At 39.6% G+C, this 57,671-nt stretch carries 52 protein-coding genes (2 of these 52 cut by a window edge); 39 read left to right on the top strand and 13 right to left on the bottom strand.

The features are described 5' to 3' along the window. The 14 genes from nuoC to HJG58_RS07325 all read left to right on the top strand — a co-directional run. On the top strand, positions 1-1,123 hold the 3' portion of the coding sequence (nuoC, locus tag HJG58_RS07390; RefSeq protein WP_002120052.1) for an NADH-quinone oxidoreductase subunit C/D. The gene continues 665 nt to the left of window position 1, outside the view; 1,123 of the gene's 1,788 nt are visible here — the last part of the coding sequence; the start codon falls outside the window, past its left edge; the stop codon is at positions 1,121-1,123. Between the two features lie 13 nt (positions 1,124-1,136). Then, positions 1,137-1,646, top strand: a complete 510-nt coding sequence (gene nuoE / locus HJG58_RS07385) for an NADH-quinone oxidoreductase subunit NuoE (protein WP_002120040.1) — start codon at positions 1,137-1,139, stop codon at positions 1,644-1,646. Further along, the gene (gene nuoF, locus HJG58_RS07380; RefSeq protein WP_170248418.1) at positions 1,643-2,974 is read left to right on the top strand and encodes an NADH-quinone oxidoreductase subunit NuoF; all 1,332 of its coding nucleotides are present in this window, start codon (positions 1,643-1,645) and stop codon (positions 2,972-2,974) included. Before nuoE ends, nuoF begins: the two co-directional genes overlap by 4 nt. 11 nt (positions 2,975-2,985) lie before the next feature. Further along, the gene (gene nuoG, locus HJG58_RS07375; RefSeq protein ID WP_170248417.1) at positions 2,986-5,670 is read left to right on the top strand and encodes an NADH-quinone oxidoreductase subunit NuoG; all 2,685 of its coding nucleotides are present in this window, start codon (positions 2,986-2,988) and stop codon (positions 5,668-5,670) included. Between the two features lie 3 nt (positions 5,671-5,673). Then, positions 5,674-6,690: an NADH-quinone oxidoreductase subunit NuoH gene (gene nuoH, locus HJG58_RS07370; protein WP_170248416.1), complete on the top strand. Its 1,017-nt coding sequence runs from the start codon at positions 5,674-5,676 to the stop codon at positions 6,688-6,690. An 18-nt stretch (positions 6,691-6,708) separates the two neighbouring features. Beyond that, positions 6,709-7,251 carry an NADH-quinone oxidoreductase subunit NuoI gene (gene nuoI / locus HJG58_RS07365; RefSeq protein WP_170248415.1) on the top strand — a complete coding sequence of 181 codons (543 nt, stop codon included), beginning with the start codon at positions 6,709-6,711 and terminating at the stop codon, positions 7,249-7,251. Beyond that, positions 7,251-7,769, top strand: a complete 519-nt coding sequence (gene nuoJ, locus HJG58_RS07360) for an NADH-quinone oxidoreductase subunit J (RefSeq protein ID WP_014205902.1) — start codon at positions 7,251-7,253, stop codon at positions 7,767-7,769. The genes nuoI and nuoJ overlap by 1 nt, the downstream gene beginning before the upstream one ends. Then, entirely contained in the window at positions 7,769-8,077 is a 309-nt protein-coding gene (gene nuoK, locus HJG58_RS07355; protein ID WP_000529822.1) for an NADH-quinone oxidoreductase subunit NuoK, read from the top strand. Before nuoJ ends, nuoK begins: the two co-directional genes overlap by 1 nt. Then, positions 8,074-9,963, top strand: a complete 1,890-nt coding sequence (gene nuoL, locus HJG58_RS07350) for an NADH-quinone oxidoreductase subunit L (RefSeq protein ID WP_002120008.1) — start codon at positions 8,074-8,076, stop codon at positions 9,961-9,963. Before nuoK ends, nuoL begins: the two co-directional genes overlap by 4 nt. 1 nt (position 9,964) lies before the next feature. Beyond that, on the top strand, positions 9,965-11,563 hold the full coding sequence (gene nuoM, locus HJG58_RS07345) for an NADH-quinone oxidoreductase subunit M (RefSeq protein ID WP_002120006.1): 1,599 nt from the start codon (positions 9,965-9,967) through the stop codon (positions 11,561-11,563). A 2-nt stretch (positions 11,564-11,565) separates the two neighbouring features. After that, entirely contained in the window at positions 11,566-13,059 is a 1,494-nt protein-coding gene (nuoN, locus tag HJG58_RS07340; protein ID WP_002120035.1) for an NADH-quinone oxidoreductase subunit NuoN, read from the top strand. 100 nt (positions 13,060-13,159) lie between these two features. Beyond that, positions 13,160-13,795, top strand: coding sequence for a uracil phosphoribosyltransferase (gene upp / locus HJG58_RS07335; protein ID WP_002120045.1), 636 nt, complete (start codon positions 13,160-13,162; stop codon positions 13,793-13,795). Between the two features lie 116 nt (positions 13,796-13,911). Beyond that, entirely contained in the window at positions 13,912-14,205 is a 294-nt protein-coding gene (locus HJG58_RS07330; protein WP_170248414.1) for a cold shock domain-containing protein, read from the top strand. Positions 14,206-14,364: 159 nt separating this feature from the next. Continuing rightward, a complete protein-coding gene (locus tag HJG58_RS07325) occupies positions 14,365-14,835 on the top strand; it encodes an excalibur calcium-binding domain-containing protein (protein ID WP_171545251.1) in 471 nt (156 codons plus the stop codon). Between the two features lie 11 nt (positions 14,836-14,846). On the opposite strand, the gene gigC is transcribed toward HJG58_RS07325, so the two are convergent. Continuing rightward, positions 14,847-15,731, bottom strand: coding sequence for a LysR family transcriptional regulator GigC (gigC, locus tag HJG58_RS07320; protein WP_170248413.1), 885 nt, complete (start codon positions 15,729-15,731; stop codon positions 14,847-14,849). An 86-nt stretch (positions 15,732-15,817) separates the two neighbouring features. On the opposite strand from gigC, the gene HJG58_RS07315 reads away from it, so the two are divergent. After that, positions 15,818-16,579 carry a ferredoxin--NADP reductase gene (locus tag HJG58_RS07315; RefSeq protein WP_170248412.1) on the top strand — a complete coding sequence of 254 codons (762 nt, stop codon included), beginning with the start codon at positions 15,818-15,820 and terminating at the stop codon, positions 16,577-16,579. 49 nt (positions 16,580-16,628) lie between these two features. Here the strand turns inward: HJG58_RS07315 and HJG58_RS07310 are convergent, their stop codons facing one another. Further along, a complete protein-coding gene (locus HJG58_RS07310; RefSeq protein ID WP_014205905.1) occupies positions 16,629-17,048 on the bottom strand; it encodes a hypothetical protein in 420 nt (139 codons plus the stop codon). A 289-nt stretch (positions 17,049-17,337) separates the two neighbouring features. Here HJG58_RS07310 and HJG58_RS07305 point away from each other — a divergent pair, with 289 nt between their 5' ends. From HJG58_RS07305 to HJG58_RS07295, 3 genes are all read left to right on the top strand, one after another. Continuing rightward, complete coding sequence (locus HJG58_RS07305) at positions 17,338-17,565, top strand: hypothetical protein (protein ID WP_170248411.1); 228 nt, start codon at positions 17,338-17,340, stop codon at positions 17,563-17,565. 231 nt (positions 17,566-17,796) lie between these two features. After that, positions 17,797-19,479 carry a mechanosensitive ion channel gene (locus HJG58_RS07300; RefSeq protein ID WP_170248410.1) on the top strand — a complete coding sequence of 561 codons (1,683 nt, stop codon included), beginning with the start codon at positions 17,797-17,799 and terminating at the stop codon, positions 19,477-19,479. 129 nt (positions 19,480-19,608) lie between these two features. Further along, on the top strand, positions 19,609-19,779 hold the full coding sequence (locus tag HJG58_RS07295; RefSeq protein WP_002120038.1) for a hypothetical protein: 171 nt from the start codon (positions 19,609-19,611) through the stop codon (positions 19,777-19,779). Positions 19,780-19,791: 12 nt separating this feature from the next. Here the strand turns inward: HJG58_RS07295 and HJG58_RS07290 are convergent, their stop codons facing one another. The 5 genes from HJG58_RS07290 to HJG58_RS07270 form a co-directional block, all read right to left on the bottom strand. Next, the gene (locus HJG58_RS07290) at positions 19,792-20,991 is read right to left on the bottom strand and encodes a BaiN/RdsA family NAD(P)/FAD-dependent oxidoreductase (RefSeq protein ID WP_170248409.1); all 1,200 of its coding nucleotides are present in this window, start codon (positions 20,989-20,991) and stop codon (positions 19,792-19,794) included. Positions 20,992-21,112: 121 nt separating this feature from the next. Next, on the bottom strand, positions 21,113-21,991 hold the full coding sequence (locus HJG58_RS07285) for a 1-aminocyclopropane-1-carboxylate deaminase/D-cysteine desulfhydrase (RefSeq protein ID WP_170248408.1): 879 nt from the start codon (positions 21,989-21,991) through the stop codon (positions 21,113-21,115). Positions 21,992-22,056: 65 nt separating this feature from the next. Continuing rightward, positions 22,057-23,166: an HlyD family secretion protein gene (locus HJG58_RS07280; protein WP_170248407.1), complete on the bottom strand. Its 1,110-nt coding sequence runs from the start codon at positions 23,164-23,166 to the stop codon at positions 22,057-22,059. Between the two features lie 40 nt (positions 23,167-23,206). Beyond that, positions 23,207-24,850, bottom strand: a complete 1,644-nt coding sequence (locus HJG58_RS07275; RefSeq protein ID WP_170248406.1) for an MFS transporter — start codon at positions 24,848-24,850, stop codon at positions 23,207-23,209. After that, entirely contained in the window at positions 24,847-25,416 is a 570-nt protein-coding gene (locus HJG58_RS07270; RefSeq protein ID WP_170248405.1) for a TetR/AcrR family transcriptional regulator, read from the bottom strand. Before HJG58_RS07270 ends, HJG58_RS07275 begins: the two co-directional genes overlap by 4 nt. A gap of 178 nt (positions 25,417-25,594) precedes the next feature. Between HJG58_RS07270 and HJG58_RS07265 the strand changes: the two genes are divergently transcribed. From HJG58_RS07265 to HJG58_RS07255, 3 genes are all read left to right on the top strand, one after another. Beyond that, positions 25,595-26,218, top strand: coding sequence for a LysE family translocator (locus HJG58_RS07265; RefSeq protein WP_002120398.1), 624 nt, complete (start codon positions 25,595-25,597; stop codon positions 26,216-26,218). A gap of 163 nt (positions 26,219-26,381) precedes the next feature. Next, the gene (locus HJG58_RS07260; RefSeq protein WP_039756269.1) at positions 26,382-26,570 is read left to right on the top strand and encodes an NF038215 family lipoprotein; all 189 of its coding nucleotides are present in this window, start codon (positions 26,382-26,384) and stop codon (positions 26,568-26,570) included. After that, positions 26,551-26,886, top strand: a complete 336-nt coding sequence (locus HJG58_RS07255; RefSeq protein WP_032004288.1) for an EF-hand domain-containing protein — start codon at positions 26,551-26,553, stop codon at positions 26,884-26,886. Before HJG58_RS07260 ends, HJG58_RS07255 begins: the two co-directional genes overlap by 20 nt. 83 nt (positions 26,887-26,969) lie before the next feature. On the opposite strand, the gene metG is transcribed toward HJG58_RS07255, so the two are convergent. Next, a complete protein-coding gene (metG, locus tag HJG58_RS07250; protein WP_170248478.1) occupies positions 26,970-29,036 on the bottom strand; it encodes a methionine--tRNA ligase in 2,067 nt (688 codons plus the stop codon). Positions 29,037-29,319: 283 nt separating this feature from the next. Here metG and HJG58_RS07245 point away from each other — a divergent pair, with 283 nt between their 5' ends. From HJG58_RS07245 to HJG58_RS07235, 3 genes are all read left to right on the top strand, one after another. Next, the gene (locus HJG58_RS07245) at positions 29,320-29,820 is read left to right on the top strand and encodes a hypothetical protein (RefSeq protein ID WP_170248404.1); all 501 of its coding nucleotides are present in this window, start codon (positions 29,320-29,322) and stop codon (positions 29,818-29,820) included. 145 nt (positions 29,821-29,965) lie between these two features. Continuing rightward, positions 29,966-31,156, top strand: coding sequence for an iron-sulfur cluster carrier protein ApbC (gene apbC, locus HJG58_RS07240; RefSeq protein WP_170248403.1), 1,191 nt, complete (start codon positions 29,966-29,968; stop codon positions 31,154-31,156). A 143-nt stretch (positions 31,157-31,299) separates the two neighbouring features. Next, positions 31,300-32,172: a 5'-methylthioadenosine/S-adenosylhomocysteine nucleosidase gene (locus HJG58_RS07235; RefSeq protein ID WP_170248402.1), complete on the top strand. Its 873-nt coding sequence runs from the start codon at positions 31,300-31,302 to the stop codon at positions 32,170-32,172. Positions 32,173-32,204: 32 nt separating this feature from the next. On the opposite strand, the gene HJG58_RS07230 is transcribed toward HJG58_RS07235, so the two are convergent. After that, a complete protein-coding gene (locus HJG58_RS07230) occupies positions 32,205-32,771 on the bottom strand; it encodes a DUF2062 domain-containing protein (RefSeq protein ID WP_170248401.1) in 567 nt (188 codons plus the stop codon). Positions 32,772-33,134: 363 nt separating this feature from the next. On the opposite strand from HJG58_RS07230, the gene HJG58_RS07225 reads away from it, so the two are divergent. The 7 genes from HJG58_RS07225 (at position 33,135) to HJG58_RS07195 (ending at position 42,662) form a co-directional block, all read left to right on the top strand. Beyond that, positions 33,135-33,728 (top strand): LysE family translocator, encoded by a 594-nt coding sequence (locus tag HJG58_RS07225; protein ID WP_170248400.1) that lies wholly within the window; start codon positions 33,135-33,137, stop codon positions 33,726-33,728. A gap of 114 nt (positions 33,729-33,842) precedes the next feature. Then, positions 33,843-34,412, top strand: a complete 570-nt coding sequence (gene dcd, locus HJG58_RS07220; protein ID WP_003653416.1) for a dCTP deaminase — start codon at positions 33,843-33,845, stop codon at positions 34,410-34,412. 301 nt (positions 34,413-34,713) lie between these two features. After that, positions 34,714-36,012, top strand: a complete 1,299-nt coding sequence (locus HJG58_RS07215; protein ID WP_170248399.1) for a type 2 periplasmic-binding domain-containing protein — start codon at positions 34,714-34,716, stop codon at positions 36,010-36,012. A gap of 217 nt (positions 36,013-36,229) precedes the next feature. After that, positions 36,230-38,362: a hypothetical protein gene (locus tag HJG58_RS07210; RefSeq protein WP_170248398.1), complete on the top strand. Its 2,133-nt coding sequence runs from the start codon at positions 36,230-36,232 to the stop codon at positions 38,360-38,362. A gap of 15 nt (positions 38,363-38,377) precedes the next feature. Further along, positions 38,378-39,103: a DUF6160 family protein gene (locus tag HJG58_RS07205; RefSeq protein WP_170248397.1), complete on the top strand. Its 726-nt coding sequence runs from the start codon at positions 38,378-38,380 to the stop codon at positions 39,101-39,103. Between the two features lie 32 nt (positions 39,104-39,135). Then, complete coding sequence (locus HJG58_RS07200; protein WP_216076530.1) at positions 39,136-41,547, top strand: DUF6160 family protein; 2,412 nt, start codon at positions 39,136-39,138, stop codon at positions 41,545-41,547. Positions 41,548-41,708: 161 nt separating this feature from the next. After that, positions 41,709-42,662: a DUF6160 family protein gene (locus HJG58_RS07195; protein ID WP_170248395.1), complete on the top strand. Its 954-nt coding sequence runs from the start codon at positions 41,709-41,711 to the stop codon at positions 42,660-42,662. 81 nt (positions 42,663-42,743) lie between these two features. On the opposite strand, the gene HJG58_RS07190 is transcribed toward HJG58_RS07195, so the two are convergent. Next, a complete protein-coding gene (locus tag HJG58_RS07190) occupies positions 42,744-43,688 on the bottom strand; it encodes a tRNA dihydrouridine synthase (RefSeq protein WP_068613151.1) in 945 nt (314 codons plus the stop codon). Between the two features lie 85 nt (positions 43,689-43,773). Further along, a complete protein-coding gene (locus HJG58_RS07185; protein WP_170248394.1) occupies positions 43,774-44,583 on the bottom strand; it encodes a cytochrome C assembly family protein in 810 nt (269 codons plus the stop codon). Between the two features lie 140 nt (positions 44,584-44,723). On the opposite strand from HJG58_RS07185, the gene ffh reads away from it, so the two are divergent. Then, a complete protein-coding gene (gene ffh, locus HJG58_RS07180; protein WP_002120334.1) occupies positions 44,724-46,136 on the top strand; it encodes a signal recognition particle protein in 1,413 nt (470 codons plus the stop codon). Positions 46,137-46,185: 49 nt separating this feature from the next. Here the strand turns inward: ffh and HJG58_RS07175 are convergent, their stop codons facing one another. Both HJG58_RS07175 and HJG58_RS07170 read right to left on the bottom strand, forming a co-directional pair. Continuing rightward, positions 46,186-46,920, bottom strand: a complete 735-nt coding sequence (locus HJG58_RS07175; RefSeq protein ID WP_170248393.1) for a pantothenate kinase — start codon at positions 46,918-46,920, stop codon at positions 46,186-46,188. 15 nt (positions 46,921-46,935) lie between these two features. Then, the gene (locus HJG58_RS07170; RefSeq protein WP_170248477.1) at positions 46,936-47,688 is read right to left on the bottom strand and encodes a biotin--[acetyl-CoA-carboxylase] ligase; all 753 of its coding nucleotides are present in this window, start codon (positions 47,686-47,688) and stop codon (positions 46,936-46,938) included. 28 nt (positions 47,689-47,716) lie between these two features. Here HJG58_RS07170 and HJG58_RS07165 point away from each other — a divergent pair, with 28 nt between their 5' ends. The 7 genes from HJG58_RS07165 to HJG58_RS07135 all read left to right on the top strand — a co-directional run. Then, a complete protein-coding gene (locus HJG58_RS07165) occupies positions 47,717-48,520 on the top strand; it encodes a sulfite exporter TauE/SafE family protein (RefSeq protein WP_170248392.1) in 804 nt (267 codons plus the stop codon). Positions 48,521-48,776: 256 nt separating this feature from the next. After that, positions 48,777-49,472 carry a GntR family transcriptional regulator gene (locus tag HJG58_RS07160; protein ID WP_016144478.1) on the top strand — a complete coding sequence of 232 codons (696 nt, stop codon included), beginning with the start codon at positions 48,777-48,779 and terminating at the stop codon, positions 49,470-49,472. A 10-nt stretch (positions 49,473-49,482) separates the two neighbouring features. Next, positions 49,483-52,932 carry a chromosome segregation protein SMC gene (smc, locus tag HJG58_RS07155; protein WP_170248391.1) on the top strand — a complete coding sequence of 1,150 codons (3,450 nt, stop codon included), beginning with the start codon at positions 49,483-49,485 and terminating at the stop codon, positions 52,930-52,932. A 1-nt stretch (position 52,933) separates the two neighbouring features. Further along, complete coding sequence (locus tag HJG58_RS07150) at positions 52,934-53,974, top strand: cell division protein ZipA C-terminal FtsZ-binding domain-containing protein (protein ID WP_170248390.1); 1,041 nt, start codon at positions 52,934-52,936, stop codon at positions 53,972-53,974. 94 nt (positions 53,975-54,068) lie between these two features. After that, on the top strand, positions 54,069-56,108 hold the full coding sequence (gene ligA / locus HJG58_RS07145; protein WP_170248389.1) for an NAD-dependent DNA ligase LigA: 2,040 nt from the start codon (positions 54,069-54,071) through the stop codon (positions 56,106-56,108). Positions 56,109-56,360: 252 nt separating this feature from the next. Continuing rightward, on the top strand, positions 56,361-56,825 hold the full coding sequence (gene ftn, locus HJG58_RS07140; RefSeq protein ID WP_001214863.1) for a heteropolymeric bacterioferritin subunit Ftn: 465 nt from the start codon (positions 56,361-56,363) through the stop codon (positions 56,823-56,825). Between the two features lie 289 nt (positions 56,826-57,114). Continuing rightward, positions 57,115-57,671 carry the 5' portion of an MFS transporter gene (locus tag HJG58_RS07135; protein ID WP_119685059.1) on the top strand. 637 nt of this gene lie beyond the right edge of the window, so only the first 557 of its 1,194 coding nucleotides appear in the window; it begins with the start codon at positions 57,115-57,117; its stop codon lies beyond the right edge, outside the window.

Genomic DNA, 57,671 nt, shown 5'->3' with positions numbered 1-57,671 from the left:
TGCACATGGTGCGTTCCGTGTTGTATTGCAGTTAGATGGCGAAGAAGTGAAGGACTGTGTACCTGATATCGGTTATCACCACCGTGGTGTGGAAAAGATGGCTGAACGTCAAACATGGCATTCTTTCATTCCTTATACTGACCGTGTTGACTACTTAGGTGGTTGTGCTCAAAACATGCCGTATGTGATGGCTGTAGAGCAAATGGCAGGCATTAAAGTTCCTGAGCGTGCACAAGTTATTCGTGTCATGTTGAACGAATTGTTCCGTATTAATAACCACTTGTTATTCTGTGGTACGGCAATTCAGGATGCCGGTGGTATGACACCAGTATTCTATATGTTCGCGGACCGTCAAAAAGTTTACGACATTGTTGAAGCAATCACGGGTTACCGTATGCATCCAGCATGGTTCCGTATTGGTGGTACAGCACACGATCTTCCAAACAACTGGCAAAAGCTTGTTAAAGAATTGCTAGAGTGGATGCCTAAACGCTTAAACGAATACTACACCGCTGCATTGAAAAACTCTGTGTTTATTGGTCGTACGCGTAATGTTGCACAATACGATGCCAAATCTGCACTCGCATGGGGTGTAACTGGTACTGGTTTACGTGCAACAGGTATCGATTTTGACGTTCGTAAATATCGTCCATACAGCGGCTATGAAAACTTCGATTTTGATGTGCCGGTTGAGTATGAAGGCGATGCATACGCACGTGTGCTTGTTCACTTCCGTGAAATTACCGAGTCGCTAAAAATTATTCAACAGTGCTTGGATAACATGCCTTCTGGTCCATACAAAGCGGATCATCCATTGGCTGTTCCACCACCGAAAGATAAGACATTACAAGATATTGAAACCTTGATTACGCACTTCTTGAGCGTTTCATGGGGTCCTGTCATGCCAGCGGGCGAGTCATCATTTATGACTGAAGTGGTTAAAGGTGCAAGTACTTACTACTTGACTTCAGATAAAGCGACCATGAGTTATCGTACTCGTATTCGTACACCGACGTTTACTCACTTACAGCAAATGCCTTCAGTGATTAACGGAAGTTTAGTATCTGACTTAATCATTTATCTGGCGACCATTGACGTGGTTATGGCTGACGTGGATCGCTAAGAGGTAACACATAATGATGATTTTGACTGATAAAAAACCACGTGTGAATGTTGAAGGGATTTTGACTGCGGAAGAAATTCACGAAATCGAACATCACATTGGTCACTATCCATACCCTCGTGCAGCCTCTTTGGATGCATTGAAGTGTGTACAGCGCCGTAATGGTTGGGTAGATGACGCTCAAATGAATGCCATCGCACAGTTGTTGTCGATGAGTGTTGCTGATTTGGAAGGTGTTGCAACATTTTACAACCGTATCTATCGCCATCCGGTAGGTCGTCACGTAATTTTGCTTTGCGACTCAATTGCTTGCTTCTTAATGGGTGCAGAAACACTTGCTGAAGCATTCCAGCGTGAATTAGGAATTCAGTATGGTCAAACGACACCAGATGGTCGTTTTACACTGCTTCCAATTTGCTGCCTAGGCAACTGCGACAAAGGCCCAACTTTAATGATTGATGAAGATACTCACGGTTTAGTCGAAGTGACATCAATTAAACAGTTATTGGAGAAGTATGTATGAATACTGAACCAAAACCAATTTATGGCGACGGTAATCCAGAAACTCATCCGCTTACTTGGCGTTTAAGTAAACAAGAAGCGGTACGTAGTGCTGATGATTACGAAGCACTTGAAGGTTATGCTGGCTTTAAAAAAGCACTGGGCATGAAACCTGCTGAAGTGTTAGACGTCATTAAAGCTGCAACTGTAAAAGGTCGTGGTGGTGCGGGTTTCCCAGCAGGTATTAAATGGTCATTGATGGCACCAAATGATGGTGGTCCACGTTATTTGATTTGTAATGCCGACGAAATGGAACCGGGTACCTTTAAAGACCGTTTGTTGATGGAAAAACTTCCACATCAATTGATCGAAGGGATGTTAATTGCGGGTTATACCTTAGAAGCAACTCAAGGTTATATCTTTATCCGTGGTGAATACATCGAAGCTGCTCAATATCTAAATGAAGCGTTAGAACAGATTCGTGCTAAAGGTTATTTAGGCGAAAATATCTTAGGTTCTGGCTGGAATTTTGATCTGCATGTACATACGGGTGCAGGGCGTTATATCTGTGGTGAAGAAACTGCATTGATTAACTCGCTTGAAGGCCGTCGTGCTAACCCACGTACTAAGCCACCGTTCCCGCAAGTTGCAGGAGCATGGGGCCGTCCGACGATTGTGAACAACGTTGAAACTTATAACAACTTGCCAGCAATCATGCTTCGTGGACCAGAGTGGTATATCGGTTTATCAGCTGGTAAATCAAAAGATCCAGGCACTAAAATTTATGGTGCATCGGGTAAAGTTAAATTCCCGGGTCTTTGGGAATTGCCATTTGGTACAACTGCGCGTGAAGTGATTGAAGATCATGCCGGTGGTATGCGTGAGGGCTTAAAGCTCAAAGCATGGTTGCCGGGTGGTGCTTCAACTGACTTTTTACCAGCAGATACTATTGATTTACCAATGGATGCAGACACGATTATGAAAGCAGGTTCTCGTTTGGGAACATGTTTGTTAATGGTGGTAGATGAAACTCAATGTATGGTATCGCTCACTCGTAACTTAGAAGAGTTCTTTGCGCGTGAATCATGTGGTTTCTGTACACCATGTCGTGATGGTTTGCCATGGGCTGTTAAAGCGCTTAAAGCACTTGAATCAGGCGAAGGTAAGAAAGAAGATATCGACCATTTACAAGAACTAACTCGTAAATTATGGATCGGTAAAACTTTCTGTGCCCACGCACCAGGTGCGATGGAGCCGCTTATGGGCGCACTCAAACATTTCCGTGGTGAGTTTGAAGCGAAAGTGACGAATCGTCCTGTCGTGCAAACCAGCAACGTAGAACAAGCTTAAGGAATTCGACTATGGCTACAATTCATGTCGATGGAAAATCGTATGAAGTCAACGGCTCGGAAAACTTGCTACAAGCATGTTTGAGTCTGGGCATCGACATCCCATATTTTTGTTGGCATCCATCCTTAGGTTCGGTTGGTTCTTGCCGTCAATGTGCTGTTACGCAATATGCGAATCCAGAAGATACGCGTGGTCGTTTAGTCATGTCTTGCATGACACCAGCATCTGACAATACCTATATCTCAATTGAAGACAAAGAAGCAACGGATTTCCGTGCATCTATTGTTGAATTTTTGATGACCAACCACCCACACGACTGTCCAGTTTGTGAAGAGGGTGGTCACTGTCATTTACAAGATATGACTGTAATGACAGGTCATGACCGTCGTCGCTATCGTTTTACAAAACGTACGCATTACAACCAAGAACTTGGCTCATTCATTGCGCATGAAATGAACCGCTGTATTGCTTGTTACCGTTGTGTTCGTTACTACAAAGACTATGCGGGCGGTACAGATTTTGGCGTATATGCCAATGCATCTCGTGTTTACTTTGGTCGTCCGGAATCAGGTACTTTAGAGTCTGAATTCTCTGGTAACTTGACTGAAGTATGTCCAACAGGTGTATTCACTGATAAGACTCATTCAGAGCGTTATAACCGTAAGTGGGATATGCAGTATGCACCAAGCGTGTGTCAAGGCTGCTCTTCAGGCTGTAACATTTCTCCGGGTGAACGCTATGGTGAAATTCGTCGTGTCGAAAACCGTTTTAATGGTTCGGTTAACCAGTATTTCCTTTGTGACAAAGGTCGTTTTGGCACAGGTTATGTAAACCGTGCAGACCGTCCACGTCAGCCTCAGTTCCGTAATGGTGAAACTGTTGCAACTGTTTCTGTCGATCAAGCTCTCGATCAAGCGATTGCTAAGCTTCAAGGCAAGAAAGTTTTGGGTATTGGTTCTCCTCGCGCAAGCTTGGAATCGAACTATGCATTACGTGAGCTTGTAGGTCAGGCAAATTATTCAACTGGTATTGCACAAAAAGAGCAAAAGCTTGTTGAACTTGCTGCATCTATCATGCAAACCGAGGGTATCTACAACCCGAATATGCGTGAAATTGAAAGCTATGATGCTGTTCTGATCTTAGGTGAAGACCTAACTCAAACTGCACCTCGCATGGCATTGTCTGTTCGCCAAGCTGCGAAAAACAAAGCACGTGAAATGGCTGCAAAAACACGTACACCAGATTGGTTAGCTGAGCCTGTACAACGTATTGGCCAAGAAGCAAAATCTCCAGTTTACATTTTAGCTGCAACTCAAACTCGTCTTGCTGACGTTGCAACTGGTGAAGTGGTTGCTTCTCCAAATGACATCGCACGTTTAGGCTTTGCAGTTGCTGCAGTAGTGAATGGTGAAGTTGTAAGTGGTTTAGATGAAGATGCAAAAGCATTTGCTCAAACCATTGCTGACACTCTAAAAGCAGCAAACAAACCATTAATTATTGCGGGTACAAGCTTGCAAGATGCTTCTATTATGGAAGCTGCAGCACAGTTGACTCAGAACCTAGGTTCTAAAGCTGGTTTAAGTCTTGTAGTTCCTGAAGTGAACTCTATGGGCTTAGCATTGTTCGGTGGTTTAAGCCTTGAACAAGCATTTGCTCAAGATTACGACACACTTGTTATTGTTGAAAATGACTTGTTCCGTCGCTTACCAGCTGCCCAAGTACAAGCTGCATTAGATAAAGCTGAAACAGTAATCGTGCTTGATCACAGTGAAACTGAAACTGTGAAACAGGCTGATATCGTTCTTTCAGCAGCAAGCTTTGCAGAGGGTGATGGTACTGTTGTAAGTCAAGAAGGTCGTGCACAGCGTTTCTATCAAGTTTACGATCCAAGCTACTACAAACCTGAATATGCAATTAAAGAATCATGGCGTTGGTTACATGCCATTGAAACTGGCATTAAAGGTAAGGCTGTAGATTGGACATTGCTTGACGATGTAATTGAAAGCATCGTGAAAAATGTACCAGTACTTGAAGCTATCCAAGACGTTGCACCTGATGCAGGTTACCGTGTACATGGCTTGAAAATCGCGCGTGAACCACGTCGTTATTCAGGTCGTACAGCAATGCGTGCGCCGTTATCGGTTCATGAACCTAAACAGCCTACTGATCCAGATTCAGCATTAACATTCTCAATGGAAGGTTATGTGGGTCCGCAAAAAGCATCATCATTAGTACCATTTGCATGGGCTCCGGGTTGGAACTCCCCACAATCTTGGAATAAATACCAAGATGAAGTCGGTGGTCACTTAAAAGGTGGTGATTCTGGTGTTCGTTTATTCGATCGCTTGGCAAAACGTCCTGCACGTAGCTACGTTGCTCCAGTGCCAGTAGTTGCAAACCCTGAAAGTTTCCGCTTAGTACCAATGCATCATATTTTTGGTTCTGGTGAATTCACGATTAAAACACCTGCAATGGAAACTCGTATTCCTGAAGCTGTGTTTGCAGTGGGCGAACAAGATGCAACTCGTTTGAACCTTCAAGAAGGTCAACGCATTACAGTAAAAGCAGGCGAAACGACTGTGAGCTTGCCGGTACAAGTAATTGAATATTTACCTACAGGTTATATTGGTTACCCAGTTGGTTTAGCACCAATGGTGTCACTAGCTGAGCCTGTTTCAGTGGCTTTAGGAGTGTAATTCATGAATCAAGAAATTATACGTCAAACGCCACTTTGGGCTGAGAACTGGCCAATTGCTTACGCTGTCGTTCAAGCAGTCGTAATTCTGCTTATTGTGGTTTTAGTTGCTGCGTTGATGTCTTTTATTGAGCGTCGTTTACTTGCTTGGTGGCAAGACCGTTATGGTCCAAACCGTGTTGGTCCTGGCGGTATGTTCCAGATCGTTGCCGACATGCTCAAGATCATGTTCAAAGAAGACTGGACACCAAAATTTGCTGACAAACTTACATTCCGTTTAGCACCAGCTGTTGCAATGGCAACAGCGGTTCTTTCGTTCATGGTGATCCCGGTGAGTCCTTCATTGGGTGTTGCCGACATGAGTATCGGTTTGTTGTTCTTCATGGCAATGGCTGGTATTGCGGTTTACGCAGTATTATTTGGTGGCTGGGCTTCAAATAACAAATACTCATTGCTTGGTGGTTTACGTTCAGCAGCTCAAACCATTTCTTATGAAGTATTCTTGGGTATTTCATTGATGGGTGTAGTTGCAATTGCAGGCTCATTTAACCTTCGTGAAATTGTTGAAGCACAACGCGATATTTGGTTCGTTATTCCACAATTCTTAGGTTTCTTGATCTTTGTGGTTGCTGGTGTTGCGGTAACTCACCGTCATCCATTTGACCAACCAGAAGCAGAACAAGAATTGGCAGAAGGTTACCATGTTGAATATGGTGGTATGAAATGGGGGATGTTCTTCGTTGCTGAGTATGTCAACGTGGTACTGATCTCTGCATTGATCGTGACTTTATTCTTTGGTGGCTGGTTAGCGCCATTTAATTTAGAAATTCCATTTGTTCCACCAGTATTCTGGTTTGTGATTAAAACAGCATTCTTTGTAATGATGTTTGTATTGGCACGTGGTTCTTTAATGCGTCCACGTTATGACCAAGTCATGAACTTTGGTTGGAAAATTTGTTTGCCATTGGCGTTGGTCAATTTGTTAGTGACTGGTGCTGTGATTCTGATGAATCAGGCCTAGGACAGCAGGGAGTACAAAATGTATAAATTTCTAGCTGGATTCGGATCAATTGTACGTACGTTACTCATGGTGTTTAGCCATGCAACGCGTAAACGTGACACGATTTTATATCCAGAAGTTCCGGCTGAACAGATTGTGCCGCCACGCTTTCGTGGTCGTATTGTATTAACGCGTGACCCTGATGGGGAAGAGCGTTGCGTAGCATGTAACCTATGTGCGGTTGCATGTCCGGTTGGCTGTATCTCACTACAAAAAGCAGAAACAGAAGATGGTCGTTGGTATCCGGAGTTTTTCCGTATCAACTTCTCGCGTTGTATTTTCTGCGGTATGTGTGAAGAAGCTTGTCCAACAACTGCGATTCAGCTCACACCAGACTTCGAGTTAGGCGAATATGTACGTCAAGACCTTGTTTATGAGAAAGAAAACTTACTCATTTCAGGTCCAGGCAAATACCCAGACTACAACTTCTACCGTGTAACGGGTATGGCAATTAGCGGTAAAGAGAAAGGTCAAGCACAAAAAGAAAGTGCACCAATCGATGTACGGAGTCTATTACCATGATGTGGCCGTTTTATTTGATGGCACTCGTGGCCATTGTTTCTACGGTTCGTGTAGTGACTAACACGAACCCTGTACACGCTCTACTTAGTCTAATTGTTTCATTGCTTGCTGTTGCTGGTATTTTCATGATCGTGGGGGCACCTTTTGCAGGTGCTCTTGAAATCATCGTTTATGCCGGAGCAATTATGGTTCTGTTTGTCTTCGTAGTGATGATGCTTAACTTAGGTCAACACACCGTTGAACAAGAACGTAAATGGCTTTCTTCAGATGCTTGGGCATATCCAGCACTCATGAGTTTCTTGCTCGGCTTGCTTTTAGTTTGGATGCTTGGTGGTGAATACACCACTATTTCAGCACCGCTTGGGGCACAAGTGATTGGACCAAAAGTAGTTGGTCAAGCACTCTTTACTCACTATTTATTATTGGTTGAAGTTGCCGCGATGTTATTGCTAGCAGCCCTTGTTGCAGCATACCACTTAGGTAAACGTGAACCAGGTGCAGAAGAGGAAAAAGAATAATGGGCCAGATTCCTTTAGAACATGGTTTGATTGTTGCAACCATCCTTTTTGCACTCGGTTTTTACGGTGTAATGGTGCGACGCAACCTATTATTTATGTTAATGAGCCTTGAGATCATGATGAATGCTGCAGCATTGGCATTTGTTCTTGCGGGTAGCGTATGGGCACAACCAGATGGACAAGTGATGTTCATCTTGATTTTGACCCTTGCAGCAGCAGAGGCATGTATCGGTCTTGCGATTGTCCTTCAGTTCTATCATCGCTTCCATCATTTGGATGTGGATGCTGCTAGTGAGATGCGCGGATGAGTTATTTATATCTAACAGTATTATTTCCGCTAATCGGTTTTATTTTATTGGCGGCAGGACGAGACAAACTCTCTGAAAATGTTGCAGCAGTTATTGGCGTGGGTTCTGTAGGTTTATCTGCATTATTTGCACTCATTGCTGGAATGGCATTTACCACGAGTGGTCAACAAGTTTTTGTTCAAAACTTGTGGACATGGTTCAATGTTGGCGGTTTTGCGCCGGGCATTAGCTTACATTTAGATGGCTTATCTTTACTCATGATGGGCATGATCACGGGTGTTGGTTTCTTAATCCACATCTTTGCTTCATGGTACATGCGTGGTGAAGAGGGCTATGCGCGTTTCTTCTCTTACTTCAACCTGTTTGTTGCAAGCATGCTTGTGCTTGTATTGGGTGACAACTTGGCGTTGTTATTCTTGGGTTGGGAAGGTGTAGGTCTTTGCTCTTACTTGCTGATCGGTTTCTATTATGCAAACCCTGCAAATGGTTGGGCAGCGATCAAAGCGTTTACAGTGACCCGCGTTGGTGACGTATTCTTGCTTATTGCTTTATTCTTGCTTTACCAACAATTTGGTACGCTGAATACTCAATACATCGTTGAACACGCAGCTGAAGTAATGACGAAGAGTTCGTCACTTACAATTTGGACTGCATTAATGTTGTTCTTGGGTGCTGCTGGTAAGTCTGCTCAAATTCCATTGCAAACATGGTTGGCAGATGCGATGGCAGGTCCAACACCTGTTTCTGCATTAATCCATGCTGCAACAATGGTAACGGCTGGTGTGTACTTATGCTGCCGTCTATTCAGCGTATTTGAACTTGCTCCTGAAGTGATGCAATTCATTTCAGTAACTGGTGCGGTAACTTTGTTAGTTGCAGGTTTTGCTGCACTTGTACAAACAGACATCAAACGTATCTTAGCTTACTCAACAATGAGTCAGCTTGGCTATATGTTTATGGCTGTAGGTGCGGAAGCTTATCAAGCTGGCTTATTCCACATGTTGGCTCACGCATTCTTTAAGGCATTATTATTCTTGTCTTCTGGTGCGGTTATTCTGGCTTATCACCACGAGCAAAACATTTTCAAAATGGGTGGTTTGTTCAAACGTAACAAATTCCTGTTTGCTTGTTTCGCGATTGGTGGCGGTGCATTAGCAGCGATTCCATTCTTGACTATTGGCTTCTTCTCTAAAGATGCGATTCTTGGTGAAGTTTGGGTACAAGGTCAATCAGTTGCTTTATACCATACCTTATATTGGGTGGGTGTAGCAGGTGCATTCCTGACTTCAATTTATACATTCCGTTTAATCTGGGTTGTATTTTTTGGTCAAGAAAACACGCCTTACCATGAAATTAAAGGTGCAACTTACTGGGCTCCATTGGGTATTTTAGCTGTATTGTCTACTTTTGTTGGTGCGGTATTAAAAGCACCGGTAGCAGGTATTCTGAATACTGCAAAAATCCCTGAATTCCATGTTGCTGAACAATTTGTAGAAGGCATGCATGGGGCAGAGCACTTAGCAGTAGGTATTGCACTAGTTGGTCTTGTTGTTGGTATAGCATTATTTACATTTGCTTATGGTGCAGTGAAATCATTCGCTCAAACAAGTTTGGGTTCAGGTTTGGCACATATTTGCCGTACTGCGTTTGGTTTTGATGCATTGTATGACATCGTTTTTGTTAAACCTTATTTATTCTTCGCCAAAATCTTTGGCCGTGATCCGATTGACGGTTTGTGGTTAGTTCTTCCTGCACTCGTGAAAGGCGGAAATAGTTTTACAAGCTCACGTCAAACAGGTTCATTGCGTGAATACGCGTCAAGCATGTCACTCGGTGTAGTGGTGTTATTGATGATCTTGATCGTTATTCAGGTAGTGGGGAAATAAAATGGAAAACAATTTAATTTTACCCGCGCTGATCCTTGTTCCGTTCATTGCCGGTTTTATTTGTTGGTTAGTCGATAAGCTCGACAAAACTTTGCCACGCTGGATTGCCTTAATTGGTATGCTCATTACTTTGGGCTTAGGTCTTGCACTTTGGCAAAGTGGAACTTATAGCTACGAGTTGGGTTCTAAAATCCCAACTTGGTCTGCTGAGTTCTATTTACCGTGGATTCAATCACTCGGTATTGGCATTCACTTAGCTGTGGATGGCTTATCTTTACTCATGGTGTTATTAACAGCGTTACTTGGTGTACTTGCTGTTGGTTGTTCATGGGGCGAGATTCAAAAGAACGTTGGTTTCTTCCACTTAAACCTATTATGGAGTTTAGGTGGCGTTATCGGTGTATTCTTAGCGATTGACTTGTTCTTGTTCTTCTTCTTCTGGGAGATGATGCTTGTACCAATCTACTTCTTGATTGCGTTATGGGGTCATAAAGGTTCAAATGGTCGTTCACGTGTTTACGCTGCAACTAAGTTCTTCCTTTACACGCAGATTGCTGGTCTAGTGATGTTAATCGGTATCCTAGGTCTTGTAGTTTATGGCTACATGATGACAGGCATGATCGGTTTTGATTACAACTATTTATTAGCTGTAGCTAACCACTTACCTGCAGGCTTAGCGTACGGTTTCATGATCTGTTTCTTCATCGGTTTTGCGGTGAAGTTACCAGTATTCCCATTACACGGTTGGTTACCAGATGCGCATGCTCAAGCACCTACAGCGGGTTCTGTAGACTTAGCGGGTATCTTGATTAAAACAGCTGCGTATGGCTTGCTTCGTTTTGTTATTCCATTCTTCCCGACAGCTTCTGCACAGTTTGCAGACATTGCGATTATTTTCGGTTTGATTGGTATTTTCTACGGCGCATGGTGTGCTTACCAGCAAACTGACATGAAACGTTTACTTGCGTATACGTCGATTTCACACATGGGCTTTATCTTACTTGCAATTTATGCAGGTAATATTTTGACCTTCCAAGGTCTAATGATCATGATGTTGGCACATGGTTTGTCATCAGCTGCATTGTTCATTATGTCTGGTCAAATCTACGAACGTTTACATACACGTGATTTACGTTTAATGGGTGGTCTTCGTGGCCAGCTTCAGTACTTGCCATTTTTCTTGATGTTCTTCGTTGCTGCTCTTGTAGGTGTACCAGGTTTAGGTAACTTTATTGGTGAATTCCTGATTTTGATGGGTTCATTTAATAAATATCCTGTCTTCACGATTCTTGCTTCTATCAGCCTTGTATTTGCAGGTTTATATGGCTTGATCTTGATTCACCGTGCTTTATTTGGTGAACCAAATCCTGAACAAAAGCAACATTACACTAGTCCATTGAAAGACTTATCTGCTCGTGAAGTTGGTATTTTGATGATTTGTGCGATTGGTCTCGTTTGGCTTGGTATCTACCCACAAACATTCTTGGATGTATCTCATTCAAGCATGCAGTGGTTGGTCAATAGTTATGTGCCAGTACAAGAAGTCGTTGAAACTGTTCAGCAAACAGCTACTCAACTTGACCATGTGGAGATCCAATAATCATGAACTTCACAGTATCATTTTCTACGCTTATGCCTTTAGCTCCGGTGATGATTGTTGCTTTGACAACAATCGTCGTTATGCTGTTAATTTCAATTAAGCGTAATCATAATTTAATCGCAACAGCTTCTGTTGTCGGTTTAAACCTTGCTGCACTTTACATTTTATTTGCAGTATTTGGCGGTAAGTTTGTACCGGCAAATGTGATGGGCATGTTTATGGTTGATCCATTTACCATGTTCTATCAATTTATGATTTTGATTGCGGCATTGGCATGTTGTACTTTGTCTCATGCTTACATCGAAACTTATAAAGACAACCGCGAAGAGTTATATCTTTTGTTACTTGCTTCAGTAGCAGGTGCAATGTTGATGGTTGCAAGCTCTCACTATGCATCGTTCTTCATTAGCCTTGAGTTAATGTCGATTCCTGTATATGGCTTACTTGCTTATACTTATCAACGTAGTAACTCACTTGAAGCGGGTATTAAATACCTTGTACTTTCAGCGACAGCTTCTGCAATGTTGTTGATGGGTATGGCATATATCTATGCATATACAGGTTCGCTTTCATTCTATGATTCTGTACAAGCATTATTTGAAGCAATCAAACAGCCAATGGTGTTATTAGGTTTAGCACTTATTATCTTTGCTGTTGCATTTAAATTGTCGCTTGCGCCGTTCCATAAATGGACACCGGATGTATATGCAGGTGCACCAGCACCAATGGCAACTTTCTTAGCGACTGCTGCTAAAGTTGCAACAATTGGTTTGTTCGTGCGCTATATGCTTGCTTCAGGCGCAATGATGGTGAACTCGTTAGTAACTATTTTGACGATCATTGCTGTATTGTCGATTTTAGTTGGTAACTTACTCGCTGTTCGTCAAGTTAACTTAAAACGTATTCTTGGTTATTCATCTATTGCTCACTTTGGTTATTTGTTAATTGCTTTAATTAGCATGACTTATGCGAGCCTGGGTAGCGTAACTGTATATGTGGTGTCTTATGTATTAACAACTATTGGTGCCTTTGGTGCAGTAGCGTTAATGTCTAGCCCATATAACAACGTAGATGAAGCACAAAGCCTTGCAGACTACCGTGGTTTATTCTGGCGTCGTCCAGTACTTACAGCAACTTTAACAGTCATGATGTTGTCTTTGGCTGGTATTCCATTAACAGCAGGCTTCATTGGTAAGTTCTTGGTGGTAATGGCTGCTGTAACAACTCAACACTGGTTCTTAGCTGCAATGATTATTGTGGGTAGTGGTATCGGTTTGTACTATTACTTACGTGTGATGGTTGTAATGTACATGACACCACCGGAAACTCCTCGTATTGATGCAGATGCTCATTGGGGACAAAAAGTGGGTGGTTTAATGGTATTAGCTGCTGCTGCATTAGTTATTATTTTGGGTGTTTACCCAGATCCAATGATTAATTTGGCATTAAAAGCAGAAATTTTATCTCCATTACATTTCATGCTTTCACAACAGTAATTCTGGTGTACAAAAAAGCCTCCAAATCTGGAGGCTTTTTTTTATTGAGCGTTAAAAAAAGATTATAATAAATACGTTTTTATATTTTTAGGTAACATCTGTGGCCATTCAAGAAATTCGTCACCCACTTATTCGTCATAAATTAGGCTTGTTACGCCGTGCTGACATCAGTACTAAGAATTTCCGTGAGCTTGCTCAGGAAGTGACTATGTTGTTGACTTATGAAGCAACAAAAGATTTACCAGTTGTGGATTGTGAAATTGATGGATGGGCTGGAACTGTTACTACTCAGCGTATTGCTGGTAAAAAAATAACGATTGTACCGATTTTACGTGCCGGAATTGGTATGTTGGATGGCGTACTTAATCTAATTCCAAGCGCCAAAGTGAGTGTTTTAGGTCTTGAGCGTAATGAAGAAACATTAGAAGTTCGCACGTATTATAAAAAATTAGTTCCAGATGTGGCTAATCGTCTTGCGATGATTATTGACCCAATGCTAGCAACCGGTAATTCGTTAGTTGCTGCTATTGATGTGTTAAAGGCAAGTGGTTGTAAAGATATCCGTGTTATGGTGTTGGTTGCTGCTCCTGAAGGTGTTGCTAAAGTTGAAGCAGCTCATCCAGATGTACAAATTTATACGGCATCTATTGATAATGGTTTAAATGAACAAGGTTATATTGTTCCTGGCTTGGGTGATGCTGGCGATAAAATTTTTGGTAGTGTACAAAAAGATTAATTTTTTGAAATAGCATTAAAAAGAGACTTCATTCAACCGTATAATTTTAAAAACGGGATCGTGAGTCTCTTTTTTATTTATTGCAACGACTGGATTGGAAAAGTAGGGGAAAGATCATGAAGCAAGAGTTTTATACTGGAAGGGTAAAACAATATAACGCTGATAAAGGGTTTGGTTTTATTGAGACCACTGAAGGAGATATTTTCTTTCATATTTCTGATTTCCCTGCGTCAGAGGGCGAACCGAAAAGAAATGAAAAAGTGAGATTTCTTGCCGCAGATAATCAGGGTAAATTTAAAGCGATCAAAATTGAGCGTGTTGACCCGAATCCTGCGAAAACCAAGAAAAATAAAATTGCGGATCACAATAAAGCGATTACAACAGAGTTGTTGTCAAATTTTCGACGTTAATAATGAACTAAATGTAATACATTAAAAACACTTAAGTAATGTATGTATCAGACAAGTGTTTTGATGCGTTCAGAAAGATTAAGTGATTTAGAATTAAGGGAGATATTAATTTCCCTTAATTTTCTTAAAAATGAATAATAAGATCAAGAATGGGGAAATATGGTTCAAAGGGGAAAAATTAAACGCAGTAAATTCAAGCTGAGTTCACGTGAGTACATCAGTATATTTATTGTTGGCATCTTGGTTATTGTTGCGTGTGTGACTTTTATAGTATTGCACTATCGTCAACAGGCTCAGCAGCGTGCATCACATGAAAAGGTGCAATTATTAATACAGCAACAGAAGCAGATTATTAAGGAACAGCGCGCAGCTTTGGGTAAATTGCCAGATATTCAACTTTCTGAGAAAACGAAAAAGGCTTTAGCATTTACTCCTCAAACAGTTGCTTCTCAAACAGCCCCAGAACGAGTAAATGATAAAACAACATCTTTTCATTGTGATGGGCGTGAGTATTGTACGCAAATGCATTCTTTAGAAGAGGCACGTTGGTTTGTAAGAAATTGCCCGAACACTAAAATGGATGGTAATCATGACGGTGAGCCGTGTGAAAATGACTCACGATGGCATTAGAAAATCAGGTTTTAAACCTGATCTTCACAGAATTGTAAGAATGCTTTGAGGCCTGGACCTTGATACTTCTGACGGTGTACCAGCATATAAAGCGGACGCGTAAGCTGCCAGAATGGTGTATCTAAAATTACTAATTGTTCCTTTTCAATTAAAGGTTCAATGGCAAGTTTAGAAATACATGACATACCTAAACCACCAGCAACGATTTTTAAAATTGCTTCATTGTGACCTAGGGTTAAGCGAATATTCGCGTCTGGCAGATCTTGCAATATCGCATTATCAAATACTTCACGAGTCCCTGAGCCTTCTTCACGTAAAATCCATTCGACTTGAAGAAAATCATGCGCTGTTAGAGGTCTATTTAAACGTGCTAACGGGTGATTTGGGGCACAGCAAACTGCAAGCTCATCATCACGCCAATGAATACATTGGAGTTGAGGTAAATGACATGATCCCTCAATTAAAGCTAAATCAAGTTGGAATTGATTGACTGCTTCAATCATTTGGCGTGTATTGCCCACTTGTAATTGCAAATGTGCTTTAGGATGATGCTGTAAAAAGTTTGCCATTAAATCTGGCATGAGGTAATCACTAATCGTTAAAGTGGCCCCAATACGTAAATCAATACTTTGCAATTCACCTTTTGCAGCTTGCTCAAAAGCTTCACAGCGACCTAATATCTCTAAGGCTTGTGGCAATAGAAAACGACCTAAATCATTAAGTTGTAATCGTTTACCTAAACGATCAAAGAGAGGAGCACCAAGGCCATCCTCTAAATCAGCTAAAGCCATACTTGCTGCACTTTGCGTCAGTCTGACCGCATCGCTGGCTTTGGTGACAGTTCCTTCTTGAGCGACTGCTACAAAAACAGCCAACTGGCGTAATGTCATGCGCATGTTTAAAAAGCCTTAACGTTTAAAAGTATTCATTATTTCGGCTGTCATGCTAACATGAGCGCACTATTTCATGCCACGTTGAAATCATGTCAATTGAAAAATTTAGCGTAGAAAAAGTTTTATCTGTACACCGCTGGACTCCAACTCTTTTTAGTTTCACCATGACTCGCCCTGCACATTTTAAATTTACTGCTGGGCAATTCGCACGTATTGGGCTAAAAGTTGGAGAGGAACTCGTTGTTCGTGCTTATTCGGTAGTCTCATCACCATTTGATGAAACGCTTGAGTTTTTTTCGATTGTGGTACCAGACGGTGCATTTACGTCAAATCTTCAACATTTAAAGGTAGGTGATGAGCTGTATTTAGAAAAAATACCTTATGGTTATTTGACTTTAGCTCGCTATCAACAACCTTTACCCCATGATTTATGGTTATTGGCAACGGGTACTGGCTTGGCTCCATTTTTATCGATGCTACAAGACTTCGATACATGGTCTAAATATCAAAAAATTAATTTGGTCTACAGTGTCCGTACCGCAGTTGAGTTAGCTTATGTCGACCGTATTCAAGAGGCTGCTGAAACTTTTGGGGAAGGGCACGTCGGTTTTAAATTTATTCCAATTATTACGCGTGATCCATCTGCACCACTACATGAGCGTTTACCGATTCTGATTGAAAACGGCGAACTAGAAAAATTTGCTGGTATAGAACTGAACCCTGCTACAAGCCATGTCATGCTTTGCGGTAATCCGCAAATGGTTGATGACACGAAAGAAGCTTTAAAACGCCGTAAATTAACGATGAATCGTCGAGGTGAGGGAAATATTGCGGTAGAAAATTACTGGTAATAAATCTTATTTTGAAAGTACTTTGAAATTAATTTTATGGATATGTTTATTAGTGGACAAACATATCCATAAATTCGCGAATTTCTGAAATTGCGCTATCTACATCGGTTGAAAGCCAAGTTGGTTCAAAAAGACCTGCATAATGTTCCAAACGATCTTGTGGAACGACTAAGCGAACAGGACAGTCTTCTTCTAGTAAGCGCCAAGGTAAAATCGGAACATCATTGTCCAGAAAAATGTTGATATTACGAATATCAACAATCATGGCATTAATGCAGTCAGGAAATGGCATGACGGAAAATTCTTCAGTACGACGACGAAAATACTCTAAATCACCCCATTTGAGTTCATAACTTGGCTTATTAAATTCAATAATACCAATGAGATGTTCGTCTCTCGTCTGATGTATATAACATTGATGTGTGACGTCAGTGTCGAGATCAAGTGTTACGTTTTGCTGACGATACATCATAAAATAGAGCAGCTTTAAAACAAGGGGGCTTATTATAGCCTATTTTATAAAAAGTAAGCGCTAAAACATATTGTATTACAAATAGAACATTAAAGAAGCTCGAGCATAACTCGTCATTATTTTTAAATGGCTAAATATTTTTGCCTAAATTTTATACTATTTTTATTATTTTAAAAGTAGAGTTTTGCAATCACAGACACCTTCGCATAATGCTTTTTCACACAATGCAACAAAGCAAATTGCTATGATGAGTATAAGTTAATGATAATAGAAGAGGGGAAAGAAGATGCATGATTTTTCAAAACCACCTCATGTGACGAGTCCTGAAGAAACTGCGAAAAAAAGAAGATTGCCAGTTTATATCTTAATTATTGTTGGGCTTTTTCTTCTTGCCCTTGTAGTTTATATGATAGCTGATCATAGCAACGTGCCTAAACAAGAAGGAGCTATGCAACATGAGCCTGTGCCACATGTCATTTCAAATGCCTCTAATTTAAAGACCTATATAGGTTAAAACGAGGTAATAATTTAACCAGTATATCTTGATATCAAGCCTTTAGGTGAAGACCTGAAGGCTTTTTTGCAACCTTTTGCATCAATTTGTTGTATTTATGCAGAAGTGTGTTGATTAGAAAATATTCAAAACATAATGTGAGATAGACCGCATTCATCGTCATTTTTTACAACGAATGGTGTTTCCTAGAGATAACACTGAAAAGAACAGAACAATTGAGGACATAACAATATGAATGAATTTTTTGATGGGCCTCGCGGCGCTCAATTTGATGCAATGTATTACTGGGATCAGTTTCATCCAATTCTGGCTGCAATAGTGATCTTATTAGTGGGTTGGATAATTGCTTTATTAGTAGCGGCAGGTGTGAAAAAGCTTCTACAAAAAGTAAATACCAATGCCAAACTATCTTCAGCCACTGGTCGAGCCCCAAATATAGAAGGCCTGATTTCAAAAGTCATATTCTGGTTTATTTTAATCTTAGCGGTTGTCGCAGCTCTTAATGTACTTAACATTAGTGGAGTAAGTGGCCCGTTCAGCAATATGGTGAATCAGGTACTCGTCTATATTCCAAATATTATTGCTGCTGTGGTGGTGGGTTTTATTGGTTGGATCGTTGCTCGACTGGTGCGAGCAGGGGTTACCAATGTTTTATCCAGAACCCAACTTGACGATAAGCTCAGTACAGAAGTTGGTGTAGGTGGAATTAGCCAAAATATCGGTGAGATTCTTTACTGGCTTGTATTGTTACTTTTCCTTCCAATTGTTCTTTCAATATTAGGATTAACAGGCTTACTGATTCCAGTTCAGAATATGGTAAATGAAGCAGTAGCCTTCTTACCTAATATCTTTATTGCTGGCGTTATCGTTTTTGTTGGTTATATCTTGGCAAAAATTGTACGCGGTATTGTTGAAGGTTTAGTAAATAGCTTAGGTGTTCAGGCTCAAGCTGAAAAAATTGGTCTTTTTAAGAGTTCTAACGTAGGCAAATTCTTAGGTTCATTTGTTTTCGCAATCATCATTATTACAACATTGATTGTAGCGTTTGAAGCTTTAGGCATTGAGACAATTTCTCAGCCAGCAACAGCAATGCTTAATGAAATCTTGCAGGCGATTCCAAACATTATTGCTGCTGGTTTAATTCTACTGGTTGCTTATATTGTTTCTCGTTTTGTTGGCCGCTTAGTTGCTGAATTAATTGCAGGTACAGGTGTTGATGAAATTCCTGCAAAGTTAGATGTACAACGCTTTTTAGGTCAAACTAAAGTTTCTAATGCAGTTGGCTGGCTAATTGTATTCTTTACTATGCTATTTGCAGTTTCTGAAGCTGCGGATCGTCTTGGTTTCGATCAAATTAGTGGTCTAATCGCAATGTTTATCCATTTCGGTGCAAACATTCTATTGGGCGCTGTAATCTTGGTTATTGGTTTCTGGCTTGCCAATGTTGTGGCGAACGTGGTTCAACGTGGCGAATATAATAGCTCGCGTTGGTTAGGTAGTTTAGTTCGTGTGTTAATTATTGGTCTCGTACTTGCACTTGGTTTAAGAGCGATGGGTATTGCAGATTCAATCGTTAATCTTGCATTTGGTTTGACTCTAGGCGCAGTTGCAGTTGCTTTCGCTCTTGCATTTGGTTTAGGTGGTCGCCAACCAGCAGAAAGACTGTTGAGTGATTTGTTAGATAAAGCTAAAAAAGAAGCGAATGAACCAAATCCTCTGTACCAACCACCTTCTACTACGGCTAGTCCATCTGCGACTACTAGTTCGTCAACATCTACAGTTGCACCAACGACTACAACGTCACCGTCAACAGTTTCATCTGATGCGAAACCTGCTGATTCTGCACAAGTAAATCCAACAGAACCACCAGTAAACAAGCCGTTTGGATCTACTGGAGAAAATGACGAAATTTAGTAAGTAAAACTAATTTTCAGATAAACCGTACAAAAAATCTTTGATTTTTGTGATAAGTTCGACCACTCTATATTGAGTGGTCGAACTTTTTTTGGGCCATTATAAAAAGAAATAAGTGAGGAAAATACGATGAAGAAACCAGGTCGTTTTTTAGCACCGATTGTCATTGCGGGAATTACCGTAGGTTTTTTAGCAAGTGCTTATAAGTTTGTATTTAACAAATCTAATTCATCAAAACAGGCAACAACTCATACGCGTAATTCTGAAAAATCGTCAAATGATTCGAAAGCGTCAAATTAGCTTATTCATCATTTAAACGTATTGTGCTGCTGCATAAGCGGAAGACCAAGCCCATTGGAAGTTATAGCCTCCTAAATGGCCAGTTACATCAAGTACTTCGCCAATAAAAAACAATCCTTTTTGCTTTTTACTTTCCATGGTTTTGGAAGATACTTCGGTTGTATCAATTCCACCTAAAGTAACTTCGGCAGTACGATATCCTTCTGTACCTGATGGTTTGACAGTAAAGCCGTGTAACTGTTCGGCAATATGATCTAGCTGTACATCACTGATATTACCAATCGCTGTTTCGCTCTGCTCTGACCATATAAGTTGTTGTAGCTCTTGGATAATACTTTTCGCAGTAAACTCACTAAGAAGGGTGCGTAATAGAACTTTAGGTTGTGCTTTCTTTTTATCTTTTAAATAAGTTGCTAAATCTTGGCTTGGGAAAAAGTTAATTTTAAAACTTTCACCAGTATTCCAATAGTTTGAAAGCTGTAGGGAACTTGGTCCACTCAAGCCGCGATGCGTAAACAATAATGCTTCAGTAAAACTATTTTTCGAGTTACTTAGAGTCACATCTAAAGCATTGCCACTTAGGCGTGTAGTGACTTCTTTAATATGATCTGAAAAGGTAAATGGGACTAACCCTGCACGAGTTGGTAAAACCTGATGTCCAAACTTTTGTGCCAGTTCATAGCCAAATCCAGAACCACCCAAAGTTGGAATGGATAAACCACCTGTAGCAACCACTAATGACTCACAGCTAAATCGGCCTTGATTTGTGTGTACAGTAAAACCGCCTTTTTCTAATGGATCAATTTGTACAGCTTCACATTGAGTTTGGATATTAACGTTATTAGTTTTATCACATTCACTCACTAGCATCTCTAAAATTTCTTTAGCGCCGTTTAGCGTGAATAATTGCCCGTGTTTTCGTTCTTCATAGGCAATGCCATAATCACATACCAGTCCAATAAAGTCCCAGTTGCTATAACGTGATAGAGCAGAAATGACGAAGTGTGGATTATGAGAAATATAGTTGTCAGGCTCTATATATAGGTTGGTAAAGTTACACTTACCTCCACCTGACATTAAAATCTTTTTACCAATTTTATTGGCTTTTTCTAAAATTAAAACCGAGCGTCCGCGTTTAGCAGCATGTGCAGCCAACATGAGTCCAGAAGCACCTGCACCTAAGACAATGACATCAACATGACTGTTAGACATAAGAGATTCTCGATTAATCGTGAAAATTTAAAAAGGGGCATATACTACCATGCCGAGCCTTAGTCATGCTAAAGACATTTACCACGGTAGTGAACAATACGACCTAAAAGATAGTCAGTTATTAATGTGATTTATTTCTTATATCTGCCTGTAAACCACCAGAATGAATTGCCAGAATGCGAGTTCCTTCAGGAAAGTAATTATTCTTTATAAGATCAAACAGACCGAACATCATCTTTCCCGTATAGATCGGTTCAAGTGGTACGGTATGTTGCTCTTCAAAATTTTCTATAAATGCCAATAAATCAGGTGAAGTTTTCGCATATCCGCCACAGCAGTATGAATCTGTCAGCGACCAATTCTGTTTTTTGGTCCATTGCTGAATATCTTGTTGTAGAAAGTTGCCTTTTAATGCTGAAAATCCTAAGACTTTCTGATCGGCTGAACTCCTTTCAATAAGACCCGAAATCGTTCCACCCGTTCCAACTGCACAGCAAATCACATCATATTGATTTAAATCGCTTTGGCTGAGAATTTCCTGACAACCTTGAACAGCCAATTCATTGGTTCCGCCTTCGGGAATAATGAAAGTTTTAGGAAATTGATGATCTAATTGTTGAAGATAGTTTGCATCATCTCGTAAGCGATATTCATTGCGTGAGACAAAAAGTAGATGCATTCCTAAGCTTTGAGCTTTTGCTAGGGTTGGATTCAGAGGTTTGTCAGCTAACTCTTCACCACGAATAATTCCTATACTTTTTAAGCCAAAAAGATGAGCGGCATAGGCAGTCGCGGCAATATGGTTGGAATAAGCGCCACCAAAAGTCAAAATGCTCGATAAACCTTGTTGTTTTGCGGCAAGCAAATTGTATTTTAATTTATAAAACTTATTGCCCGAAATTTGAGGATGAACTAAATCTAAACGCTTAATGTCGAGATGAACTAAAGAGGGGAGTTCAATGTGCTGATAGGAAACAGGTTGGGCAATGTGATCAAACATTAGAAATTGAGAAAAATAATGATTGATCACATTGTAGCTTTTTAAATAGAGCTTTAAAAAGCTGTTTACGAATTTGTATCGACAGAAGTAATTACTGACATGCCAGGGCGTAAGTGTTCCATTCCTTCCTGATTTGGATCAATGGTAATGCGTACGGCAATTCTTTGAACCACTTTGGTAAAGTTTCCTGTTGCATTGTCAGGTTTTAACACACTGAACTCAGAACCCGCAGCAGGCGAAATCTGTTCAACATGTCCTGTAAATTTTTTATGTTTCATGGCATCGACTGTGAACCATGCTTTCTGGCCAATTCGCATATTGGCAATTTGGGTTTCTTTAAAGTTGGCAATCACCCAAGTTTGTTGTGGAATCAGATAGAGTAATTGTGACCCTGCTGCCACGTATTGCCCAACACGAGGGTTCACCTCGCCAAGTTGCCCATCCATTGGAGCAACAATAACGCTATAGTCTTTGGTAGTTTGTGCCTGATCTAGTTGTGCTTTAGCACTGGAAACTTGTGCTTCTAAACCTGCTTCTGCCACTTGTGCTGTTTTAAGTGCTTCTTTGGCAACTAGAACATTGGCTTCTGCCTGCTTCAGTGCTGCAAGGTTATTTTCAGCATCTGCTGCGGCTTTATCTTGCTCAGCTTTAGAAGCTGCTCCACTATTTCCTAACTGTTGATAGCGTCTAAGCTGTGCTAAAGAAAGTTCATATTGAGCTTTAACTTGTTCAACTTTTGCTTGTGCAGCCACAATATCAGCTTGTTTTTGAGCAATAGACTGAGTTTGATTGGCTAAAGTATTTTTAGCTTGTTCAACTCCAGAAGCTGCTTGAGCTACTTTTTGGTCGTAAGTAGTTGCATCGATATGCATTAACACTTGGCCCTTTTTTACGTGGTCAAAGTCCTTAACTAATACATCTTTCACGTAGCCATTTATTTGTGACGATAAAATCGTTGTTTTACCTTTAACATAACTATTGTCAGTTTGCTGAACATTCGTTGCGAAAGGTCCGATTCTCCATGCCCATAAAATTACTAAAATACCGATAATAAGAACACCTAACATCCAGAATAGAGTTGAGCGTTTTGTGGGAATTAGTTTACTTGCAGGTGCAGGCTCGTTGGCAGGTGCCTGAACAGGCGTTTGGTCCGGTTTATTTTGATCATCTGACATATATTAATCTCAATTTCTATTTCACCAAAAACGAAAGCCATTAAGGACGGCTAATTCCTCTACGCTGTAGATATTTACTACGTGCAATATTAAATCCCCCCCACAAGAGTAAGGCGACGGCAAAAATACCGTTTAATGCAATCACATCATTGTAGGCACGTACTTGGGCTTCACGAGTGACCACTTGATTAAGTGAACGCATGGATTGAGCTGTTTGTAATGCTGGGTCATTTGTTGTGATGGCTGCACTACGCTGATAGGTAGAAAGCCTTTGAGCAACCAACGGGTCGGCTTGTTCTAAATCTTTTATGATCTCGACTTGATAGTTTTGAGTGCGGTGTTGTTGATAGGTCGAGAAGAATGAAGACCCGACAAGACCACCGAAGGTTTGGGTTGCAGAGAACAAGACAATAAAAGTCACTACATAGGAAGGACCTTTTGCTAAAGTTTGTGCAAAGCCAATAAGCAGTAACGGCCCAATAAATAATCCCCCTGCGAAACCGACTAAGAACTGACTTGCAAAGAAGTTCATAGGTCGAACATCACTAGTTAAGTGATAATCTAGACCACAAGCGACCAGAATTAAAAATTCTGCAAAAAGTAAGTGGAAGATAATTCGTTCGCGTGAGAAAGTTAGAGCACTAAATAGTGTTCCGCTTAAAATCCCCACCAATATGACAACATAGAGTGGAACAAACTGATCAGGCCCCATTCCCATAGTTTTTAGGAAATTAACAGCTGCATAGCTTTGTTCTGACATTAAAAGACGAATGGCAAAGGCACCAAAAATGAAGCGTAGGGTCGAAGCGGCACCCAACCAGCGTGTCATAATTAATGGATTGGCGCGATAGTGCTCATAGAGCAAACCCAAAACAACTAAGCTAAAACCTGCAATTAAGACGTAAGCAAGCCATTCACTATTAAACCACCAGAGAATTGGGCCTTGCGTGAGCACAATACATAAACAGGCAAAACCTGGGGCCAATAAGGCAAAGGTAAAGAAATCTTGCTTCTCAAAAACATAAATTCTTAAGCTACGTGGTAATTTCAATGAAACAACCATGGCTAAACAACAAAGTGCTAAGCCGAGCTCAAACGTATATAGAACAGACCAACTGTCTGTATTTACAAGAAATGGAGAAATAATCCAGGCGAGGGGAACACCTAATTGCTGAAAACCAAACGCAATATATATTCCTTTTGCCATATCTGCTTTTTTAAAAGCTTGCATGGTGTAATACATACCTAGTGAGCTTAATGGCGCACCAGCTAAACCAGCTACAACCCGCGCAAATAGGGCCATTTCATAGGTATGTACAAAAATATGCAAAACAAGAACCGCAATAAAAATCACTAGCCCTATTTCTGAAAATACTCTCAAGCCATACTGTTGACGGGCCTTAAATAAAATTAAGTTTGAGCTGACATTTGCCATGACATATGCAGCAGGTAGCCAAGCAGCTTCGGAAGGGGTTAGTCCATACTCACCTTGAATTAAAGGTAAATTTGCCGTAATAAAACCATTACTTAAGCTTGCCGAAAGAGCGATAAATAAACCAATAAAAAAGTAAATAAATCGTTTAGGTACAGAGTGAGCAATAGCTGCTGGTGAACCAGGTAGAGTCGGTTGCTCTTCTGGCGTCCAGTCGGGTGGTGTTTCCAAATAACGAGGCGTTTTACTCATTCTATCCCTCGAATTTTTTGTATTTGAATACCATGAAATAGTAATTCAATTGCTCGTTTTGCTAAGCGAGTCTGTTCTTCTGGCTCATGTCCTTGAAATGAAGAACCTAACATTGCAGTGACCATTGCATAGTCATTGGCAGTGAAATCAGCTCGGCACAGTTTTTGTTCTATCGCATTTTCAATCAGTGGGTTAAGTGCATTATTTCGCCGTTCATAAATTTTTAACATAATTGGATCTTGTCGATCAATTACTCTCCAAAAATCTTGCAAAATTGCAAGTTTAGGAAGTTGTGCAATATGTCCCTCAATCAAACGAAATAAACCATCCTCGAATTGTTGAAAATGAGCAGCTTTTTGCTCTAGCTGTGTAATCGCACGTTCTAAAAGCGCACTAATTAAAGCTTTGCGGTCGCAAAAGTTACGGTAGAACGTTGCTCTGCCTACATCAGCATGGTCAATCACAACTTGTAAGGGGACATTAATGCCATGAATACGAAAACATTCTTCGGCTGCATTGAGTAATTCATCTCGATTATGAGCAGCAATTTTTTGACGTTTACTCATATCATCGGTTGGGGAGTTCTAAAGGTTATATATTTAACGGACATTTTTGTCCGTTTTGAAGATATAAATTGTAAAAACATGAAAATTCAATTTTTATCATATAAATTTTCTGCATTTTTATATGCGTCATAAAAAGCTGTTAGAATACCGCGCAATTGCGTGATGCTAGGTCAATACAATGTTTGAGTCCCTTATTCCTCTTTTTTCAATTGCGATGGCATTGATGCTTGGAGCAATAAGCCCTGGGCCAAGCTTTATTTATGTAGCGCAAAATTCAATTTCTAAATCACGTAAACACGGTTTGTTTACAGCATTGGGAACAGGGACGGGCGCAGCGCTTTTTGGGCTATTAGCTGTTATGGGATTACAAGCAGTTTTATTAGCAGTACCTTCTGCTTATTTAATTTTAAAAATTGGCGGTGGGCTATATTTGCTTTGGCTGGCTTTTAAAATTATTAAACATGCCAAAGAACCAATTGCCATGGAGAATGATGGCAAATCAAAAATGACCTATAAACAAGCATATCGTTATGGCCTTATTACGCAGTTAAGTAACCCGAAAATTGCAGTCGTACTAGCAAGTGTGTTTACTGCTTTGCTGCCAAAAGAAATCCCAAATTATTACTATGTCGCATTGCCAGTGATTTGTTTTATGATTGATGCTGGTTGGTATTCATGTGTTGCGATGCTGTTATCTTCAGAGAAGCCTCGAAAAATGTACTTAAAAGCAAAAACAGGGGTGGATCGAGTTGCTGGAAGTATTGTGACTTTATTGGGTTTAAAATTAATTTTCTTCAAATGATTATTCTTTAATTAAAATATCTACAAAATCCAAAGCCAGCTACTTATAGTCTGGCTTTATTTTTTGCGTAAAATACATACAAATTGAAATATCTTTTTTAGCACTTAAATACTTTAAAAGTGGTAACTTAATAAATAAAACAAAAAGAAATGAGGAGCACGTTATGAAAAAACTAATGGTGAGCATTTCTGTAGTTTTTCTCATCTTAACTACAGGATGTGAGATGAGAACGACGAGTAAACAACAATCAGCAAATGAGCGGACCATGAGTATTGTGGGTACTCCGGTTCATGAAAAGGATTATAAAATTTCCGATATACAAGTGAATAATCATGAGCAATCTAACTATTAGGTTACTTGCTGGATGTGCAACTTACTGTGTTTTGAATATGGTAAGTGCATGTGAGCCTGCTTCTTTAGATTGGGAGCTTTTTCAGGAAAAATATGATTTAAATCATGATGGCATGTATAGCCAAAAAGAATTTCAACGGGTTGAAGACTTTTATCCTTATAACTGGCCGAGTGATAAGCGTTTTCAAGGTGAAAACAAGCAGACAGAGCTATTTCATTATTTAGATGAAAATAAGAATGGCTATTTAACAAATGAAGAGTTGGGAAATATACACGTTTTATTTAATAACCCTTGCGAAGGGTGGCCGTGGTCCTAATTTAAATTTTCGTATCTATATTACTTTAAAATTTGTAGTTAAAAAAAAGCTCCCAATTTAGGGAGCTTTTTTTTAACTACAAATTAAGAAACCTTATCGCCTGGTTTTGCACCGCTATCTGGAGAAATAATGAAAATACCTTCACCATTTCCAGCAGCAAGTACCATTCCGTTTGAAATACCAAAACGCATTTTACGTGGTGCAAGGTTCGCCACCATAACAACCAATTTACCTTTTAGGTCCTCTGGCGCGTATTGGCTACGAATGCCACTAAATACATTACGTGGTTCAGCTTCACCAACGTCTAACGTCAGTTGAAGCAACTTATCTGAACCTTCAACAGTGCCTGCTTCAAGTACTTGAGCAACACGTAAATCAACCTTTAAGAAATCTTCAATACCGATAATTTCAGCTTCACCAACTGCTGGAGTAGGCGCTGCTTTTTTCTCGGCAGATTTCTCTTTTTTTGCTGCCGCTTTTGTTGCTTCTGGAGCAGGAGCACCTAAAGACTCTTTAGAAGCATCAACCATAGCTGCAACAGCTTTTGGATCAACACGCTGCATAAGCGGTTGGAACTGCGCAATCTCATGGCTTACAAGAATTTGTTTGCGTGACTCGAAATCGAAGCTTTCAAGTTTTAAGAAATCTTGAACTTGCTGAGCTAAAGTTGGTAAAACTGGAGCCAAGTACACCGCTAGTTGACGGAATAAGTTGATACCCACAGAACATACATCAAGAACTTGTTGCTCTTGACCTTCTTGTTTAGCAAGAGCCCAAGGTTTTTTCTCGTCAATATATTGGTTTGCACGATCAGCTAGCGCCATGATTTCACGAATAGCTGTAGAGAATTCACGTGCTTCATATGCAGCAGCGATTGAATCACCTGCATCAATAAAACTTTGTACCAGCTCAGATTCTGCACATTGAGCAGATAAAGTATTGTTAAAGCTGCTGTTAATGAATTTCGCACAACGGCTAGCAATATTAACGACTTTACCAACTAAGTCTGAATTTACTTTTTGAACAAAGTCATCAAGGTTCAAGTCAGAGTCTTCAACTTTATCTGAAAGTTTAGATGCAAAGTAGTAACGTAGATATTCTGGGTTTAGATGTTGTAAGTAAGTCTCGGCTTTAATGAAAGTACCACGAGACTTAGACATTTTTTGCCCATTTACAGTCAAGAAACCGTTTACAAACAAGCCTGTTGGGGTGCGATAGTTTGCACCTTCAAGCATTGCTGGCCAGAATAAAGCATGGAAGTAAACAATATCTTTACCAATAAAATGATAAACATCATTTTGGCTATCTTTTTTCCAGAAATCATCAAAGTTTAAATCTGGACGTTTAGCTTTGATATAGTTTTCAAAACTAGACATATAACCGATTGGGGCATCTACCCAAACATAGAAGTATTTATTTGGAGCATCGGGAATTTCGAAACCAAAGTATGGCGCGTCGCGAGAAATATCCCAATCTGCTAAACCAGCTTCAAACCATTCGTCTAACTTGTTGGCAATCGAAAGAGGTAAACGACCTTCATCGCGCGTCCATTTTTGTAAATATTCAGAGAAGTTTGGAAGCTTGAAGAAATAGTGATCTGATGATTTTTCAACTGGTGTTGCACCACTTAAAGTTGAACGTGGATTAAGTAACTCGGTTGCATTATAAGTTGTACCACACACTTCACATGAGTCGCCGTATTGATCTTCTGATTTACATTTTGGGCATGTACCTTTAATGAAACGGTCAGACAAGAACATCCCTTTTTCTGGGTCAAATAATTGAGTTACAGGACGAACTGCAATATTTCCAGCTTCACGGTTTTTAATATAAATATCTGTTGAACGTGCTTTGTTTGCATCGCTATGCGTTGAATCGTAATGATCGAAATGTACGCCAAAACCGTCAAAATCACGGATGTGTTCTTTTTGAACATTCGCAATTTGCTCTTCTGGGCTAATACCATTTGCTTCGGCACGTAGCATAATTGCTGTACCGTGAGCATCATCCGCACATACATAAGTCACATCATGACCCATTGCTCGCATGGCACGAACCCAGATATCTGCCTGGATGTAACCGAGTAAATGACCCATATGAATTGGACCATTAGCATAAGGGAGGGCATTAGTGACTAAAATTTTACGCACGGATTTCATTCTCTCATTCGTATTTATAAGGTGGAAGATTTTAACTGATGCAGGGAGATAAGCAAAGATTAATAATCTTCTGCTTGGCATAAGCGATTTCTATTAAAATGGATTTTGGCTAGAGGTGGTTTCCTTTAGAACAGATAAACATATCGAAAAATATTTGAATCTTCCTGTATTGTCTTTGTTTCAAATTGCAGTTACGGTCAGAAAATAAGCCATAACGATGTATAACTAATAACTTATTCAGGTAATTTTTTAATTAACTATGAGGATAACAACTATGACTACTGAAAATAAATTAGATGATTTAAAGGCAAAAGCGGCAGATGTAAAAGTACAAAGCGAAAAAGCTTTGGATGATTTAAAGGAAAATGTAAAAGAGAAGCAAGCTGCGGGTAAAGAAGCAATTGAAGATAAAGTAGACCAATTAAAGGCAAAAGCGGCCGATGCAAAAGTACAAGGCGAAAAAGCTTTGGATGATTTAAAGGAAAATGTAAAAGAGAAAGAAGCTGCTGGCAAAGACGCTGTTGAAGATAAAGCCAGTGATTTAAAAGGCAAACTTGAGGATGCTCAGCATAGTCTGCAAGATAAATTTGATCACTTGCGTACTGAAGCGGCACATAAACTTGATGATGCTAAAGCCAAAGCTGCAGAATTAAAGGAAGAGGCTGCTATAAAATTTGATGAGTTGAAAACTCAAGCAACAGCAAAGTTTGATGAGCTAAAGAAAACTGCAACTGATAAATTAAATAAATTAAAGAATCATGATTCTGCTGAATAAGCTGATTTAAACTAAAATCCGTACTCCTTACCTAAAAGATGAGATATGAAGTGAGTAATTATTCATCCTAAGGTGAGCGAGTGCGGAGCAATACTGTTACACTATCTCCATTAAGCTGTAATGATCTGTTTTTGGAGTAAACAATATGTCTTGGCTTTCTTCATTAAAGTCTGTTTTTTCACCGGCACAAGAAGTGAAAGAAGATGAAATCCAAACCGTACTCCAAAATTACTTACTACCACATTCAAAAGATGCATTAAAAGAGCGTATAAGTCAGCTCCAAGTTCAGGGACGAGTTTTACAACTCACCATTAATACTTTCCCAGACGAAAAAGAGCATTTGCAGCAAATTCATGATGATTTAGCTAGTGCATTAGAAAAGTGCGGTATTGAAGAACTTAATTTACACGTGGTTCAACAAAAGCGCCCTGCACAAGTAAGTTCGAATTTACCTCCTGTATTTGATGCTTCACCTAAATCAGAACCCGATCCAAATAATCCACCAATTCAAAAAGCAGCTCCGCAACAAAGAGATGTTCCGCTTCACCCTCGCATTAAGAATGTTATTTTAGTTTCATCTGGAAAGGGAGGCGTAGGTAAATCGACAACTACGGTCAATTTAGCGCTTGCCTTACAAAAAATGGGACTTAAGGTTGGGGTGTTAGATGCTGACATCTATGGACCAAGTATTCCGACAATGCTAGGTAATGCGGGCAAAACTCCACTTATTGAAAGTGAAAATTTTGTACCTTTAGATGCTTATGGTATGGCTGTGCTTTCTATTGGACATTTAACCGGTGATAACAACACACCTGTTGCATGGCGTGGACCAAAGGCAACGGGTGCTCTAATGCAATTGTTTAATCAAACACTTTGGCCTGATTTAGATGTACTCATGATTGATATGCCACCAGGTACTGGTGATATTCAGCTTACGCTTGCACAGCGTATTCCTGTTACAGGCTCAATCATTGTGACTACTCCACAAAATGTTGCCTTGCTTGATGCCACCAAAGGAATTGAGTTATTTAATAAAGTTGGTATTCCAGTATTAGGTGTCGTCGAAAACATGTCGACTCATATTTGTTCAAACTGTGGTCATGAAGAGCAAATTTTTGGTATTGGTGGTGGTGATAAGCTTTCCGAGCAATACCATATTCCATTGTTAGGTCGTTTGCCTCTAAATGCTCAAATACGTGAACATGCTGATCAGGGTAAACCGAGTGTTGTGGCAATGGATGATGCGGCTGATAGTTATATTGAGATTGCTAAATCAGTCTGGCAGCAGATTGAAAAAATCCCTCAGCGCACACGTGATGATAAGCGTATTTTCTAATTGATTAAAACCCGGCTTTAAGTCGGGTTTTTTATTGTCTGGTTAAAATAAAAATTTAAATTATTGAATCCAAATAACAAAGCTGAACTTGAAATTGGCATGTAGATTGCTACTTTACACTTTTTAAAAAGAAAGGTTAAAAAATGCGATTCAAATCTACTTTTGGCGTTATCAGTTTGTGTAGCGCTTTATTTTTAGTTGGATGTAATGATGACAACTCATCTGTTTCTCAAACACCAACAGTTCAGGAACAAAAACAGAAGTTACAGCCGATCATTATTCAGGGTGCTTTGCCAGTAGAATCGGAAAAAATGGCTTCAAAATTAGAGAATAAGACTATTGAAGAAATTGGTGGGTGGAAATTCTGGAAGGGTACCTATAACGGTTATCCAATGATTATTTCTAAAACCCGCATGGGTATGAGTAACTCTGCCGCAGCAACTGCTCTAGCGATTGAACGTTATAAACCGATTGCGATCATTAATCAGGGCACCTCAGGTGGACATGATCCTGATTTGCACGTTTACGATATTGTTTTAGGAAAATATACAACCAATATTGGTGCATTTAGAACTCCTAAACAGCCTTTAGGCGGTGGTTCAAACTCACTCACATGGGTTGAGGCTTTTGATGTGTTGCCAACAGATGAATCTGACCCAGAACCGATTGCAATTCGTAAATTTGAAGGTGACCAAGAGTTGTTAATGGCGGCACATAAAGTCCGTTATGATAAAGGTGAGGTGGTTGAAGGAACGATTGGTTCAGCAGATGTCTGGAATAATGAGCTAGATCGTATTCAATTTTTCCATCAACGTTATGGTACTTCTGTTGAAGAAATGGAAGCAGCATCTGTTGCACAAATCGCAAGTCAATTTAACGTTCCTTTCTTAGGCATTCGAATCTTATCTAATAATATTACCAATAACGGAGCTTATGACCCTGGTACAGGAGAGGCTTGTCAAGAATATGTGCTTAATGTGGCCGAAGAATATATGAAATCAAAACTGCCAAAATAATGATTTAAACTTATGCAAGAAGAGTGGAGCTTTTATAAACCCTCTTCTTGCTTCTTTTGACGATGTCTACTTTTCCAGTTTTTAACGACCATCCAGCGCCAGAAAATTTCTGTGCATATATATAAAATAACGGCAAATACAAAAGCTTCTACGACTAGACCTGTCATCAAGATTTTCGCAAGACTAAAATCAATGTGGCCATGGCCGAAATGAGTAATCCAACGAGAAATCTGATGCAATACACCCAGCAACATTTCTTTATTAATCATATGTACATGAAAAATGTGTGCACCGAACCAAAAACCAATATATAGAATAGGAACTAATGTAAGCGGGTTACTTAACCAAGCGAGCATCAAGCTAATTGGTAAATTTACTTCGAATAGTAATACAGCCATCACAATAAATACGCTGTGAAAAGGAATAGGCAGTAAACCAAAAAAAGTTCCGACAAAAACAGCTCGGGTAATTGATTTTCGATTGACATACCAAAGCACAGGATTAAGGGTCTTTTTACCAAAAATCCTTAGAAATTTCATATTTGAAACTTTCTCGGGGGAGGGAAGCCAAGATTGAAAAAAATGCTTTGCCATAATCATTAAGGGTAGTAAAGCGCGATGCTCTATATAAAAAAATCAGAAACAATATATGAATTGAAACTTATTAAAAGCTTAAAATTTAAACTTACCATTGCTATATATTTTTTATTATAAAGACTTTTGATGGAAAAATAGACTTAAAATAAAAATAGTTATGTTACTTAACTCAGAATCTATTTGGAAAGTATAACAACTGACCGTAAAGTTTTCTTCTCGACTTTATGTGACAATTTTATAAATATTTGTTTTTATATACTTTATTTTTATTTTGAAAATAATTTGAAATACTTTGTCTTACAATTACCTTTTGCCTTGTGACAGGATATCTATTAATCTGAGATGACTATATTGTGAGGTCATTCAATGATTTCATGGCTTTTTATTGGCTTAGTAGCCACAATTTTACTTACGCCTGGTCCAACCAATACTCTGCTCGCTTCTTCAGGAGTACAAGTGGGTTTAAGGAAGTCAGTAAAACTTATTCCAGCAGAAGTTTTGGGTTATGTAATCTCTATTTCTGCATGGGGAATGCTGATTGGAAAAGTGTCTAGCACACTACCAATGCTGCCGCCTATTCTAAAGCTATTGAGCGCTTGTTATATTATTTTCTTAGCCATCAAGTTATGGCATACGGCAAATCAAGAAATTGAATTAAATCAGCCAACGATTCGTGCTCGTGAGTTATTCTGCGCCACTCTATTAAACCCAAAAGCATTATTATTTGCCTCAGCAATTTTCCCAGTAGCTGCATGGAGTAATTTTCATATTTATTTAATTCACATGATGGCTTATTTAGCGCTTATTACACCAATTGCGTTGTTCTGGATTTTCTTGGGATCGGTTTTAGCTTCTAAGAAAGTGGGTTGGTTAAATCAAACTAATTTGCAAAAAACGGCTTCACTTGTTTTAGTCAGCTTTTCAATTCCAATTAGTTATTCTGCTTTACTGAACCTTTAAATGTACCGCTGAGCTATTCTTATTTATTTGAGTAGCTCTGTGTTGTTTTCATAATTGGTTTTTTAAGTTAAAGTACGTCGAAATCAATGAATTTACCTTTTGGATAGAAAATACATGGCCATTAAGTCTGATCGTTGGATTCGCGAAATGAGCGAAAAACACGGCATGATTGAACCTTATGCAGAGAATCAAGTCCGTTTTGATGAAAATGGTGAAAAGTTGATTTCCTACGGGGTCTCTAGCTATGGTTATGATGTACGCTGTGCCCGTGAATTCAAGGTTTTTACAAACGTACATTCTGCAATTGTCGATCCAAAGAATTTTGATGACAAAAGTTTTATCGATATTGAGTCTGATGTTTGTATTATTCCGCCAAACTCATTTGCTCTAGCGCGTACAATTGAATATTTCCGTATTCCTCGCAATGTGTTAACAGTGTGCTTAGGTAAATCGACCTACGCTCGTTGCGGTATTATTGTAAATGTGACTCCATTAGAACCTGAATGGGAAGGTCACGTTACGTTAGAATTTTCAAATACGACAAATTTACCTGCACGTATTTATGCTGGGGAAGGCGTAGCACAAATGCTATTCTTTGAAAGTGATGAAGTATGTGAAACCTCTTATAAAGACCGTGGTGGTAAATACCAAGGTCAAACAGGTGTTACACTTCCTAAAACTTAATGATTCCTCGATGAAAAGATTTTAAAAATAACGGGTCACTTAGGTGGCCCAATTTTATACATAGAATTTTTATCAGAAGCGTTTATCGGAATTATGATAAACGACAGTTTCCTTTTGTAAAAAATGATATAAAATGATTAATGATTGATTTGTTTTTTGCTCTGTATCACAGAATTTAAAAGCAAATAGAGTAGATATAGGCTCTCTTTGATAATGTTTAGTTAAATATTTATCGAATGCAGATAGGCCAAATAAAAAGAAATTAAACAGGATTATGCCCCCACGGATACGGAGGTCGGCCATGCGACAGTTTACGTCTCTTCGAGTAGCACTTTTGACACTCGGAAGCTTATGCTTTTCCTCAGCCTATGCTGCTTCTACACTAGTCCCTATGTCAGATGCTGAATTATCAGCGACCCGCGGCCAAGCTTTAATGGGTATGTCTTATATTGCGCCTACAGATTCTGCAAGTAACTCAAGTTCAAATGGAAATATGGGGTTTTATCGACTTGCGTTAGATGCTCAATTAGAAATTAATGCCAATATTAAAAAATTACAGTTAGGTTGTGGGGGCGTAAATGGAGCAGGTGCCTGCGACATTGACATTGATTATCTGAGTTTAAGTGGGGGCACAGTAGATAGTACTAGTACTGAGCGAGCCTCTTCGTCCGCTATTATTACCAATCCATTTTTAGAATTTGCTGTTAAAAACCCAGACTCGGCTTCCACTCGTGAAATTCAGGGTTTTCGATTAAGTGCTAAGTCACTTTCGGGTTTACTTACTTTTGGTTTAGAAAATGGTGATGCTGCGAGTGGTATTAACTCACTGAGTGGATATATGGTCACTAAACCAACTGGGGGTACTGTAACTACGAATCCTTACTATGGTATTACCCAAGATGAAACAGGGAGAGCTATTACAGGACGGGCAGAATTTATAGGTAGCATAGCAACACTCCCATTTACATCTACGGCCTATAATCTAAATTTAGGTGCAGGTAGTGGTACATTGTCTATGGGACAGCAGATAATTACGGGTAAGCGTATTAATACAGCTAATTTGAATGCAACAGCAAGGGTTGGAGGGATTGCGGTTACAGGGACTTTAGATGCAACTGCTTCAGTGCTGGGTATTCCTGTTCCGATTTCGGGTGATGTAACTGGAACAGTAAATAATCTTGATGTAAATGTGACAATTAAACAAAGTCTGGGTTATTTTCATGCTGCTCAACTGAATGGCTCTGCTGGTTATCTCTCTGTACAGGGCGTAAATATATTATGGCCAGAGGCGGCCTCAACGGCACAAACAGGATGGTGGCTAGAGCTTACAAACCCAATTGATATTGGACAAATTACTCCTACGGGGAATGTCGATATTGCTTTAGCTACAATTACTGATGCCTTAGGACAAGTTAGTTCTTATCTAGAAACGAATCCTGTTCCATGTGGTCCATTAGCATTAAGCTGCTTAGCAGGTAATCTTCCTATTGGAACAGTTGATTTAACAGGAAAAACGCCAGCTTCTATGTCTTTAACTAATGTAGTGTTACAAAAACAAAACTTCTCAGCTAACTGTTATGGTTCTTTAAAATTCTGTTAAATACATCTCTTATTTCTCGTTTATCGGAAAAATGAGTTTTTGTTTATTTAATTTTGCATTTGAGTAAATATTCAGCATAATGGAAATGTGGAAAGGTTGGCAATTTTTAAAGTTTGCCCCTTGTGAGATGAAAAAGGAAATAATCTCATCTCACATCAAGGACTGTTAAAGAAAAAGAAATATGGTGCGCGGCATCGTATAAAACAGGAAGGTCACGATGACTACACTTAATTATACGGTAAGGTTTCAAAAAACCGTGTTAGCAAGTTTAATTGGACTTTTTTTAAGTCAGTCAAGTTTTGCTCTTGAAGAACTTTCTGATGCTGGTTTAAGTGAAACTACAGGTGAAGGTATTGCGATATTACCGCAAAATGCATTTATGGTATTTCGTGGCGCTGGTCCAAATGAATCTGTAAATCAAATTATTACCGATCGTAGTAAGGATACTGGTTATATTAACTATGTACCTGTGGGGCCTTTGAGTGTTGCTGCAGCTGATACCAGTGGCAATGGTATTGTTGGGCCAGAAGACCGCGCAGTAGGTAAAGCAGATATATTTCTTTATGGATTGGCATTATCTAAGTCAGATGGCGATGCAAATTCGCGTATTGCTAACAGCTCAGCTGCAGCAGCGATTTCAAGTTGGGGCACAGGAGCCAATCCATGGATATTTAAAGTAAAAACTGCGACTAATGTTCCTAATTTTAGTACAACAGATAGTGGTATTTACCCAGTAACGTATTTATCTTTAGAAGCTCCTCTATATCAACCATTAATTGATGGGGCAGAAGGAGCTGATGCATATAATTTAAAATTAGGGCTATGGGCTGATGCATTTGTACGTAATCCCAATGTTGTCGCTACAACGAATGGTTCTTTAGCCCAATTTCAATATGGTAATAGTAACGGGTTAATTGGTACCAGTATTGATACAACTCGTGCTAATCGTTTACGTTTGCAAGGCATTCTAAATGGCTTTAGTTTAAATGGTAGCCAGATTAGTATGTTTCAAACATTAGGTGGTGCAACTACGGCTGGAGGAATGAGTCCTTTTTATAATAATACTTTAGGGATGTCTGGCTTAGTTCGCTTAAATACGGGTGATAGCAAAAATACTAGTATTGTGACTGAAAATGTTACGAGTCAAACGCAGACATACGCCACAAGTACTAATAACGGGTGGAAAACAGTACATGCTGGTGCAAACTCAACTTTAAGTGCAAGTAGTACTGGAGATTGTGGTAACAGTGGAACAGGGAGTTTTAGTACCTCTCGTGGATGCCGTTACTATGTAGAAAATCGAACTAGAACAGATACAAAAACATCGAATAAAACACGAATTGCTTTTAATGATACAAGTAAGGTATTGCGATTTAGTACACGAGAAACTTCAGATTCACCAAATGCATCAAACAATTTATATACACCTGCATTTGACTCTGCAGGTGCCGTAGCACCGAAGTTTGCTGATAGTGAAGGCTTATATCTCTATAACCCAAATATTAACTTGGTATTAGGTAACTTATATCAACCGCTTATTTTAGGTTCCGACGGCAAAAACTTTAGTATTGAAATTGCACGAATTGCAAATAAACCAGAAATATATAAACAGATTTATACTGATTACACTGGTGCTGACACGACTTATAAGGGTTCTACATGTAACGTTTACTCGTGTGTTAATCCTACGCATAGTAGTATCACTATTGGTACCGTATATAGTCCTGATAATGGAAAAACCTTATTAGCAAATACCGGCGAAGGTTCAATTGGAGTTTCCTTTGGTCGTTTAATTTCAACAGGTACGCAAGTTTCTGGAACTTCTGCTGGTAGTTTGGTCTCAATGACTAATTCAGTATCTGGTACCACTTCAGCTACGATGACAGAGGTCCGTTTTAAACAAAGACAACAGAATACCCAGACATGGAAACAAGAATATAGTTGTGGTTTGTTTAATTCTAACTGTGGTTATAAAACATTAGGATATTTATATCAGTGGGAATATAACAAAGGAACTGGTGCGTGGGTTATCACGAATCCAACTACTAAACCAGCCGATGCAACAACTTGTTCTGGTGCTTTAGGATGTACGAGTACATCGGGTTCGACGCCAATGTATGGAGCGACTTCGAATCGTGATTGGACTAACTCTGCTATTCCATGGTTGACTTCAAGAAATGCTGTGGTCAACGATTTAATTGGTAGTAGTAATGGCACAACTGGATACGTTATTCCTACAGCTAATCAAGCTCCAGCTTTGTCTAACATTAGTCCTTTAAATAATTTGGGATCCGCTTCAATTGACGGTGTTTTAATCCAGCACTTGAAACTGACAACTAAAGGTCTATAAGAGGAGGGTAACGCGATGAAAAAAATAACTGCTTTACTCCTTGCTCTTTGTGCAACGGTGACTCATGCAGAGCTACAAACTTTAGATAATGAAGCATTACAGGCGATAAATGGTCAGGCTGGTGCTGATTTATCTTTAATGCTTAATTTAAACCAGACAGCTAATGGTGTATTTGACAATGGTAGTGGTGGTGTCTGTGAGAACCTAGAGTTCTGTCATATTGGTTTGGCAATTAACAAACGTTTTGTACAGGCAGATGCGACGAAACCAAGTGGTTGGGCTGAAAATAGTGATAGTGGTAATAAACTTTGGCTCGTATTTAAAGGTGTACAAGGTACTCTAAATATCCAAAAAATGGGTTTGGATGGCGCTGATTTAAAGTATTTGGACAAAAACAATACTGAAATGATTAAACCGGCTATTCAGCTTAGTTTTAGTGCAGCACAGCCAATTTTAATTCGTAACTTCGGTTTTAATGCTTTATCAATTGAGCAAGATAACTTTACCAGCTCAACAACAGCACAAGGCTCGAGTGCAAATATGTATGATTATGCATATTTCAAAAAAACGACATATGCAGCGACTGCTAACAGTGCGAACCAACAAGTGGCTACTGCCACACCATCAGCGTATGACCATGGGCGCGAAACTGGTTTTATGGGTTTAATGATGAACGGAAACTTGGCTATCCAAGGAAAAGTCATGGTCTTTAGCTGTGATGGAAGCCATCCTCGTTGTTAAGGGTTAATGTAGATTTCAAAGGAACTGAAGTGATGAAAAAAAATAAAGAAAATCACAGCTCAAAGTTTATTTTAAATGCATTAACAACCAGCATGTTGTTAGTGAGCGGACATGCTTTTGCGTTAGAAGCTTTAACAGATGCTGACTTGAGTGCGATTAATGGACAAGATGGGATTTCGATTCAAACGACGTTTAATGAAATCAATATTGATAATGCCTACTGGGATGATCATGCAGGTACACCTAGTGGTGCAGATCAGGTCTTAAGAGCTCAAGCGAGCGGGATAAAAGTTCAAAAAAGTAATGCATCTAGCCAAACTTTAAGCACTAATTACCGTTTAGATGTAGGGAGTAACCCAACTACGGGTAAAACTGGACTCGACTTTTCTATGCAAAGTAGTCCATCACTTGTTACCGTAAATAGCGTTAAAGTTTGTAATAGTTCAGCTACATGCTCGCCAACTTTAGGGCAGTTGGCTATTCAAACGACCTCTCCTTTAAATTTGGCACTTACAACTCAAGATGGCTTATTTAATGCAAATAGCCAGTCAAGCATGACGCTTGGTATTAATAATGCCAATATTTATTTAGGACAATTGGATGCTCGCAGCCAGTTAAATCAGTTAATTTTAAGAAACTTTAACTTTAATTTTGTTGGTAAAGGGGCCATGTTGATTGACCCAACTCGTGGCTTAGTTTTACAGACAAATACTGGAACTAATGTTGCTGGTGTAGGGCAAACTCCGAATACTACTTATGGCTATGTTGATTTTAACCGTGTAGCAGATTCAGCTTCTGGTTTAACTGCGGGTACTTATGTTGACAGTAGTGGCAAAGTAACCAATTCAGGCTTGAATATTGAGGTGATGCTCAGTTCGAATGTCGATAAAACTAACCCTTATGCTTTAGATGCAACTAATAGTCCCCAAAATGCGAAAGGTTTAATTCGTTTAGGTGCTAGCGGACGTATGGTAAATAGCTATTTACAAGTCCGTGGTATGGATGGTACGTCAGATACAACAATATTAGGTACAGCAAATACCGCCACAGGTACGGGCTCAAGTAATAGCATTTTAGGTAATTCCGGGATTGCCTTTCGTATGAAAGGTGAATTCACTAAAGACAATGACTCAATGCTAGGTTCAGATGGCAAAGCAACCACTTTAGAAATTGGTGGAGCAGGTCTGAATGCTTATGGTTTCGAATTTGGTAATTTAACAGGCCTTAACTCAGCTACGCGTGGTTATTTTGACAGCGGAAATATTTATTTAAATCTTGCCGATACCAAAACATTATTAATGCCAAACAATGCTACTTTAAATGCAATTCGTTTAGGGGCAGGTACTTTAACGACAGCTGCTGATTATCAGCATAATATTCACCGTGATACGGTCTCTAATCCGTTTAGCTTAATTCTTGCGATGCGTGGAGCAGAGTTTCAAGCATTTTCAAGACGCGGTCGTTTTACGACAAGTGCGAATGTTGCTGCTGCCAATCAGTTTGCCGATAATGGTGCAAATAACCAGTGGGGCTTAGCATTACCTTTTTATAATTTAAATGCTAACGCTGCTGTATATGGTTTAGATGCACCGGCAAATAGTGCTTATTACTACACAAAAGATGCAAATGGTAAGCCTATTCGAAATGCTGTGGCTACATCCGGAACAACTTCGCGTTTAGGTTTTGGTATTGCTGCTGGAACTACGGGACGTGATGCGACTGGAACCAAAACAACCTCAATTTTATTAATTGATGGTTCTCCAAATGCTAATAATGGTGGTAGTCCTACTGATTATTACATGGGCTTACGTAATATCGATATGTTCCTCAAAGGCAATGGAAGTATTGGTTTAGAAAATGGCAGTCTTAATATTAGTTTAAAAGAGATGCTACTGGCTTTATCAACAGAAATTGCAGCTGGTTATTTACCAGGGGCTAAATATAAAACTTGTCCAGCGACGGGCTCATGTACTTCACCTATCGATAATTTTGCCAAAAATAATGATGTCTTATTTGGTCTAAAACTCCGTTTAGGTGGCGATCTTAACTTATCAATTGTGCCAAACAGTTCAATTGCAGATGGTAGTACTTTAACTGTACTCGGCGATTTCACAGTGCCTGCCACAGCAACTGGAAATACGGTTCAAATTAGTGATCCGATCGATGGTTCTGCAATTGGTTTTGACAATATTGCAGGAAAGCTAGCGTTTAATACCGCTTTGGTTGTGGGTAAAGATACAACAAGTGGTTTAGGTAAAGTTGGCGTAAATACGGCGGTTTATTTTAACCCTGATAAGAGTATTGACGGCGCATTACGTGTAAAAGATATTAATTTCTATCCGCCTTCAACAGGAGCTGGAGCACGTTTAGGTGAGCTTGCAATTACTGGTGGACGCTTAAATAGTAGCTTTAGTATTGTGCCTAGAAATGGCGCCTTTAACTAATGAATAAAAGTGACGATTATCGTCACTTTTTTATATAAATTTTATTTTAGTGTGATTGGATTTGCATTCGTCGGGTTATAGAGATAATTGCTTTGTACTTGAATATTATTCTGATAGTCTGAACAAATAATAAGCGTTTGTCTCTTAAGGATTAGAGCGACATGAAGAATAAAAATATAGGGTTCTGGCTGCTACTTGCCAGTAGTTCAAGTGTTTTTGCAATGCAGCCTTTGGATGATCAAAGCCTTGCAGCAGCGACGGGCCAAAATGGCTTAACTTTAGGAGTTCAGGCCGATAAAGTTAAATTTAACCAGATCGCACTCATTGATACTAACGGTATTGCTTCAACTTCTTATAACAGTAAGGCTGGTTTTGTCATTGCTGGAAACTCTACTAACCCAGTTCCTGGTATAGAGTTTATTAAAGCCGCTGTATCGGGTAATCCTTCTTTTAATATTGCAATGGATACCGATGCTGGGGGTGGAAATCCTTTTTTAAATTTAGCTATATCTATGGGGAATGATGTAAACGGTATTCGACTTCTACCTTTTTCAGTTTATTTAGCCCCAAGTACATCCTTATCTAGTCCATCCGATTATGCATTGACAAGTTATGCACCCAAATCAATTTTTAGTTCGGGAACGACAGTAAATGCGGGTGTAAAAGAAATTATTCGTTCTACTGGAAATCTAGATATTAACTTTGTACAAACCAATAAACCCCGTTTAAATATTCAACTGGGTCATGCTGCCCAGTCCGTCATGGTTAAATTTGGTGGAGCAATTCAATCTATTTGTTCTGCTGCTACGGGTTGTCCAATTACTTTAGTGTCCGATAATACAGGTGCTACATTTGGGTTTAAGTTTACAGGAACAAATACTTCAACTGGTTTTGTGTTAGATGGTTTTTATGCAGGTGTTGAACCAACTGGATTAACTTTTGGGAATATAGGTGCATCTAGTAAATTTGATGCTTCACTTAATAATGTCACTTTAGGAAATATGGGTACTCAAAGTACAACAACGTTTAATAATTTACCTAATGGCTCTATGGGGAATTTTGGTGTCACTGGCGTTTCTGTAACTGACTTTAAAATGAAAGTAAGCGGCTTTTAAAAAAGAATAATAGCTTAACCTGAAATACGAAAGAGGGCGGCTGTGAAAACAATCGCCCTCTTTTTTTAAGGTTATAGCGAGTTAAATAGTATCTGATCTGGTGTGTTCTAATTGTTGAACAATCTCATCTAAAGCTTTAATTCGTTTGACTTGATCCCATAATTCTTTCGCTTGAGGGTAGGCTTTGGTCATCATGCCTAACCATTGCTTATAACGTCCAACCATCCCAATTTCTGTTTTTGCTTGACCGTTTAAAAAGCGAATTTGTAAGTCAACGAGTTGTTCCCAACTAAATAACGCTTCATCCATATTTTGGCGAATGCATTGGGTTAAATCAGGAGTTGTCACCGCACCACGGCCAATCATTAAGTCTTCACAACCAGATTGTTGCTGACAGGCTCTAGCATCAGCATTGGTCCAGATTTCACCGTTAGCAATCACATTAATTTTTAAAGCTTCTTTAATGGGTAGAATTTTTTCCCAATAAGCTGGTGGCGTATAGCCATCTGCTTTAGTTCGAGCGTGTACAGTTAACCAGCTTGCACCCGCATCTTCAACAGCATGGGCATTTTCCATCGTATGGTTTTCATCGAGATAACCTAAACGCATTTTTGCTGAAACAGGAATATGTTCAGGTACCGCATCTCTTACTGCTTTAATCAGCAGATGTACCACGTCTGGTTCATCGAGAAGTACTGAACCACCACGATGTCGATTAACGGTTTTTGCAGGACAACCGAAATTAAGATCGATTGCAGGTGCACCCAATTCAACAACTTTTGCTGCATTTGCTGCCAGCATATCTGGGTTATTACCTAGAAACTGAACATGAACAGGCGTACCTGCTGCTGTTTTACCATCATTTTTTAGTTCAGGACAAAAACTATAATAGATGTGGTCTGGCAAAATACTGTCTGTAACGCGAATAAACTCGGTCACACACCAGTCGAAATCACCAACAGATGTGAGTGTATCCCGCATGATCGGGTCAGTTAAACCTTCCATTGGAGCGAGTATGAGTTTCACAGTCTGTGTCACCTGAGTAAAACGAAAAACAGCGTTATACGGGATATGCATAACGCTGTCTAGTATCGATTAAATTTTAATTTTCCTAGCGCCCTAAGATCATCTCAAGCACAAATTTACTACCGATAAATCCAATCGCTAAAAGTACAAAACCTATTAAGGTAAAACGAATTGCTTTTTGACCTCTCCAACCAAGCTTGTAATGGCCGATCAGTAATGAGCCATAGATAAACCAAGAGATAATACTAAATACGGTTTTATGAGCAAGATGCTGAGCAAAGAAGTTATCAATGGTTAAAAAACCAAATGTAAGCGCAATCGTTAATAAAATGAAACCAGTAATGATTAGGTCAAATAACAAAGATTCCATCGCTTGAATTGGCGGGAGTAAGTTGACCCAAAAACGTTTTTTTTGTTTCTTTTTGAGTTCACGATTTTGGAACCATATTAAGATTGCATGTATGGTTGCCATCAGTAAAACTGCATAGGCAGAAAGTGAAAGAATAATATGAGTATCAAGACCTAGCGAATGCTGCTCAATAAATTGGTCTGGTCGACTAAATGCAAAACCTAAAATAAGACCAATAGCTGCGACAGGAATGCCTAACAAGTTTAACGGTAGAATAGGGCGGAAAGTACTAAAAATTAAGCTTAACAATAGCATAAGTCCCGATGTGAAAGACATCAGGTTAAATACATCGTAGTTAATTCCGGCTGGTGTCAGCATGGCATCGCATAAAACTGTACCGTGCAACAGTAGTGCCAAGATAGTAACAAAAGCAAATAACCATGAGTTTGGTTCACGTTTTGACATTAAACGAATAAACAGATACCAGAAAGAAGTGGTATATGCGATGAGTGCCAAAATTGTGTAAACCAAGGGGAGGCTAATCATGTCAAACCTTTTTCAGGATTAATTCATCTATATAAGATATAAATTCGCTGCGAACTAAAGTATCCTATAGCATTCTATGCATAAATTTTCTATTTCGAGAAAGATTTTTTTGCAACTAGCCATTTTAAGCGGATTTTGCAATGTTTGATACCTTAACAGAACGACTCACACAGAGTTTAAGAAATGTTACTGGCTCAGGGCAGCTGACCGAAGACAATATTAAAGATACCTTACGTGAAGTACGTATGGCACTTCTTGAAGCCGATGTCGCGTTACCTGTAACTCGTGAATTTATCGCGAAAGTTAAGGAAGAGGCATTGGGCCAAGAAGTGATGACTCAGTTATCACCAGGCCAGGCATTTGTAAAAATTGTCTATGACGAACTCACCAAGATGATGGGTGAGGCGAATGAAACACTTGATTTAAGTGCGAAACCTCCTGTTGTAGTATTACTTGCTGGTTTACAAGGTGCAGGTAAAACCACAACTGCTGCCAAGCTGGCACGTTTCTTAAAAGAACGTCAAAAGAAAAAAGTAATGACTGTTTCTGCCGACGTTTACCGTCCGGCAGCAATTAAACAGTTAGAAACTGTTTCAAACGAAGTTGGTGCAGGCTTTATTCCTTCAGATCCTTCTGAAAAGCCAATTGATATTGTTAATCGTGCCATTGAACAGGCAAAAATCCAGTTTGCTGATGTATTGATTGTCGATACGGCAGGTCGTCTACATGTCGATGCAGACATGATGGATGAAATTAAAGAATTGCATGCAGCAGTTAAGCCGACTGAAACTTTGTTTGTGGTTGATGCCATGACAGGTCAGGATGCTGCAAATACAGCAAAAGCATTTAATGATGCTTTAGCACTTACCGGTGTGATTCTTACTAAAACTGATGGTGATGCACGTGGTGGTGCAGCGCTTTCTGTGCGTGCCATTACTGGTAAGCCAATCAAGTTCTTGGGTATGGGTGAGAAGCTTGATGCTTTAGAACCATTCCATCCAGACCGTGTTGCTCAACGTATTTTAGGCATGGGTGACGTACTTTCTTTAGTCGAAGAAGTTGAACGTAAAATCGACAAAGAAAAAGCCGAAAAAATGGCGAAAAAATTGCAGAAAGGCGGTAGCTTCAACTTTGAAGATATGCTGATGCAATTTGAGCAAATGAAAAAAATGGGCGGCATGATGGGCTTCTTAGACAAGTTGCCTGGCATGAGCGGTGCAGGAATTCAGCAAGCGATTGAGCAAGCGAACCCTGAAAAACAAGTCAAGAAGATGGAAGCGATTATCCAGTCAATGACTGTTAAAGAGCGCCGTAATCCAGACTTGATGAACCCAAGTCGTAAAAAACGTATTGCGGCAGGTTGTGGTATGGATGTTGCTGAAGTGAATAAACTTATCAAGCAACAAGCACAAATGGCCAAAATGATGAAGAAGTTTGCCAATCCATCTGGTATGAGCAAAATGATGCGTTCATTAGGCAATATGCAAAAGCAATTTGGCGGCGGCGGTGGCGGAATGGGTCCACTGTTTGGTAACAACGACCAAAAGAAATAAATCCATAAAATAAAAGGCGCATATAGCGCCTTTTATTTTGTTGTGTATTTTAGTCTTTAGGATAATGAGCAATATATTGCTGTAGTCCTTTGAGTAAAAGATCGGTTTCCACAGCAGGCTCATATTTTTGTAAGAACTTGGCAAATAGTGTTGCATCGCCACCAGTTAGCAGTAGCTTTTTGGGAGATTGCTGCATAATATTTTCAATGGTACTAATGAGGCCTAATAAAATACCGTGATGTACTGCATCTACAGTGTTATTGCCCGGATTTAGGTTATCAAAAGCTGAGTCTGGAATTTTAATACCCTTGGTATTTTGAATAAGAGCATCTCGCTGCAAATACAAATTAGGCAGGATGTAACCTCCTAAATGCTGTTTACCTTGAGTTAGGTCAATTGTGAGCGCTGTTCCGCAACCAATAATGCAATAGTTTTCATCTGCTTGAGCTACAGCTAGCACTTGTAACCAGCGGTCAATCCCGAGCTGACTCGGAACTTCATAACCACACTGTAAGCCTGCATATTCAGAGTGAACTTTCGCAAAAACTACTGGAATTTCAAGCCATTTTAAAATCTGCTGAATGCGTTGATTATTCTCAGTATCGAGTACCGAAGAAATCCCGATTCGATGCAGACCTTGATGCTTAAAGTGTTGAATTAACCCAAGTAATAAATCGGCAGGAGACTGTAAATGTAGCTCGGCTGCATGCTCAATAGTTTGCTGATTTTCAGTAATCCAGTATTTTAAGCGGGTGTTTCCGATATCAAGCCATAAACTTTTCATTGGGAAAACACCTATTTACTGAGTTGTCTGTGGTCTTAAACGACCTTGATAAAACTGCTGTGGTTCTGGTGTTTCAAGAATTACTGCACCTTCATTAGAGATTCCAACGAAACGGCCATGTACCAGTCCTTGGCTATGTTCAAACTGAACTAATTGATTTAACCATGCTGCATGGTGGTTAAAACGTCCCGCTAAATTGTAGCAGCCATGATCAAACCAGCGAGCAGCATTTTGAATCGCAATATAAAGTTCTGAAATTAACTCAAGACGACCCATTTGCTCTAGGCCCAAATCTTCTAAAGAGGTAATTGGTTGATCACTATCAGTCACTGGTGGTGTTTTTAAATTAATACCTACACCCACAATAGCCTGATGCTGAGACAGTGGTTCGACTAAAATTCCACCCCATTTACCCTGAGCGCTATATAAATCGTTTGGCCATTTCACTTGCAAATTCAGAGCTTGTAACTGGGGGATTTGCAAAATATTCAGAGCAACTTCAAGTGCTAAGCGACCATCTAAGGGTGTTCGAGTTTGCACCAATGTGCTTAAATAAATGTTTCCTTCAGGTGAAATCCATTGCCGTTGATGTTGACCTCGCCCTTGAGTTTGTTGAGCACTGCAAACCAAGCCCGTTGTAATGCCTTTTTGGGCAATTTCACGAATATCATCATTGGTCGAAGTTGTGGTTGCTTTTAATAAAACCACTTCTGGAAGCTGGTTTTTTGCGCTTAAAAGTTGTTGTAGTTGGCGAGTCTCTAAATCCATTGAATATGAGCAGAGTGGTAAAACATTTATGGAGTTAATCATATATTTACTCATTGGCGCAATTGCTGGTTTTACTGCCGGATTGTTTGGAGTTGGTGGTGGACTAATTATTGTACCAATCCTCTATGTGGTTTTTACCCAATTGCACTACGACCCCGCAGTAATCATGCATATTGCAGTCGGAACATCGCTTGCAACCATTATTGTGACGTCTTTTAGTTCTGTTTCAGCTCATCATAAAAAGGGTGCTGTACTTTGGCCGGTTTTTCGTAATTTAGCACCAGGGTTAGTATTAGGTTCATTTTTAGGGGCGGGTATTGCCGACCTGATGTCTGGTCAGCATTTGCAACTTCTTATTGGTATTTTTGCAGTTGTGATGGCCTATCGGATGTTTAAAGGAGCACATGTAGTTGTTGATCCAACGCGTCAGATTCCTTCAACCCCTATGCAATTCATGGCGGGTGGAGGCATTGGTATTGCCTCTGCAATTTTTGGAATTGGGGGAGGAAGTTTAACCGTTCCATATTTAAACCGTCATGGCGTGGTCATGCAAAAAGCAGTCGCGACTTCTGCCGCTTGTGGTTTACCAATTGCAGTTGCTGGAGCGATTGGATTTATGTGGTTTGGTGCGAAAGAACAAATTTCAGTGCCTAACACGATTGGTTATGTGCATATCTATGCTTTTATTGGCATTAGTGTCATGAGTTTTGTCACGGCGAAGTTTGGAGCAAAGGTTGCTCATGCGTTATCGCCGCAGATGTTAAAAAAATGCTTTGCTTGCCTGTTAGTGGTGGTAGGCAGTTATTTTATTTATAAAGGCATTATGCACTAGAGACTAAAATCTTAAATTTATAAGACTGTGATGTAAAAGCTTGAATTTTTAGAAATTCGAGCTTTTTTTATTCATAAAATATAAGAGTGTTCTAAGCTTTTATTCATCTGATTTTGGTGTTGTTTTTAAATGAGTTGGCTTAAAATGCAATGAAATTGTCAGACAATGACATAGTTTTTAATCGATGGGATCAGTTAAAAACAAGGATGCGAAAGAAAAGCATGGATTAATGCATATAAAAAGTAGCGGGTGATTTATGAATCTCGAAGAGACAGAAAGTCTTTCTGAGCAAATTGTCAAATATATTAGCGAACAGATCATTAGTGGCGAGCTGGTAGAAGGCGAACGTATTCAAGAGCTACGTATTGCCAAAGAACTTGACGTTAGTCGAGGATCAGTTCGTGAAGCATTGTTATTATTAGAGCGTACTCATTTAATTGAGATATTTCCACGCCGTGGGGCAATTGTCTCAGAAATGTCTGCACAACAAGTTAAAGCGTTGTTTGATACAAATATGATGTTATTGGGGCATATTGTACAACGAATGAGCGAAACATGGCGTGCGCATGAAGCAGATCAATTACAGTTGCTATTAGAGCAACTTCTTGAGCATGTCAAAGCAGGTGATATCGAAAAATTTTATGATGGGGTCTTCCAATATTTAGCTGAACAGCAAGATATGGTGGGTAATCCTTATCTAATGAAATTTTATAAAGAGTTATTACCTTCATTACGTCGTAGTTATTTTTTGACCTTAAATACCTCTAAGCGGGAACTACAAGAAGCATTTGCATTATTTAAACTCGTGACTGATGCAATTTTAATCCGAAAATCACAACAAGCCGCTTTATTTATGGAAGATTTTTGTCGACACTTACGTAACCTTGTGTTGGAATCGCTGACACGAATGAAACAGATTGAATTGGCTTGGGCAAGACGCTCACGCCGCTAGTTAGGGCATTATGCGTTTAAGCAGTTTAAAACTTTCCGGCTTTAAATCTTTTGCAGATAGTACAACCTTAAATTTTAAGGCTAACCGCACAGCAGTGGTTGGTCCAAATGGTTGTGGCAAATCCAATGTAATCGATGCAATCCGCTGGGTGATGGGGGAGTCAAATGCTCGTCAGCTCCGTGGTGGTAGCATGCAAGATGTTATTTTTACGGGGACTTCCAAACGTAAGCCCGTTGGTGTGGCCAGTGTTGAGCTACGCTTTGATAATACTTATGGAAAGTTGGGTGGATCGTATAATGCTTATAATGAGTTAGCCGTTCGCCGTCAGGTCACGCGTGAAGGTAAGTCAGAATATTTCTTAAATGGTACACGTTGTCGCCGCCGTGATATTACCGATATTTTCTTGGGGACAGGCTTAGGCCCACGCTCTTATGCAGTCATTGAGCAAGGCATGATTAATCGTTTGGTTGATGCCAAGCCTGAAGAAATGCGTGTGTTCATTGAGGAAGCCGCGGGTGTTTCTCGTTATCAGGCCCGTCGCCGTGAAACTTTACAGCATCTTGAGCAAACAGAGCAAAATCTTTCGCGCTTAGACGATATTGTACTAGAGTTAAAATCGCAGCTTAAAACACTTAAGCGTCAGTCAGAAGCAGCGGTTCAATATAAAAATTTAGAAAGCCAGATTCGTACGCTCAAAATTGAAATTTTGTCTTTTCAGGCAGAGAAAAGTGTACGCCTACAAGAAGAATATACCGTTCAAATGAATGAATTGGGTGAAACCTTTAAATTGGTTCGCTCGGAATTAAGCACGATTGAACATGATTTAGAAGCAACCAGTGCTTTGTTTCAGCGACTTATTCAGCAATCTTCACCGCTACAACAAGAATGGCAACAAGCTGAAAAGAAACTATCTGAGCTGAAAATGACTCTCGAACAAAAACAGAGTCTATACCAGCAAAATAGTACGACTCTCGTTCAATTAGAGCAGCAAAAAGCCCAAACTAAAGAACGTTTACAGCTTTCTGAATTGCAACTTGAAACACTGAATAATCAGCTAGAAGAACAAACAGAAGCTTTAACTGGAGTCGAGCATACAGCGACGGAGGCTGAACAAAACTTTGCTGATTTACAATCTCAGCAAAAACAAGCACAACAACAGTTTGAACAAATAAAAGCTCAGGTTGAAAAACAACAGCAGCAAAAAATGCAGATGTCAGCTCAAATTGAACAGTTAGGTAAAAATGTTCAGCGCATTGAGCAGCAAAAAGAAACTTTGCAACATCAAGCAAACCAAATTCAATCGCATGTTCATGAAGGTGAGCAGGGTGAGCTTGAGCAACTGCAACAACAGTTGCGTAGTGAAATTTCGACGCTTGAAACTGAAATTGAGCAATATGTGCAGCATATTGAACAAGCTCAACAAGCGCATCAGGTAAATAAAAACCAGCAGCAAACACTGAAAACAGAAATCCAAGTTTTATTATCAGAGCAGAAAAACTTAAGCCAGCTTGTTGCTAAACAAAGTCCAAAGCAAAACCAAGATACGTTACGTTTAATGCAAGCTCTAGAGTTAACAGAGCAGGGCAAACCGCATGCGCAGATTGTTGAGAAGTTTTTAGCAAAATGGTTACAAGCTCATATTCTTGAGACCGAACAAGTCTTTCAAGAAGGAGTTGCCCGCCAGTTAAAACCTTCAGAGCAAACAAGTAAATTTAAAGGGAACTTGGCTTGTTTAAATGAGTGGATTGCATCGCCACAACTATCAATCTTTTCAAATGTAGCGATTGCACAAGATTTGACTCAAGCTTTAAATGAGCAAAAGCAATTGCAACATGGTCAGTCTGTTTTGACTTTAGATGGCTATCATGTCGGGCAGGATTGGGTGATTGCCCTTATGTATGATGACGAAAGTCAAAGTGCACAAGGTATGCTGAGCCACCGTATTCGTCTAGACGAAATTGAACAAGCTCTTGAAAAGCAACAACCTGAATTACAAACATTAGATCAAATCGTAGTTCAGCAAAAAGATGAGTTAGCGCACTTACAGTCAAGTGTGCAGCACAAACAGCAAGTTGTGAAACAAAAGCAAAAAGACTTACAACAGCTTGATGTACAAATTGCTAAGCAACAAACCGCGGCACAAGCATTTTTACTGCAAAAACAGCAATTAAAAGATCAACTTGGTCAGTTGGATATGCAGCTTGAAGAAGATGCAATGCAAAAAGATGATCTTGAAATTGATTTGCATGCATTAGCAATCAAGCTCGAAACCATTTTACCTGACTATAAAACTTTGCAATTTCGGGTAGAAGAATTAACAGAGCAGCTAGAAGAACAGCAACAAGCCTTGCAACATCAACAACAAGAACGTGAAGTTTTACGCCGTAATAGTACTCAGACTACTCAACAGGTTGAGTTGCTTGAAAAAGATATCTCGTTCTTGCAAAGTCAATATCAGCAAATTGCAGCTCAAATGGAGCAAGCGAAAAAGTTTGTTGACCCTATTCAATTAGAGCTACCGAATCTTGAGTCAGAGTTTCAGCAACAATTTGCTCAAACTGAAAAGTTGCAAAAGAACTGGAATGAATGGCAGCTTGAACTCAATAGTGTGCAGGAAAAACAGCAGACTTTGACCGATCAGCGTCATCAATATCAACAAAAAGATGAGCAGCTCAGAGAACAACTTGAAGCGAAACGGTTGGCATGGCAAGCAGCCAAATCAGATCGTGAGCATTATCAAGAGCAGCTTAAAGAGCTAAATGCCGAACTCCAAAAAGGCTTACAAATAGATTTAGCCGAGCACCAGCAAAAACTGGAAAAAGTACAGAAACAGTTTGAAAAAATCGGTGCGGTTAATCTTGCCGCTTCGCAAGAGTTTGAAGAAGTTTCTCAACGTTTTGATGAGCTGAGTCACCAGATTCAAGATTTGGAAAATACGGTAACTCAATTAAAAGATGCGATGAAAAGCATTGACCAAGAAACTCGTAAGCTGTTTATGACAACTTTTGATCAGATCAATCAGGAGTTGCAAAATCTGTTTCCAAAGGTTTTTAATGGTGGTGAGGCGAGTTTAAGTCTTGAAGATGACTGGCAATCTGGTGTTAAACTGATGGCAAGGCCGCCGGGTAAGAAAAATAGTTCTCTAGCATTACTTTCCGGTGGAGAAAAGGCTTTAACAGCGTTAGCATTAGTATTTGCGATTTTTAGATTAAATCCGGCACCGTTTTGCGTATTAGATGAAGTGGACGCACCACTTGATGATGCGAATGTTCAGAGATATTGTAATTTGGTAAAAGAGCTTTCTGAACATGTACAATTCATTTACATTACACATAATAAGCTGGCGATGACCATGGCAACTGATTTGTTGGGTGTGACCATGCCTGAACCGGGTACATCAAAATTAGTCACTGTCGATCTAGAACAGGCAAAAGAATACGGGTTAGTTTCGGAGTCATAGAATGGAAATCAATACGATTATTGGCATCGTTGTTGCCATTATAATTATGCTAATTGGCTTAAAAATGATTTTAAAAAAGCCAAACCATGCTGAACCCTCATTAGACAGTGATTTGCATATTAATCCTGATAGTAATCAACCGGTTATACCTAGGCACGTGAGAGATCAGCTTGAGAAAACTGAATCTGTAGCGGTGACTAGTGCAGAGCGAGTAGAACCAACTTTAAGCGAAGCTGCGCCGTTACAAGTACCTGAAACAAAACAGACAGAAATTGAGACCGTAGAACCCGCTAAAGCAATTCAAACTGAACAAACTCAAGCAGTTGTTGAAAACGCTTCTGTAGAAGAAATTAAATCTCAAGAAACAGTACCAAGTTCTACCATTCATAAAGATGGTTCAGTTGAGTTGGTTGATACAGTTTCTGTTAAACCGGAAGCTGAAGCTTTAGCAAAAGAAAATCTGGAAGCTGAAAGCGAAAAAACTGAGCCTGAGTTGAGTTTAAACCCGAATATTGAAACTGCCGAAATTGCTGAGTTTGAAGGCGAGAGTAATATTCTGGATGTGCATTTACATGAACAGCAACGTTATGATGATGAAAGTGCATTAGCGATGGCTGAACAGATTATTGCGCTAAATGTTTATCCAAACCCTCGTCGTGCATTGTCTGGTGATAAAGCGCTTAAAGTGCTGTTAAAATATGGTTTACGCTACGGTGAAATGTCGTGCTTCCATCGTTATGAAAATACCGATGAGCCGAGTGTACTCATGTTCTCTGTATTGCGTATGACAGACAATGGACCAGCTGGGTTTGATCTTGAAACGCTATCTACTGAACAAGTTCAAGGGTTAGCATTTTTCCTTGCCCTTCCAAACAGTAAAGCCGTGACTGGTTTTGACATGATGGCGAGTATTGCAGGTTTAATTGCTCGCGAAATTGATGGCAAAGTTTACGATGAGAATAATCTTGAATTTACGCCACAGTTAAAAGAGCACTGGCGTCATCATGTGATTGATTATCGTCCGGCACAGGCGACTGCCTAGTTTTAATTTTTTACGTTCGTTGCGATAATTGCAACATATCTAGTCGCAGCTCAGGGTGGAGAAATTTCCACCCTTTTTTATGGTGAATAACATAATGGCAACAACTTCCGTGATCGAACAGATGCGTCAGCTTATTCAACTGATTGCAAAGCATAACCATGCCTACTATGTCATGGATCAGCCGACAATCTCGGACAGTGAATATGATCATTTATTTCACCAGTTAAAAGCTTTAGAAGAGCAATATCCTGATCTTGTTCAATCAGATTCACCAACTACAAAAGTAGGTGGACAAGCACTCTCTAAATTTCAAAGTGTGACTCATGTAGTTCCGATGCTTTCTTTGGGGAACGTTTTTAATCAGGAAGACTTGTTTGCATTTGCACGTCGTGTTGAAGAGCGTTTGCCTAATCAAAAAGTACAATACGAAGTCGAACTAAAACTTGATGGTCTTGCGATTTCTCTCTGGTATGAAAATGGTGTGTTAATACGTGGCGTTACACGTGGTGACGGAGAAACTGGGGAAGACATTACCCAGAACGTTAAAACGATTCGTAATTTGCCTAAAGTGTTACATTCAGATCACTTTGAAATTCCACGTTTGCTGGAAGTTCGTGGTGAAGTACTTATGCCAAAGTCCGGTTTTGAAAAACTCAATGCCGAACAGGAAGCCAAAGGCGATAAAACATTTGCGAATCCGCGTAATGCAGCAGCCGGTAGTTTAAGACAACTTGATCCTAATATTGCTGCGGCTCGACCTTTAGCATTTTATGCTTACGGCATCGCTCAATGTGAACCTAATCATGGCTTAACTACCATGCATGACAGTTTGCAATGGCTCACAAAACTTGGATTTGAAATTGCTGAACGTCAATATCTGTGTAATTCGATTCAAGAAGTACAGCAACGTTATGAGCAAATTCAGCAAGAACGTTCAGATCTACAAGTTGAAATTGACGGGATGGTTGTAAAGGTTGATGACTTAAAGCAACAGCAACAACTTGGTTTTTTAAGTCGTGAACCACGTTGGGCAACTGCTTATAAATTCCCTGCACAAGCTGCATTAACTACGGTTGATCAGATTGATTGGCAAGTAGGGCGTACCGGTACTTTGACTCCAGTAGCGCGTTTAAACCCTGTATTTGTGGGGGGGGTTACGGTTTCCAATGTAACTTTACACAATATTGGTGAAATCCATCGTCTTGATGTACGTGTTGGTGACACGGTGAGTGTTTATCGTACAGGCGATGTTATTCCTAAAGTAGAAAAAGTCTGGCCAGAGTTTCGTCCTGTTGATGCAGAAGTTGTACATTTACCTGAAAGCTGCCCTGTTTGTGCTTCACCAGTTGTAATGCCTGAAGGGGAAGCTTTAGCACGTTGTTCTGGTGGACTGTACTGTGCTGCACAGCGTATTGAAGCGATTCGTCACTTCGTATCACGTAAAGCTCTGGATATTGAAGGTTTAGGTGATCGTTGGGTAGAGTCTTTATTACACCTCGATTTGCTCAAAGATGTTGCCGATATTTACCATTTGCACGAACACCGAGAAACTTTACTCGGGATTGAAAAAATGGGCGAGAAATCGGTACAAAATCTGATTGATGCTATTGAAGCTAGTAAGAAGACGACTCTAGCACGTTTTATTTATGCTTTAGGAATTCGTGGTGTAGGTGAAACAACAGCTAGGATGTTAGCCAATACTTTCCAAACTTTAGAAGCGCTTAAATCTGCTGATGTTGAAGCTTTAAAGAAAACACCAGATGTTGGTGATATTACTGCAGAGTGGATTGCTGACTTTTTCTTGGCACCGCACAACATTGAAGTGCTTGATCGCTTAATTGCAGCAGGTATTCATTGGGATGCACCGACTGCTCCAACACGCCAGCCATTAAATGGCGAAAGCTGGGTGTTAACGGGCACATTAGAGCAAATGACGCGTGATCAGGCTACTCAAATGCTACAAGCATTAGGTGCGCGTGTAAGCGGTAGTGTATCGAGTAAAACCAAATGTGTTGTTGCGGGCGAGAAGGCTGGTTCGAAATTAGAAAAAGCAGCAAAACTAGGTATTGCTGTTATGAATGAGACTGATTTCTTATCACTTATGGCAAGCTATGGGCAGACTTTAAGCGAATAGACCTACCGAAATAAGAACCATTGATTTTAGTTACAAATTTATAAATTGATGGTTTGAGCCATATTTTAACGCTTGTCTGAACTTATAAATTGGACAAGCGTTTCTTTTTGCAGAGGAAATTTAAATAACTTAAACTGTAAATGCGTATGTTTCTCATTTTAATTTGATAAAAATCATAAACTTAACTATTTTTTATTTTGCAATCACTTTTAAGATTGCCCATAATAGTCTTTATACGATAGGAGATTTATTATGCGTGGCAATCCAGAAGTCATAGACTATTTAAATATGCTCATTGGCGGAGAATTGGCTGCCCGTGATCAATATTTGATCCATTCTCGTATGTATGAAGATTGGGGTTTAAATAAAATTTATGAACGTATTGATCATGAGATGCAAGAAGAAGCTTCTCATGCTGATGCGATCATTCGCCGTGTATTGTTTTTAGGTGCTAAACCAAATATGCATCGTGAAGATATTAATGTTGGTACAGACGTTGTATCTTGTTTAAAAGCTGATTTGGCGCTTGAATATCATGTTCGCGAAAAGTTAGCGACAGGTATCAAACTTTGTGAGGAGAAGGGCGATTACATTAGTCGTGATATGTTGCGTCAACAATTATCAGATACTGAAGAAGACCATACATACTGGTTAGAAAAGCAATTACGTTTAATTGAGTTGATTGGCTTACAAAACTATATTCAATCTCAAATTTAATAAAAAGACCCAGCTAAGGCTGGGTTTTTTATTGACTCATTTTAATAAAATGAAGTCTTAACTTGGATGTTAATTTTGTCAAATTGAACATATTCAAAGCCTTACTATATAAGGCTTTAGCAGTTACAAAAAAGTCAGAAAAATTGTATCATACCCCCTGTTTTTTTTATGAAATTGTATATAATTTCGCCAATAAAACCCTTGCCTAGAAATTTAATGAGGCAAGGGTTTTTCTATGGAAAATCGGTTGGTATGGATCGCCAATGATTTTATGGTGAGTTCGCGAAATATGTTATTTACCAAACCTGCTGTTTTAGATACAGCTACTCTCCTAAGCACACAGCGTCTTGCAACACGACTAAGCTTTTTTAGCTTAGGTTTTGCGACTGCAGCTTGGGCACCTCTTATTCCTTTTGCACAGCAGCGTTTAAACCTAAATCATGCCGATTTTGGTTTACTTTTGCTGTGTATGGGTATTGGCTCAATGATTGCTATGCCTGCGACTGGTGCTTTAGTAAAGCGCTGGGGATGTCGTCCGTTAATTGCTTTGGCATTGATGTTGTTAATGGTCTTATTGCCTAGCCTTACGATATGGAGCAGCATTGTGACCATGGCTGTAGCGTTGTTTATCTTTGGATCGGCAGCAGGATGTCTTGGAGTAGCTATCAACTTACAAGCAGTAGTTGTTGAAAAACATAGTGTGCGAGCTCTCATGTCGAGCTTCCATGGAATGTGCAGTCTTGGTGGCTTAACAGGCGCTATGCTTGTGACAGCACTATTAGCCGTAGGCCTTTCTCCTCTAATGAGCACTTTATCAGTTGTTATGATTTTGCTTGTTATTGGTGG

The organism is Acinetobacter geminorum (assembly GCF_013009345.1).
GTDB lineage: Bacteria > Pseudomonadota > Gammaproteobacteria > Pseudomonadales > Moraxellaceae > Acinetobacter > Acinetobacter geminorum.
The sequence above is the reverse complement of the archived record's forward strand: the minus strand, read 5'-3'. Positions and strand labels throughout refer to the sequence as shown.

Excerpts from the sequence above, each read along its gene's own strand:
- nuoE (WP_002120040.1), top strand. The coding sequence starts at position 1,137 with ATGATGATTTTGACTGATAAAAAACCACGTGTGAATGTTGAAGGGATT.
- nuoF (WP_170248418.1), top strand. The coding sequence starts at position 1,643 with ATGAATACTGAACCAAAACCAATTTATGGCGACGGTAATCCAGAAACT.
- nuoG (WP_170248417.1), top strand. The coding sequence starts at position 2,986 with ATGGCTACAATTCATGTCGATGGAAAATCGTATGAAGTCAACGGCTCG.
- nuoH (WP_170248416.1), top strand. The coding sequence starts at position 5,674 with ATGAATCAAGAAATTATACGTCAAACGCCACTTTGGGCTGAGAACTGG.
- nuoI (WP_170248415.1), top strand. The coding sequence starts at position 6,709 with ATGTATAAATTTCTAGCTGGATTCGGATCAATTGTACGTACGTTACTC.
- nuoJ (WP_014205902.1), top strand. The coding sequence starts at position 7,251 with ATGTGGCCGTTTTATTTGATGGCACTCGTGGCCATTGTTTCTACGGTT.
- nuoK (WP_000529822.1), top strand. The coding sequence starts at position 7,769 with ATGGGCCAGATTCCTTTAGAACATGGTTTGATTGTTGCAACCATCCTT.
- nuoL (WP_002120008.1), top strand. The coding sequence starts at position 8,074 with ATGAGTTATTTATATCTAACAGTATTATTTCCGCTAATCGGTTTTATT.
- nuoM (WP_002120006.1), top strand. The coding sequence starts at position 9,965 with ATGGAAAACAATTTAATTTTACCCGCGCTGATCCTTGTTCCGTTCATT.
- nuoN (WP_002120035.1), top strand. The coding sequence starts at position 11,566 with ATGAACTTCACAGTATCATTTTCTACGCTTATGCCTTTAGCTCCGGTG.
- HJG58_RS07330 (WP_170248414.1), top strand. The coding sequence starts at position 13,912 with ATGAAGCAAGAGTTTTATACTGGAAGGGTAAAACAATATAACGCTGAT.
- HJG58_RS07325 (WP_171545251.1), top strand. The coding sequence starts at position 14,365 with ATGGTTCAAAGGGGAAAAATTAAACGCAGTAAATTCAAGCTGAGTTCA.
- gigC (WP_170248413.1), bottom strand. The coding sequence starts at position 15,731 with ATGCGCATGACATTACGCCAGTTGGCTGTTTTTGTAGCAGTCGCTCAA.
- HJG58_RS07315 (WP_170248412.1), top strand. The coding sequence starts at position 15,818 with ATGTCAATTGAAAAATTTAGCGTAGAAAAAGTTTTATCTGTACACCGC.
- HJG58_RS07310 (WP_014205905.1), bottom strand. The coding sequence starts at position 17,048 with ATGTATCGTCAGCAAAACGTAACACTTGATCTCGACACTGACGTCACA.
- HJG58_RS07305 (WP_170248411.1), top strand. The coding sequence starts at position 17,338 with ATGCATGATTTTTCAAAACCACCTCATGTGACGAGTCCTGAAGAAACT.
- HJG58_RS07300 (WP_170248410.1), top strand. The coding sequence starts at position 17,797 with ATGAATGAATTTTTTGATGGGCCTCGCGGCGCTCAATTTGATGCAATG.
- HJG58_RS07295 (WP_002120038.1), top strand. The coding sequence starts at position 19,609 with ATGAAGAAACCAGGTCGTTTTTTAGCACCGATTGTCATTGCGGGAATT.
- HJG58_RS07290 (WP_170248409.1), bottom strand. The coding sequence starts at position 20,991 with ATGTCTAACAGTCATGTTGATGTCATTGTCTTAGGTGCAGGTGCTTCT.
- HJG58_RS07285 (WP_170248408.1), bottom strand. The coding sequence starts at position 21,991 with ATGTTTGATCACATTGCCCAACCTGTTTCCTATCAGCACATTGAACTC.
- HJG58_RS07280 (WP_170248407.1), bottom strand. The coding sequence starts at position 23,166 with ATGTCAGATGATCAAAATAAACCGGACCAAACGCCTGTTCAGGCACCT.
- HJG58_RS07275 (WP_170248406.1), bottom strand. The coding sequence starts at position 24,850 with ATGAGTAAAACGCCTCGTTATTTGGAAACACCACCCGACTGGACGCCA.
- HJG58_RS07270 (WP_170248405.1), bottom strand. The coding sequence starts at position 25,416 with ATGAGTAAACGTCAAAAAATTGCTGCTCATAATCGAGATGAATTACTC.
- HJG58_RS07265 (WP_002120398.1), top strand. The coding sequence starts at position 25,595 with ATGTTTGAGTCCCTTATTCCTCTTTTTTCAATTGCGATGGCATTGATG.
- HJG58_RS07260 (WP_039756269.1), top strand. The coding sequence starts at position 26,382 with ATGAAAAAACTAATGGTGAGCATTTCTGTAGTTTTTCTCATCTTAACT.
- HJG58_RS07255 (WP_032004288.1), top strand. The coding sequence starts at position 26,551 with ATGAGCAATCTAACTATTAGGTTACTTGCTGGATGTGCAACTTACTGT.
- HJG58_RS07245 (WP_170248404.1), top strand. The coding sequence starts at position 29,320 with ATGACTACTGAAAATAAATTAGATGATTTAAAGGCAAAAGCGGCAGAT.
- apbC (WP_170248403.1), top strand. The coding sequence starts at position 29,966 with ATGTCTTGGCTTTCTTCATTAAAGTCTGTTTTTTCACCGGCACAAGAA.
- HJG58_RS07235 (WP_170248402.1), top strand. The coding sequence starts at position 31,300 with ATGCGATTCAAATCTACTTTTGGCGTTATCAGTTTGTGTAGCGCTTTA.
- HJG58_RS07230 (WP_170248401.1), bottom strand. The coding sequence starts at position 32,771 with ATGATTATGGCAAAGCATTTTTTTCAATCTTGGCTTCCCTCCCCCGAG.
- HJG58_RS07225 (WP_170248400.1), top strand. The coding sequence starts at position 33,135 with ATGATTTCATGGCTTTTTATTGGCTTAGTAGCCACAATTTTACTTACG.
- dcd (WP_003653416.1), top strand. The coding sequence starts at position 33,843 with ATGGCCATTAAGTCTGATCGTTGGATTCGCGAAATGAGCGAAAAACAC.
- HJG58_RS07215 (WP_170248399.1), top strand. The coding sequence starts at position 34,714 with ATGCGACAGTTTACGTCTCTTCGAGTAGCACTTTTGACACTCGGAAGC.
- HJG58_RS07210 (WP_170248398.1), top strand. The coding sequence starts at position 36,230 with ATGACTACACTTAATTATACGGTAAGGTTTCAAAAAACCGTGTTAGCA.
- HJG58_RS07205 (WP_170248397.1), top strand. The coding sequence starts at position 38,378 with ATGAAAAAAATAACTGCTTTACTCCTTGCTCTTTGTGCAACGGTGACT.
- HJG58_RS07200 (WP_216076530.1), top strand. The coding sequence starts at position 39,136 with ATGAAAAAAAATAAAGAAAATCACAGCTCAAAGTTTATTTTAAATGCA.
- HJG58_RS07195 (WP_170248395.1), top strand. The coding sequence starts at position 41,709 with ATGAAGAATAAAAATATAGGGTTCTGGCTGCTACTTGCCAGTAGTTCA.
- HJG58_RS07185 (WP_170248394.1), bottom strand. The coding sequence starts at position 44,583 with ATGATTAGCCTCCCCTTGGTTTACACAATTTTGGCACTCATCGCATAT.
- ffh (WP_002120334.1), top strand. The coding sequence starts at position 44,724 with ATGTTTGATACCTTAACAGAACGACTCACACAGAGTTTAAGAAATGTT.
- HJG58_RS07175 (WP_170248393.1), bottom strand. The coding sequence starts at position 46,920 with ATGAAAAGTTTATGGCTTGATATCGGAAACACCCGCTTAAAATACTGG.
- HJG58_RS07170 (WP_170248477.1), bottom strand. The coding sequence starts at position 47,688 with ATGGATTTAGAGACTCGCCAACTACAACAACTTTTAAGCGCAAAAAAC.
- HJG58_RS07165 (WP_170248392.1), top strand. The coding sequence starts at position 47,717 with ATGGAGTTAATCATATATTTACTCATTGGCGCAATTGCTGGTTTTACT.
- HJG58_RS07160 (WP_016144478.1), top strand. The coding sequence starts at position 48,777 with ATGAATCTCGAAGAGACAGAAAGTCTTTCTGAGCAAATTGTCAAATAT.
- smc (WP_170248391.1), top strand. The coding sequence starts at position 49,483 with ATGCGTTTAAGCAGTTTAAAACTTTCCGGCTTTAAATCTTTTGCAGAT.
- HJG58_RS07150 (WP_170248390.1), top strand. The coding sequence starts at position 52,934 with ATGGAAATCAATACGATTATTGGCATCGTTGTTGCCATTATAATTATG.
- ligA (WP_170248389.1), top strand. The coding sequence starts at position 54,069 with ATGGCAACAACTTCCGTGATCGAACAGATGCGTCAGCTTATTCAACTG.
- ftn (WP_001214863.1), top strand. The coding sequence starts at position 56,361 with ATGCGTGGCAATCCAGAAGTCATAGACTATTTAAATATGCTCATTGGC.